Origin of the sequence: Paenibacillus sp. FSL H8-0260, assembly GCF_045040625.1 — a bacterium.
In the GTDB taxonomy this organism is placed as follows: domain Bacteria; phylum Bacillota; class Bacilli; order Paenibacillales; family Paenibacillaceae; genus Paenibacillus_AQ; species Paenibacillus_AQ odorifer.
Genome location: NZ_CP150298.1, coordinates 634,385 through 692,055, shown reverse-complemented (window position 1 = coordinate 692,055; position 57,671 = coordinate 634,385). Strand labels below are relative to the sequence as shown.

The following is a 57,671-nucleotide window of genomic DNA, read 5'->3' as shown; positions in this document are numbered from 1 at the left end:
TCTTCGCAGACCCTACGATCTATGAGCCGAAAATCACCCGTATCCACAGGGATAGAAATATCGGTTGAATAACGCAGAATTCTATAAAAGAGGCTGGCCGTCCACTTTTTGAATAAGGATTCACCATTACGCTTCACCCGTTTAGCATATACAACTTCATACCCCTTCTTCCATTCCGCAATCATGTCCAAGATCAGCTCAGGCGGGTCTTGCAAATCAGCATCAATAATGACAACTGCATCCCCAAGGGCATAGTCCATTCCGGCAGTAATAGCGATCTGATGTCCAAAGTTACGTGACAAATCGATCAGCTTCACACTCTCATCCCAGTAGCTATATTCCTCGATCATCTGGGCACAGTTGTCGGTGCTGCCGTCATTCACGAAGATCAGCTCATACACTTCCTCCGTCATTGCCATCACTTTTTTAATACGGCGATACGTTTCCTGAATGACTGCCTCTTCATTAAACATCGGTATAATAATGGAATAGCGCACGTTGATGCTCATGAGCAGCTCCTCCTTTAATTTGAATGCTGAAGCGTGCCTGCAAATGTATTAGCACGCTTCGTACTCTAAAACACTGAACTAGTTAACTGTAACTTTGTATAACGTTCCGCTGTTACCAGCATCGTTTCCTGCCCAATCCGCGGCTGGAACCTCTGTACCATTGTCGGTAATCCAGGTAGATAGCGTAGAGTTCCCTCCACGTCCCCCCCCCATACCGCCGCTGCTCAGCAGGAAGTATTTCACCTTTCCACTCTTTACTAACGCCTCTAGGGTATCTGTGGTATATACTGTGTCCGAATTGGAAAACCCGTTCAGAATAACAACCGATGCCCCCTTATCGACGATATAAGGAGCTGCTGTGCCATAATCCAATACGGCAAACAGATAAGGCTCCCCAGTATTATTTTCCTCCAGATAGGACAACAGACTCTCATTTGCACTTGTAGCGCTATTACGTCCAAAGTTGCTAGAATTGCCGCCCATTCCTCCTCTGCCCTCACTGCTGCCTGGTCCTGCTTCAGGGGTTTGACTGTTCAGGCCATAAGTAATTGGGGTAGCTGCCCAGTAGAGCGGGCCAATTAACAATACTAGTACAGCAACAATACTTGCCGAGAAAACAAATGGCTTCTGTTTGCCTTTAAGAACGACCAGCACCAGAGAAACAACTATACCGGCAGCCAGAATGCCAATCGACCAGCCCCTGCCAATCGTATCGTCATAAGGATGAATAATGTACCACTGAAAAGCTGCTGTAACCAGCGTTGCAACTGGCAATAGCCATGACAGCCAACCAGAGTGCTCGCAATACAGACTCCAGAGCTTTGACCAGCCTGCACCGACCAGCGCGGCTATCGGCGGAGCCATCATCACCAGATAATATTGATGGAAGAATCCCGCAATACTGAAGAATCCCATCACCGGCACCAGCCATGCTAACCAGAATAGAGCTTCTTTATGCCCTTGCGTAAAGTTCCTTCTCCGCAGATTAGCGAATAATCCAATGCAGCCAAACAATACAAAAGGCAGCAGCCAGCTTGCCTGACCTGACAGCTCTGATTGGAACAGGCGCAGTGGACCTGCGGTTCCAGTATTGAACATTCCACCTCCGCCGCCATTCATGCCGCCGCGTTGTCCTTGACCTCCACCTTCACCACCAAATTGCCGGTTTTGATTATCCGTTCCACCGCCGGGTGGTTGCCCTGGAGAACCTCCATCATCGGCGCCATTTTGACTGTCTGAGGTTGAATTTATACCTTGCCGACCCGAAAATGCTCCACGTCCGCTATCCGTACCATTTTCAGCATCTGCCCCGTTCATAGCGGGTCTTTCACCGTTCATAGCTGGCATCTCGCCATTCATGTTCGGCATCTCACCACCATTCATTGAAGGCATTCCACCTCCGCCACCACCTGTCCCCCGATCACCCGTCAATCGGGCGACACCATTATAACCAAAGGCCAGATTGAGCACGGAGTTAGTACCGCTGCTGCCGATATAAGGTCGTTTACTAGCGGGAATTGAATCCACTATCACTGCCCAGGATAACGAGACCACGAGTAATATAGCTGTCGAGGCCGCTAATACTCCGGTTTTCCGCTTCCAGTTCACTTTCGCAGCCAAGACATAAAAGAGATAAAAAGCCGGCAAAACCATATACGCCTGCAGCATCTTCTCATTAAACCCAACACCGATTAAAGCAAATGCGGCAAGGAGACTGCCCAGCTTATTACTCTTCGTTCCTTTAAATAAAAACCAAACCGCCAACAGTAACGTGAATACTAACAGAGCATCAATGTTATTCGTCCGGCTAACAGCCGCCGCTACTGGAGTTGTTGCCATGGCCAGCGCTGCTAAACGTGCTGCTGCTTTACCAAAGGTAGGTTTTACCAGAAGGTATACGAGCAACACGGAGCCTACGCCCCCAAGCGCCTGAGGTAAAATCACACTCCAGCCATGCAGCCCGAAAATGAGTGCGCTAAGAGTCTGAATCCAAAAGGTGACTGGTGGTTTATCCACCGTGACTGAACCTGCAGAGTCGAGTGAAGCGAAGAAGAAATTATGAAAGTTTTGCAGCATACTTCCCACGGCAGTGGTGTAGTATGTATTCACATAGTGGTCATTCCAAACTCCATAACCGTACAAAAAAGCAGCGAGTATTAAAATGAGCCACAGTATAAGATCCGAGCTTATTTTTCTAGCAAAACTCATCTCCATTTCACTCCTATCCCTTGATCATTCTATATGCCGGCAGTTCTGTAACTCCGGCCCAAGCTTTCCGTAGGTGTATTATTTCATCCATACCTTAACTCTCAATGAGTGCAAGCTGAATGTTTGCTGAATAAATGAGGCTGCCGGCACGCAAAAAAGACCCCACAATGTGGAGCCTTTCGGTACCCTGTTCAATCCAAACTATGTTATTCCATCTTGCCTATGGCAACAAGCTTATTCACCGTGTTCCAGTTGCGTGCGGTAACGGGCATCCCGAGTATTTTGTCAAAAGGGACTTTAAAAAGCGACGATTGGCTCACACTGACCTCATATAATATATACATCTCTCTGCCGACAAAACGCACTTTATCCGGTCCATTCTCATAAGTGCGCAGTTTATCCAATGCTTCCGCTGAAGGCTCGGCTGGTAAAAAAGTAACATACCATCTTTTGAATTCCTCTGGCTCGGACAGCTGAAAGGGATCGTTAGCGATCACATTCTCCATTTCTGCTAAAGTACGGATAATAACAGAGACCTCGAATTCAAAAACCTCATGAATCTGACGTTCAATGACTCCGCTAAGCAGGCTCACCGAACCTTCATCACTCTCAAACACGACATTTCCGCTCTGAATATACGTTCGTACATTTGCAAATCCAAGCGCTTGAAACATCGCCTTCAGGTCCAACATTTTAATAATTTTGTTCCCGCCCACGTTAATTCCACGCAGCAGCGCTATATAGGTAGTCATAGAATACGCCTCCGTTTTTGTGCCATGATCAGCTTACCTCTGCGGCTAAGGTGTGTAGACGTTTACGAACTTCTTTTACCAGCAGCTCCTTCTCTGGAGGCGAAAGCCCCTCCACCAGACGTGCGGCAGCGATCGGCAAAATCCAGCGGTCTACGTCCTCATAAGTGTGTCCTGATAATCTGAGATACTCTTGAATGTATCCCTTAGTTAATCTTTTTCTTATAAAACCTAACATTAATTTGGAGAAGGCCGAAGCTCCCGGAGGCATAGCTCCCAAACTGAACATCACTACGGAACGCGCAGCATCTCCAGCAGGTTCTCCCACTACACCCGTCATCCAGTCGATCACCCAGAGCTGTTCATCCATAAGCACATTGTCGGGATGAAAATCCCCATGACATAAACGAGTACCTTCCGGCAGCTTCTCCAGATACTTTAAAATGACGGATTTTTCCTCTTCGCTCAGCATAGGGGCAACCATGATCTGACTTTTCAGCATATCCTTTTGCTGGCCGATTTCCTCTGTAGTTTCAAGCTTATGCAAATCACAATGAAGCCCCGCCATCAGCCTGGCATATTGGGTAACTTTCCAAGGCTTCTCACCCATCACCTTTAGTAAAGAGGGACCCTGAATTTGTTGAAAAACGATACCTTGTCGATTCTGTTCAGAAATAAGCTCAAAAGGCTGGGGGGTCCGAACACCCCGCGCATGTACAAACTGGCTGATTTTATATTCCCGGCTGACATGTTGCTCTGCTATATCCTCCCGGTACAATTTAAGAATCCTCTGATCGTCATGCTGCCAGATCTCCGCTGTTCTGCCTTCCCCAACAAGCTTTGCCTTCATTCGGCATCCTCCATTTAGTCCAGATTAATGCGGGTAAAATGCTCAACTACCGGAAATGGGTCGTAGTAATGGTGAAGGAGTGCTTTCCATTCCTGATATTGGCTGGATTCTCTAAATCCAACAGTGTGGTCTTCAAGCGTTCTCCACTTCACCAGCAACAGATACTTATGATCATCCTCCAAGCAATGTTGTAATTCATGGCCCATATAACCTTCTATCGAGGAGATTAAGCTTGATGCCTCCTTGAAGCTTTGCTCAAATTCAGTAGTCAAACCAGGCTTCACTTGCAGCATCGCAGCTTCCAAAATCACACTCATCATCTCCTAAAGTTATGGATTTAAAGCATCCCGGAAAAATTCATGATAGAAATTAATGATGACCAGCAGTATTGCTAGTGACTCGTTGACACTGCCTACCTCCAGCGAATGATTGGCATCATCGATTCTATACACCTTCAAATGATTCAGCCCACTAATTTCACCCGAATGCTCTTCACCAAATAAGGGGTCACTGCCACCATAAATTACAGTCCCCCGACTCCGCTGAATCAGCGGCACCGCCTCAGGCAACGGGGTGATATATAGATGAGACGTCTTCTTCTGTATTTCTAGCTCTTCAGCTATTCTACCTGCAATAACAGCTCCCATGCTTTTACTTATAAAAAGAAACCTCTTATAATCCGGCAGAGAAGCAATCACGGCTTTACATTCCTCAATGATAATACTCATTTCTTCACGCTTGAAATCCACCCTAGCACTCTGGTAACCATATTCTAAAAGCAGAACATCACAATTATGCTCCCGGGCAGCTTTAGCCGCATAATCCAGCAGAGAGCGATCAGCTGAATAATTTTTACCCGGAAAAATAACAGCCAGCGCTTTGGAACCTTGGGTGATATATTTATGTTTAACCTCTCTACCCCAATAAGAGGACATAATGATATTGCTAACGTTCATACATGTTTCCCCTCTTCTGCTCCTTAAACGGATTTAAAATATTTAAAGAAATCTATCGTTTCTTGCAAATCTGCCTCATCTTTATAGATACTCATTACTCGCCCAATTTCAAGCGCAAAATCTACATATCCATTCGGCTTAGCGGTGATGATTGTTCCATCGACAACGACGTTAGATACGCCGGATTCATTGTCCACATAAACCTTACCATCCAGTACTCCGGCAGCCTTAAGAATGGATACCCCACCGCAAATGCCCGCGATGACTTTGCCTGCTCGATTCAGGATTCTGATTAAATCTAATAGAGCCTCCTGCCCTATTAAATTATCTGTTTCCCCACCAGGGATAATCAATAAATCTATGGTGCTAACGTCCACATTTTCAACCAATACGGATGGATTCACAGAAAAACCCTCGCAGGAGATTAACGCCTTATCTTCCAAACCTAAGGTATAAACCTCACCCTTTGTTTTCATAAAATAAGCTGCCAATGTAACCTCAAACTGCACAAAGCTATCATATATAAGAATATATGTATTCAATGATGGATCAGCTCCCCTGTTCTCAAAAAAAGTAACCTCTATTCTATGTATCTATCATTATAGCATCATCGCCCTCTCCTGAAACTTACGGACTCAGAGGACGCTAATCAATAACAACTATGCGCTCCGCTAAGATTCCGAATGTGGGATTTCACCTAATTACTCATAACAAAAAGGACACAAGCATCCCAACAGCCACTTTTTATGGCTCACGAGACACCTGTATCCTCCTATTTAGAGCTATTGCTACGACTGCGGCGCTATCTGTTTATTTTTACCTCGGCTCACAACAATTTCAGCGCAAATCCATAATATCAACGGAATAATCACCTGGAAAGGAAAGGCGTATATTTTATAAATATGGTAAGAGAAATAGTACATTTCCATAATATCCTTGTACACAAAATCCGCAAAATAGATCATGAGTAGTCCCATCTGAAGCACAACGGAGCGGTAACTCTTGAGCTTGAATACTTTAGCTACTCCAATGCAAGATACGTAAAGGCATAAACTTCCTTTTATAAATGTTGTGATTACAAAAGCCACTGCCGATGACGCTTCAATTCGGGTCAAAAAATCTCCTACATTAATACGCCCTGCAGACACATAAGCCGGAAAATATAAACTAGACAAGACCTCAGGACCCAGCATCAATAGGTTCCGTAGTGTAGCCATAATAATAATTGCCCCAGCAATCGCTACGCCACCAAATAATACCTTATTCGCTGAGCTCTTCTTCGATAAATTACCGAATACCCCCAGAAAGACTACAACCTCTGCAAATGGAAAAGAAAATGTGCCCAGCGTATCGTTAAATAATGGCTTCCAGCCTTTATCCAACAGCGGAAGTAGGTGATGATATTCCATTTTGGAAAAAGCTAAGGTGACAATGACTAGATTAACAAATATTGCGAACAGTAATAGAAGCTTAGAACTTCTCCCCAGCACTTCAATCCCAGCCTTAACTATCCATATACACAACAGTCCAAGACATGCCATAGGTGCTATCATTGGTGTTTCGGTTAAAGTAACGGATCTACTGAATTCTCCAAAAACCCTAAGAATTAGTGTCCCTAGATGAAAGGTATACCAAATATAGAGACAAGAAATGATTCGACCCAAGACGCCTCCAAACACGGTAATCAACATATCAAATAGATCCTTGCCTGGTAATAAGATGTGTAGTCTGGCATATATCAGCAGCAGTGGGACCACCAGTACCATGGCTAATAATACGGCGATCCAGTTACTGTTACCGGATTCTCCCGGCACACCCATAAATATTGAAGTCCCCATAATAAACAAGACAGCAATACTAATAGCATGCCCTGTTGATACGATCTCTTTGTTCATACTCTATTCTCCCTTTAGGCTTGTCCCCTAAAATAGCATCTTAATCCAGTGTTCTAGGTATGGTGAAGGACTAGGGAGTGACCATCTCATTGCCAATGCAAAAGCAATACAGAATGATACCAGACATAGTGCGGAAGAAACATAAAAATCCCGCTTCATCCCCTGTTTCCATAGACCATAAAGATCACTCAAAACAATTACCGCATAGATAAATATGACCACAACAACCAATTTTATCACCTATTTTTGATGAATCTTGATAGACCTTGACGTTTGTGCACTGCTCTCGATAATCACCTTGGAATTCACTACTATCTCTACGTTGGAAAATTCCTTCCCCCAGTTTTTCTCGATTTTCTCCCAGGTCCGTGGCATTTTCTCATGAAGAAGCTCTCCAAATCCAAAAATATCTGCTTGGTAATCCTTCTGAACCTTATGAATAACGGAGAGAATCTGCTCCTCCAGTTCTTTTTCAGCCCACCTTTCTATAGTCTTCTTGCTGTCCAGATTATTGAATTCCCCCGAAGATTTGACCTCGTCCAGTCCTGCGTGTGTCAGTGTATTAAGCTTTATTTGGAGCTTACCGTTTATCCATACAGGTTTTATTTTTGTACGATTGGATAAAATTTCGAGGGAAAAGGCAGGTTCTCCACTTTCATCCTTTACGATTAACACACCTCCCTGGATTTGATTGTTGGCAAACAACATGTATTTCGTTTCTTCGCCACTGATCATACCGATCATTTTATCCATCCTGAAAATAGCTGTTCCGCTAACTCGTGCATTCTTCGTCTTATTTTGTTCATGAACATAAATTAATGGAGCGATGGCATATTCACCAGAAGCCTCGAGCTTATCTATGAAGTCCCAAATTTCCACAACCGGCGCTGTACTTACATTTTTCTCAGTCCTCATCTGCTGTGCAAGTGCATAGGACATAATACTCTCAGTCGAACTGCTGAGACTTATGATTTCTTGAGCCGACTTCTCTTTAGCGACAAAAATATACACATCCGATCGGGTTTCCGTATCCCTGTTGTACCAATCTATTACTTTGGTGACTCCCTCCCTTGCAATCTCCTCACTAAGGATAATCGCCTTAGAATGGCTCCAAAATAACTTTTTTCCAGTGATCGAGATCATTCCCCTCACAATATCAAACATGGTCTCGCCCGCGAGCGTGATCATTTTGAAGCCAGCCTGACTTGATTTCATTCCTTCCTTCGTATCTACAATCTCTGTTGTCACCAATAACTGACCGTCTTTTTTCCCCTTATCAATCGCGACCCCGGCAACAATCGACATATCGTCAATTTCAAAGTAGTTCCAGCAGCCTGTATTGCAGATCAGAAGCATCATGGATGTAACAATCAGAAGTATCCTTTTCAGCTTGCTCATGGTCTTCTCCTTATTTTATTGGAACCTTTTCTCCTCATATTTCGTGCCCCAATTAACGCCGGACGCAGATACATATGCCACCACGGCGCCCTGATCGCTGTATCTTTAATGTCCTGAGGACGGATTGAGCCTACTCCAAGCATGTATGGAACCCCAAAACTACGCAGACTCATCAAATGAACTACTAAACCAAGCATTCCAAGAAAATAACCGTATATCCCTAGAAAAAAACTCGCACCCAGCAGCAATGTTCTTACGATAATTAAAGGACCGGTCAACCTAGGGTTAAGTAGCGTCATGATTCCTGTTAAACCGACTACAATAATCATTGGAGCACTAACTATTCTAGCCTCTACTGCTGCTTGTCCTAACACGAGAGCGCCTACGATACTGATAGCCTGTCCTATATAGGTAGGTATCCGCTCACCCGCCTCTCTTAATATTTCAAATATAGTTAACATGAATAACGCTTCTACTATTGTAGGAAAAGGGACTGCTACTCTTGCTGTAGAAATACTGAGCAACAACATGGTTGGGATCATTTCCTGGCTATAGGTAACTAAAGCTACGTAAAGAGCAGGTATACTGATCGACAAAAAAGCTCCAAAAACTCTCAACATTCGATTGAAGGAACCAAAATAAAAGTTAATGTAATAATCCGAGCTGGCTTGAAAATTCTCTACAAATACATAGGGGACAGTCATTGCAAACGGGCTGCCTTCAATGAGCACGGCAACTCTGCCCTCCATCATGTTACTGACTACAGCATCCGGGCGCTCTGTACTTCCTGTCATTTCAAAGGGCGAATAGGGCTCGTCTCTAATTAATTCCGCCAGAGATGCCGTATCTAGAATAAGATCTATGTCAATCTGTTCCATTCGATTCTGTAATTCTTTGAGAATAGCCGGTGATGCTAACCCCTCCATGTAACAGATACATATCGGTGTTTTAGACCGTGTTCCCAGTGAACTAAAAACAAATTTCAACTCGGAATCTTGTACCCTGCGCCGAATAAGAGTGAGATTTACTAACAGTGATTCCGTAAATCCCTCCCTTGGACCTTTGACACTTTTTTCGGTCACCGGTTCCGCAAGAGCTTTTGTCTCCCAACCCTGTGCACCAATGTTCAGAACACCGGCATAACCGTCCATCAACAGTAAGGTCTTGCCAGCTATAATCGCATAGATCATTTCATCAAAATTCTCAGAGGCAACCACATCGCTAATACTAATGACCTGCGTCCGGATGTTCTCCATCAGCTCGGCTTTATTGCCACAATCCTTTTCGGTAAAATCAAATGCCATGACGGGCTTGATAATCCCCTCTTGGATCATATGTTTGTCAACCATTCCGTCAACATAGACTAATCCAAAGCGAAGACTATCACTAAACATGTTGCTAAACACTCTGATTCTAAGCGTTCCATCGTTCTTGAATATGTCTCTAAACAAAGTCATCATTTTATCCAGTGACGTACTCAGAGTCTGCTCAGATTTTGTGTTTTTTTGAGACGTATTGCTGTTCCCACCTGCTGGCCGTTCCTCCACAGTAGTCACTCCTGTCAGAATTAGGTTTCCTAGAAATTATCCCCCGTCTCTCCAAATCCTATCCGCCAAAATTATACTGAAAAGGGATCAACAAGAAAGAAAATGAGACTGCTCCATAGGCTGGGTTCCGCAGGTAAGTCACTAAATCAGCCCTTGGGGTCATGCCAATAGCGACTCACTGCATACATCCTCAGACACTTTCGGCTCAGGCACGCAACACCGCATACATCCTCAGACGCTTACGGACTCAGGAGGCGTTATTTGCTCAATTATCGCCTTTTGGGCACATTTTCGGACTCCAGTGCAGCTATCTCATCAAAAGTGGCTCTAATCGGGCTTTTTTTATACCAATAGCGACTATGGGGTCCGACAGCACGCCAAAAGTCGATAAATGCAACGTTTAGGGACTACTGGGTCCGTTACCGCCGAATCACACTCATCCCTTGGGGCTTACGCACCTAGCACGATAACACGAATACACTCTCAAGTACTTACGGATCTAGGTACGATAACACCGAGTACATCCTCAGGCGCTTACGGACTCAGACACGATAACCCCCAACGCATCCTCAGACGCTTACGGACTCGGCCACGATAACACCGCATACATCCTCAGACGCTTACGGACTCAGGAGGCGTTATTTGCTCAATTATCGCCTTTTGGGCACATTTTCGGACTCCAGTGCAGCTATCTCATCAAAAGTGGCTCTAATCGGGCTTTTTTTATACCAATAGCGACTATGGGGTCCGACAGCACACCAAAAATCGATAAATGCAACGTTTAGGGACTACTGGGTCCGTTACCGCCGCATCCCAGTCATCCCTTGGAACTTACCGACCTAGCACGATAACACCCAGTACATCTTCAAGTGCTTAAGGACTCAGGAGGCGTTATTGGCTCAATTACCGCCTTTGGGGCACATTTCCGGACTCCAGTGCAGCTATTTCATCAAAATTGGCTCTAATCGGGCGATTTTCATGCCAATAGCGACTATGGGGTCCGATAGCATGCCAAAAGTCGATAAATGCAACGTTTAGGGGCTATTGGGTCCGTTAGCGATCTCTTGCGTGCAAATTACATACCATGAAGCGAAGTTTGTTTTAAGAGCGTGGTGGATACGAGCATGAGATTAGGCGTTTGGGGTTGGCAGCAAAAAAACACAGGTGCCCAGCAGTCATGATCATGACTACGGGACACCTGCGTCTTTTTTATATCTTGTATTGCTGCATGATTATTGAAGCTGCTCAAACAGGCGGAAGATCACGGCCGCTGCTTGCGCTCTTGTAGCCTTGCCGTTTGGTCCAAATTGGTTGGATGTCATACCGTTAATAATTCCACTAATACGCATCGCTTCTACAGCTTTGGCTGCATCCGCAGACAACTGGTTCACATCAGAGAATGCTTCACCAGAAGCCTTTGTTCCGTCGGTCAATGGGATATTAATCGTCTGAGCCAAACGATAAATCATGACCGCCATTTCCTGACGAGTAATCTCCTCGCTTGCACCAAAGTTGCCATCCGCTTTGCCTTTAACAATACCGAGCTTTTGAGCGCTCGCAATCAGACTGGCATACCATGCCCCATCCTTAACGTCTGTAAATGTGCTTACAGCCGTCTCATCTAGTAAATCAAAAGCGTTCATCAATATTTTGATGAATTCTGCACGGGTCACATTTCCACTTGGATTAAAGTGTTCAGCATCCATCCCTTGGATTGCGCCTCGTGCTGCGAGTGCTTCAATGCTGTTTACCGCCCAATTAGCTGTAGCGGTATCTTTGAATGAAACATTCGAGTGAACCACTACATAACTGCCAAGCTGTTGCAAATTTAACTCAAGCATCTGTGTTCCTGTATTAAATCTTCCGTTCTTAACGATCTCTAGTTGCTGATTACTGTTCAAGTAATAAACCACTACTTTATGTGCTTTCTCACCAGACTTCAGCGTATAAGGAAGTGCCAGCTTGATCCCCGATGTCTTCAGTACATCGCCTGGAATAATCACACCATCTACGCTAAGACTGATGTCTTTAATTGTACCTGCATTCAACTGACTGCTTACCGAAAGTGGCAATCCGGATATATCTCCAGTGCCCACAATAAGCTTAAGTTTGCCGTTCTTAGCATCTTTGTAAGTCTTCAGGAAATTTTCCGGCAGCATTATGCTTGCTGTTCCTGTATCAATCTTGAGGGATTTAACATTCCCCGCTGCTGCCAGTGACTGCAGTGGCAGCTCAACTACAATTTGTTTCGCGTTTCCGGTAGGATTCACGACAATGGACAGAATACCATCCTTTGCATCCTTTGCTGCCTTTTCAACATCTGTGGCAGCCAGTTCAGCCAATGCTTTTCCATCTGCTCCGATAACCATCTGGACAATGATTTTACCATTGCTTACAGCAGGGGCAGCTGTCGCAGACGCGCTAGGCGAAGGTTTTGCCGTGGCTACCGGCACATAAGTACCCGGTGCCTCTGTTGGTTTCGGCGTTGCCGTTGGCGTTGGTGTCGTTGTCGGTGCAGGTGTTGATGTTGGTGTTGATGTTGGCGTAGCTTCTGAAAGCAACTTCAGGCCCGCAACCGCCGCAGTAAGCTGACTTAATGCCTCATCAATGTCTGCCTGAGTAGCAGTTCCACTCTCCAGCAACATCACTGCACGTGCTACCTCTTTCTCAAGAGTATTCCAGCTCTCCTCTACATAAAGGCTCTTATCCAGAGCCTCTATTGCTCTAAGCTTCTCCTCCAAGGCTGCCGTTATGAGAGGTGGATTTACAGAAACTAATGTTAAGGTATACGTTCTGGTCGTTGTTTTATCCAGTGCCGTCACAATGACCTTGTAACCCGTTTGAATTTCTCCCGCAATAGTAATGCTATCGGGTTCATACACAGCGAAGGTAACCCCTACCGGAACAGTAAGTCCTTCCTTCAGCTCATCAAGTGTAGTCGTATCCGGTAAAATAATTTCTTTGGCTACCTGATCAATAGATCCGCCCGGAATTGTGATTCCGCTGATCGTTGCATCATGAGCTTCGACAGGCTGTAAGGCTTCAAAGGCATTTTTCAAATTGGAATATGCCACATTAATATCACCATCGGTAGCACCGTCATTTGCATAAGTGGCTTTAGCAGCCTCTAGTGCAATGCGTAGTGCCTCCCATTGCTCAGGCGTTCCGGTATAATTCTCTTCATTTATCGAAGGATCTTCCGCTGTATCAATGGCTGCTTTAAGTTTAGATTTATCGTACCTCACACTGATGCGGCAGCTGGCAGCAATATCGGTGCCCGCCACTTTACCAAATATAGTGAAGTCTGTAGCAATGGTGAGTTTGTTAAGGGGAATTTCCTCCCATACCACACTTGCCAAGCCTGTCGTTTTATCGGCGTAAGTTACCGTAACCTTAGCTGGAAGATTAGGCACGACGTTAACTGTCGTACTCACCGCAATCTGTTCAATGCTTACAATCGCACCATGGTCGCCGGGAGCAGGAACTTCTCCTTCTGGCTTAGACGAAATTGCCCGCCATTCCTTAACGCCTGTCCAAATACTAGTGGACTGCTTATTAAGAATCAAACGGAGTTTATCCGTCTTCACCTCGTCAAAGGTTACCTCGTTAAATGCATTTCTTGCTTTGCCTTTCTCGCTCAAGCCCGTTACCGGTACGTATTTTCCGGCATCCTTATCCCAATATTCGAAGCTGTAATCTCCCGGTACCTGTACACCGCCTTCATCATCATAGAAGTACACGGAGCTGCCTGACAAAGTCACGGGCTCTTTCCAGGTCAGTTGTAGCCAGTGGCTTTCACCGGGGCCGCCCCAGTTCCCATACTGAGTTTCTGCTTCGCTATTGTAAATACTTGCTGAAGTATAAGGGATATAACCATCATTAATGCCATACACAGACTCCCATGCCGAAGTGTAAGAGGCACTAGGGGTAGCCAAAAGGGCAGCATTTCTGTATCTAAGGTTATCCACCGCCATCCGCATTTGATCCGTTGCCACTTTGATCTCTTCCAGTGTATATTCTCCCTGAGCCAGCAATGCCTTGGCAGCAGTCAGTGCAGCTTGCAGCTCTTGCCATGTTGCCGCAGTAAAATCATCCTTGTTCCGGACAAGTCTGCCGGAATCCCGATCCGCAAACTTCGCGATCATCTCTGTCAGTTCTGCAGTAGCTACAAATACGGTGACTGGAACCTTCACGACAGTTTCAAGTTCCCCGTCGCTGACAGTCAGGCGGTATTCGTATTCACCAGTCGCCTTAAAGGTTGCTTGCAGCATGGCCTTATCAAGCCCTGTCTCCTCTACTTCTCCTTCACCTGAAATCTTCTCCCAGGTATAAGTCAGCTTGCCACTTGGCAATCCATCATCAACGATTTGCGGCATAATCGTCAGAGGCACATTTTGCTCAACCTTCAATGGTGTTTCTAGATAAACCTTTGGTGCCTGATTGGCAGCCGCCTTAACCTCCAGATTATTGTTGTAGATCTGAATCTCCTTGATGGCGGTCGCAAGTTCCAGCGAATGCGTCACATGAATGCGAATCGCTGCAGTGTTGACCTTTTGGAACTCTACATTGTTATAGTTGGAAGCAATATACTCCGGATAGCGGAATTGCCCCTCCACTGGTTTCCAGCTTCCATCAGCATCCTGATATTCGACACCGAATGTCTGTGGTGTACCATAACCGTTCAGAAGCCGGTCATTATAGAAATAGACTTTTACATTGTCCACAGCCTGGACTCCATCAAATTTGAACGTAACCGTATCGACGGAATTCGGCGAACCTCCGAATAAAGCTGTGTTTGAGGTATGATTAATCGATGCGATTGTCGAATTGTCCGCCAGGTTGCGGATGTTCGAACCGCTCTTGATATAAGTCGATTCAACAGTAGTGCCTGAAGCAACAGCCAGATTCGTACCGTCATTAACAATATCTACGCCTGCTTTATTAAACATATCGACAGTCTTCTCATTGCTAGCTAGGGATGTTTGATCTGCCGCAGCAAGTGTCGTAGCACTGCTTTTTTCATATAACACCTGTGTCTTCGAGTTGTCGCCAACAGCCCCAGTTACATCACCTGAAGGTTTTTCCACCTTACCAGTAGCTGTATCATAAATCAGATGGGACATTTCGTTAGTTGTCATTACGAGTTCATCATTAATGAAGAGTGAATAACCTGCTGGAATACCTTGATAATGAGGATTGTCACTGTATTTAGCAGGATCCTGCCATACGATAGTTAAGTTAGCATCATGATAACGCACGTTATCTACAGCAAAATAGTCATAATCAACATTAATTGGCCATAGCTCGATCTTGTCATCTGTCCGTGGCTGAATACCCGCCATATCTTCAACCACAGTGTAATTCATCATGCCAAGCGTATCGTGGTGAATCCATGCCCGTACCATATCTCCACTAGGGTTAGGAGGATTGTCTTTTGTCCATGGCGTGCCGAAGAAGTAATCCTCCAGCCAGAAAAATTCATTAGAGTCCAGGTGGTCCGTATTGCCCGGCTCCACTGTATGCAACCAAGCGCCCCAATCAAACAGTGTTTTGTAAACGTCACTATTGATGTTATCTATAGGATAATAGCGCAGAGAGGCACGAACGGTATTAATATAGTTGCCGAAGTTACACCATGCGAACTGGTCTGTACCGAAGGCATCCGTCTTGCCATTCTTGAAATCTTCCACCCGCTTCATAATGCTGTTCTGATCCGCTGTAAAGAAAGGAAAGATCGGATAATAATTCGGATCTGCGTAATCAGACAACTGGGATAAATATTTCGCCTCATATCCTTCTTCACCTTCAGTTGGTACTACACCAAAATTAAAGACAAACATGTTATTATCCCGCCAAGGGTTGAATACATCGGTACCGCCTACAACTTTTTTGTGCAAAAAGCTGCCTGTACCATTCGTATCTGCCACACCGTCACCATCAAAGTCAGCCTTGTCGTACCACATCTCATTCAGAATTGAATTCTTAATATTCTGCGCCACAGTGTTCATTTTAGCTGCACCCGCAGTATCTCCAAGCTGCTCGTACATCTTCGCTGTTGCCACTGCATTGGCGTAGGTAGTAGAAGAGCCATCCAGCCGGGCATAGTTACCACTGCCATTCCAGTGCATGGATACGGTATCTCCGTCATTACCTGTAATCGGACCATGGTTATAATAAACAAGATTTGGATTAGTGCCTTTAAAATGTTCAAGTGTGCCGGTAACATCAGTGGCGGAAAAATCAGCGAACTTCTTCAATATTTCCTGACCACCACCGTAAATCTTGTAAGCATCCCAGCCTACTTGCGACGTGTTCTGCATCATATCCCAAGTCCAGATGTTAGGACGTCCGGGATTATTTTTATAGTTCTTATTCTCGGAATATTCCCCTTGAGCCAGCCAGGTTCCATACAAGTAGGAAGGATCACGCAGCCATTTCAGATCCTGCATCGCCCAAGGTACACTGACCGTAATCCCGTTGTTGTAGCCGAGAACGCCCTCCATGTTCATCGGGAACTGCCAGTCATTGCCCGGAATGTTGGCATCCAGCAAATTAAAGCGGTTACACCACCAACGATAATAAAGTACCTTCTTCACATTCTCATCGGGAACATCGATATATGGAATATTCTCTGCCCACCACTCGTTGTACTCCCGCACCTGTGCGGAGAAGGCTGTATCATTGCTGTCAGCAGCCTTAAAGCTCTCATAATGCAGCTTTGAGCCTGGTATTTCATCCGCGAGCCAACCCATGACTACCTTTTGGTCAACGGAGCCACCGGCGGGCACTGTAATCTCTTTAACCAGTTCATTTCCGGAAGGACTCATGCCGTTTCCGCTCAGGTGAACATCCACGTAGGACATTGCTTCAACTACCTTTTGCCCGGCTTTGCCTATCATTAGCGGAGCAGCCACTCTGTAACCCACCAGCTCATCACCCTCAGCCGCTGAGACGAAAGGTGATTTAACCTTCATCGTCAACGTTATATCGCTGGCTGTAGGATTCTTCAATTGAAGCAGCGTTACAGCACTGTTATAGCTGGAAATAAATTTCCGCTGGTTAATCTCCAGGCCTCCGCTTGTGTAGGTCTGATTCTCATGACTCGGGTAGTTCTTCCGCACATTTTTCTGTTCCGCCAAGTCTCCTGTAGAAAGGGTGATGTTATACATCGTGTCCTTGTTCAAAGTATCCGCGTAATGCACCGTTCCCACAAAACCCAGCTTGGTATTATCCTGAGTCTTCATGTACAAAGCGCTTCCCCGGCTGAACAGAGTATTGGCGCTAACTTCGTCGTTGACATCATCCGGAATGACACCTTCGTTAACTAGCAAGGCGTCAAGCCAAGGCAAATCGGAATTATCTTTTGCAAAAGCCTCAAAATCAAAAGCTTCAATCGCTTGCATCATTTCTCCGACGGTGACATCGCTGAAATTAACGCCTTCCTTAACAATAGAATTATCCTTCCACTTCGCCTGCCCGTAATTGGTGCCTACACCTTCATGATAGAAATCAGTCGTGTAGTTAGCCGATACGGGAACAATCCCTGCATTTAATACCACAGCCGCGCATAATGCCGCTACAGAAGCTCTTCTGGGCCATTTATGACTTGTCATTTGGATGAATTCCTCCTTTTTATCCCTTGATTCCTGTTAATGTAATGCCCTCAACAAAATATTTGTTGCCGATCAAGAAAAATACTAGACAAGGAGCTGTAACGACGAGCGCCAGTGCCATGACCTGTTCATAGTTCGGAATGCGCATCCCGTTCACAATATACAAGCCCATAGGCAGCGTATAATCTGCTTCAGTCTTCAAATAAATCATGGTGTAGAAAAATTCATTCCAACAGTTGATAAAGCTGAACAACGCCACAACAATCATTGCGGGACGTATAAGCGGCAGCATGATGCGGGAGTAGATACGGAAGTAACCCGCACCGTCAATCTTGGCAGCTTCACTGAGTTCTAGTGGAATCGTCATGAAAAATTGCCGGAGCAAAAAGACAAAATACGCGTTGCCGCCTGCACAGAAAAAGGCCGGAATAATAAGAGCAGGTTTGCCAGCCAGTCCCAAAGAAGTGTAAAGAGAATATTGTGGCAGCAGGGTTACGGCACTAGGCAGCATCATCGTACTGATGACCAGCACGAACCACATCCCGCGCAGCGGAAAGTTCAGCTTAGCAAAGGCATACCCCGCAAAGCTTGTCGTCAGCACCGTCCCGATCACATAAGGAACTACAATCGAAACTGAATTCCAGAGCTGCCGCAGGAACTGAATACGTTCCAACCCAAGCCGAAAATTATCGACATTTAGTGACTCGGGGAAAAACACAGGCGGCCGCGCCAGTATTTCTGTATGGCTCACGAAGGCACCTCGCAGCAGCCAATAAAGCGGAAAAGCAAACACCACTGCGAGCAGACAGGAGAGCAGAATCAGCCCGGTATTGATGGCTTTAGCTCTTTTCTTTTTTTTCTGGATACTTGTATAATTCATAATTGCGGTAGCCGCCATTATCTCGCCTTCTTTCTTTTGCCCATCGAATCGTCCCTTTTAAATGCGCCCTGGAAGTAGAACAGCACACCAGTAATAGCCATAGTGATTAGGAAGACGACCCATGCCTCAGCAGACGCCAAACCGCGCATCCCTACCTGAACAAATGAATGGTCATAGATCATAACGTTGATAAAATAAGTCATCCGATCGGGTGCACCATTTCTGGACAACACCACACTTTGCGTATAAATCTGGATAGAGGTCATCATGCACATAATCAATTGGAAAAAGAGGACAGGCTTGATCGTCGGATAGGTTACTTTGAGGAACTTGTGCCAAGCATTTCCCCCGTCCATCTCGATAGCTTCCAGCAATTCTCCCGGAACATCCTGCAGCGTAGCGATGAACACAACAATCGTCCCACCACAGGTCCACAAGCTCATGATAAACAATGTCTCAAAAATACGGATGGGATCTGTCAGGAAATCAACAGGGGCTACTCCTATCTGCAATAAAATCCAGTTAAGCAATCCACCCTTGGCTTGGTTCTGTAGAAGCATCTGCCACACAATCGTTGTCGCCAGCATCGGAACTACAGACGGCAGAAAGAATATAGCCCGCATCAAGTTTCTGCCGATAAATTTACGGTTCAATAAGAGTGCAACAATCAGACAAAAGGTGATTACAAGCGCCACGTTAATGAAGGCATAAATCAAGGTTACCGTTATGGATTTCTTGAATTCGGAGCTGGTATTGGTGAATATGTACCGGAAATTATCCAGTCCAATCCACTCCATAACTTGGCTTCCGCTCATAATCGTTATTTTATGAAAGCTGTAAAACAAACTGGCCAACATCGGATAAAGCGTCAATACCAAAAATCCAATAATGGCCGGTGCTGCAAACAAATATCCAGCCACCGCCTCTTTGGTGACACCTCTGGCATGCTTTTTAACATAGACCGCAGCCGTTTCGGTTTTGCTCTCTGGGTTCATAAGCAATAGCCCTCTTTTCAAATATAAGCTCTAATTAGGAAACCTTGCCGCTCTCGAACAACTGCTTGATCGCTGGCATGATCGCGTCATAGACTTCTTTAACACTTTTCTTACCTGCCAACGCCTGATCAATAGATTTCTCATATTCAGTATTCATCTTGAGGTAGGCAGGAACGTAATATGCAGGCCATTGTGCGATAGAGTCTTTCGTTGTGGAATAACTAAGGATAGTTTCTTTTGCGCTTTCAGGAAGATCGGAGGTCCACTTTTCAACCAAGGTAGGATCGGTATACCAATCTGCCTGGTTCGGCAACCACGCACCACTCTTCAGCAGCTCCAGACTGTTCTCAGGGTTGACCATGTAAGCATAGAATTTCTTAGCTTCCTCAATGTGCTTCGATGTATTGTACACAACAAGCGGAGCACCACAGTTCATCGTTACTGCCTTTTCCATCTTAGGCAGAACGCCAACGCCGATATCTTCATTACCTTTGATATTAGCTAGATCCCAAGAGCCGCTGATTGCCATGGCATAACCACCACTCAAAGCGTCTACCGCAGAACCAATTCCAGAATTCCAAGTGTAATTGAAAGCGGATGCAACCTTGTCTTTGTTAACGAGATCAGCTAGCTTCTGGATGGCATCAACCGTTTTGGGAGAATCCCATTGAAACTCCTTTCCATCCGGGGAAACAATCCCGCCACCGTTGGCATAAGCTGCCCAGAAGTGGTGGAACTCCCGTCCCGCTGTCATACCAAGCCCGTAGTTCTCGGTCAGAGCAGCATCAAAGCCTTCATCTGCCGCTGTTTTTCCTTTAGTATCTGTCGTTAGCTTTTTCGCGTTTGTCACGAATGTATCCCAATCCCACGCATTTTCAACTTTGGAGGGTGGATATTCAAGACCTGCTGCATCAAATTTGGACTTGCTATAGTAAAGCAGCTCCAACTGGTTGGATAGGCCGACTCCAATCACTTTTTGCTCAGGTGAATGGATTGTAATCGCTGATAGTTTTTCAGGAATGCTTCCGTCCGCTAATAAATCGCTGATATCTTCGATAATTCCCATTTCATTGTACTTTTGGATATCGCCTTCACCCATATAACTGATATCTGGAAGTTCACCGGATTCGAGCCGGGTCTGAATAAATGTATCAAAGGAGCCATCTGCTGGAAGTACTTGTGCATTGATTTTCACTCCGGTGTCGGCTGTATATTTTTCTGCTGCCGCTTCTACCAGCTTTTTCTGTACATCATCACCCCAATACAATAATTCCAAGGTTACATCTTTATCAGGCGTAGTTTCTTTGTTGGCTGCTCCAGACCCTTCAGATGCCTTTGGAGCCGCGTTGTTGGAATCGCCCGAACAGCCTGCCAGTGCGGAAAAAACCATCATTGATGCTAAAGATAGAACTAGAGTACGTTTTCCAAACTTCATGTTTGTTGCCTCCCTTTTTTTCATATCTATTTATTTCAAGCCAAGCATTTAAAGCTTTAGCCTAAAATCATCATGGTTTGTCATTCTTAGCGATTACAGACAAGGGCTGAATATTCCTCCGCCTGCCAGTCTTACGCGAGACTCTAGTATCCCCTCAGTTGTGCGATATTCGAGCTTATCCTCAAGCAGCACATATCTTGACGGATATGCAGCGTAACTTGTTACGATCCAGCCCTCCGAGTCTTCTTCAATATAACCGTTAATACAGCGCATCTTTCCGCGTGGATCCCTGTACAAATATGTGGTTGTCCCGAAGCCCATTAGATAGGCCACTAGCTCCTCCCCCATATCCCAATCATCTCCTGTCACACCCGAGAACAGCGAAGCAAACAAGGAATCACTTGCCCCCACAAATACGGATTGCCCAAAACGGTTTCGCGACAATTCTGGCATGTTCAGGTTAGGAGCTGCCACACTATATGTAGAGGCTGCCTCTCCAGGCAACAAACGGCGTGGAGTAGAGCGTACATTCCAATCGTAACAATTGAATACTGCCATCGTAGAACGGTAAGCGGCTTCCAAATATTCAGGGTCTCCAAGGAATTCATAGGCAACCCGGGATGCTCCTGCTACCAATCCACCCCAAAGGGAATGAATCATATACGACAAAGCTTCCCACCAGCGATCCGGATTCTGCACTCTGTAATCATTGCTGAATCCGATATTTGCCAGAATTAGTTGCCCATAACGCTGAGCCTCCTCTTTATTTCCAAGGTGACACAATGTTTCACAGGTAGGACCAAATCCTGCATTATCGTAAAAATGCTCCGTTATAGCTCCCTCATACTGCTGTATCCCTGTCTCCAGATTTCTGCCAAATTGCTCCCATAAGGTAAGTAGACGTTTATACTCTTCCGAAAGACCGCTCTGCTTCAGTGCCTCTAATAAATCAAGAATATAGAGCACAAATATACCATTTAGACGGCTCTCATCCTGCTCACGCTGCCCACTATGCCGATCAGGGTCTAGGCGAAGGCACATGATTTCGGCAGCCCATTGTAGATATTCTCTAGGAGAATGAATTTTAAGTAATGAACCATCCATTCGTGACAATAGATAAAAGACATGCCCAATATAATCCAGATCATAAATGCGGTAGAATTCTCCATACAAGGGACGCGGATGATTGAAATCTCCGCCTTCAAACCAATGCTCCTTCACATCCAATACTGCGGCAATCTCGGCCTTAGCTACTTGTTCGGGGACAGCCTTGGCCATGCTATTCTTCATCAGAAGAAAAGCAACCTTACCCAGCGATTCTCCCTGATTCGATAGCGGACGGAAGGCATATGGCCTCTCGGCCTCACCTGTCCCTCCAAAGTTGTTATTTACCAACCACTCGGCTCTCTTTTCCAGAATCAGGTCAATCGACTCCAGTACATTCCAGACCAGGATATCGGTCCGTCCATCTTCTAGCCCCAGCTCCAGCTTATGTTCTCCCGGCTCCAAACGCTGTAAAGATATAGTGTAGCTGCTGCCTGACTCCAACCGTACAGCTTCGTTCGTAATATTCTCCTGGCGGATCAGCTCCGTTACCGGTGAAGTGCTATACAAACGCAGCTCACGTAGAGCCTGGCCCTGCGGCAGATCAACAACAGCTTCGAACCTTCCTCCCCGGGTTAATACAGGCGTATAGCTCCAGCGTGGATGTCCATAGGCCATACCCTGCCTATAGAAATCATCTCGATTCTGACAGGGATGGAATATGTATTCCCAGCTGGAGGTCTCTCCAGCGTCAAGATCCAGCGGACTGTAAGCGCCACCATATATCCAGTCGGCAGCTGCAGATTCGGTCATAGATGATCCGTCCTCCACCAACGATAGCCGATGATACAGCAGACCATCCAAAGAAGGGGAAACCTGCTCAAGAAAACGATTCTTATAACTACAATAAGTACCTACGGTTACTGTTCTGCCCTGAACACCATAAACACCCAGATGTGGTGCTTCGTTGTTCCGTCGAATGGCAGCAATTTTAGCGAAATCTCCACCAAGATGGGGGAATACTGCACAGGACTGACTCATATTGCGCTGCACATTTTCATCTCGGTACATGACATAAGCGAGCGAAAACCACACATGAAGTCCATTAATTCTTACAGACTGTGTTGAGCGGTTCGTAGCTTCAATAGTCCATCTTAGTCGCTCATCTTCCAAAGAATATGTAAGTCTGATTGCAATCGGCGCGCCTTCAAAATCCACAATTACACGGTGTTTTCCTTCTAGCGTGATATTGGGCAACAGATCAGTGCTTTTTATGATATTCCCGTCTAGCTCTATTGTCCATTCTCCGAATAGCTTATCTGTATCCGCATAACCTGCCTCTTCCAAATAAGACGGATCAACTACCCAGTTCATTTCACTAGGGTCGCCCTGTAATATCAGAGACTGAAGCGCTCCGCGGTCGCTTAACTCCATCCTGAAATTTTCGTTGCCTAGAATCGTCATTGCCTAGCACCTCTTCAATATTTTAAGTTAAACGTTTAGATTTATGAGGAAAAAGGAGCTGTGAAACTTATTTTTGTCTCACAGCATTTTTTAACGTAGCCACGGAATCACGTTCGATCAACCGGCACTCCGGCATGGTCAGTGAATCCATCTTCGTCCCCTTGATTAAATTGAACAACACCTCAATAGCTTGATAGCCCATCTCATGTAGCGGAAGTCCCATTGTTGTTATACGCGGGCGTAAGTAATCACTGAATTCACGATTATCAAAACCGACAACCGACAGATCATCCGGTATTTTAAACCCTTTTTCCTCTGCCGCCTGCAAAATACCTACAACCATTACATCATTCATGGAAAGAATCGCGGTTGGAGGCTCCGGCAAAGCGAGCAACTCGGAGGTAAGACGATACCCTGATTCCCTCTCCCAGTCTCCCATCTTAATTAACAGTGGATCGAATGGTAATTGATATTCAGTAACGGCCTTGTAATAACCGTTCAGTCTTAATCTGGAAGGGATTGAATCCATCAAACCACTGATTACAGCAATTCTGCTATGTCCTTGGTTAACCAAGTAGGACATGGCTTGGTAAGCAGCTTGCTCATCATTATACTGGATAGAGATATCGTCCTGTGTGTAAGAGTAGGTATACACAATAGGCTTACCTTCCGTATCGATTAAACCCGTTAAATCACGGGGATGAACACCGATATAAATAATCCCATCCACTTGATTACTGAGCAGTTCGGCAACCGCATTAGCGGCATACTTTCGATAGTCTTCCGTATTCGAGAAGTTACGGCCGATACGCTTGTCCAAACGAAGATTCACCAGTAAAATATGCAAATCATTACGATCTCCAAAATCATTAATTCCATCGATAATATCGGGGGTGTTAAATACCGTCACATCTTCTGCAATAACACCTATTGTATTCGTACGGTTGAGTTTGAGACTCTTCGCAATAGCATTCGGCTTATAATTCAACTCCTCAATGGCTGCAACAACTCGTTCCCTTGTATCGGAACGTACATTGCGGGTACCATTAAGCACATAGGAGACTGTAGCAATCGAAACATTAGCCTTTGCGGCTATGTCTTTAATGCTGGTTTTCCTCATTACACCTTCTCCTATCTTATTATGGAACTCTTTCAATCACGTTGTTAAACGTTTAGATTATTTTTACAGTTAAAATATACCACGCGTATTTATTGCTTTGCAACCCCTTTTTTGCTATTCTCAAAAAATCCTCCTGTTCGTCCCCCGTTTCGTTTAGAATTGATTTATCTGTTGTTCATTGGATAAAAATAAGATATAGGAGCTTGAGCTTGCTATGACACCATTTACTGAGAGAGTCATTCATATCATACAGTCTATACCAGAAGGTAAAGTGATGACTTACGGAGGAGTTGCCCGCGCGGCAGGCAGCCCAAGAGGAGCGAGGCAGGTCGTTCGCATCCTTCACTCCATGAGCAAAAAATATAAGCTGCCCTGGCATCGGGTCATTAATGCTAAGGGAATGATCGCACTAACTGAGGATGAGTCTAACTCCCTCCAGAGGCTCTATCTACAGGGAGAGGGAGTTAGTTTTAGTGAAAAAGGTGTGGTAGATCTGAAGCAATTCCAGTTTGAGCCGGAGTGTGCCGATTAGTACCCTCTGGTAACTCTTCGTCTTTCTCCGGTGCCAAGAGCATTGAGTAGACAATACATCGTCGCGTAAATGACCAGCAGGACAAAGGCAATGAACAAGCTGAAAAATACGGACTGGAGATTCAGGCTATCCAGAACAAGTTGATACAACTGATGCCTGTCCGTCAGGACGTCCCAGCTATTGAGTCTGTAGACTCGGCCAAGCAGTACACCATATCCCCCGAGCATACATGCCGCAAGCACGAATACCCATGACCACAGCAGGTTGCTTTTGCGATAAATGACCGTCTGGAACTGATACAATGAGAAAAAACCGGTCAACCATCCACTCCAGGTGAACAATAAAAGAGTGACCAAGTCATACCAGTAGCGATTCTGAATGGCCCCCTCCACGATATATCTACTTTTTCTTACCGTTAAATGCACCAGGTCAGTCATGAGATAAGGCGCGTTGGGAAAGAACAGCAGCCACGCGACACCCAAAAGAAGAAGTAATAAACCGCCTATCTTCCTTTTGTCTAGCTCATAAGCAGCCATGGAAAATAAAAACGGAATCCAAGCTAAGAACAAATTCCAAATTAAAAAACCGTAAAACGAATCCGTCTGAAGTGACACTACACGATATACCGCCAATGTAGCGACAGACAATCCCGCCAAGAGCATAAACACCTTCGGATAATTCAATTCCTTCATGAGCTTATATTCTCCTTATCGATATTGATTACATTAAACTTATACCCAATTGTACAAATTCAGAATTCCGAAGTCCAATTTTAATACAAAAGCCCAGACGCAAGAATAGCGCCCAGGCCGACTTTATTTATTAAGCTCAAGTACCGCTGATTAGTTCAGAGGCAATGCTGGCTTCTTGCGTCCTGTCAGACCTCGTAGTCCACCTGCATCCTCCTGACAGGATAATGCCGTACACTCCCTAAACGCCGCATGACTGCATCCGATACATTTATTGTGATTAATACTGCTAAGAGCTTCATTGATCGCTTCACCGGTATGGTGATAAAACTGTGCCTCTCCTATTTTGTCATATAGCCCGGTTCTCTTAAGTAGCTCAAGCGGCTGCGGCTGAACACCGGAGATCATCAGTTTCCCTCCAACAGCATGGAGATGCCGCACCAGCTCCGCCAGATTGGATTCACCCGTAGTATCCATGAATGGCACTTTTCCCATCCGCATTAATATAATTTTCGGCTGATCTGAGCCATAACCCGGCATGGTGTCATCAAATCTATACGCAGCGCCAAAAAACAGCGGTCCTTCCACGGTATAAATCCCAATCTGCGGACAATCATGACTCTCCGTTACCATATGTGCTCCTACCTTGACGGAATTAGGATCAGGCAATACTTTGGATACCAGATGAACCTCTCCCATCCGTTTCACAAACAAAATCACCGCAAGAATCAATCCCACCTCTACGGCCAGCGTTAAATCTGCAAATATCGTCAACAAGAAAGTGATGAATAATACCAAAGAATCACCTGTTTTGATTTTAAGCAAATGAAGAAATTGTTTACGCTCACTCATATTCCAAGCCACTACCATCAAGATAGGAGCCATCGCTGCCAACGGAATACTAGAAGCATAGGGTGCAAACAACAGAAGAATTAGGAATACCACTACCCCATGAACGATCCCTGAGATCGGAGAAACTGCGCCGCTTTTGATATTTGTGGCGGTTCTGGCAATGGCACCCGTGGCTGGAATTCCTCCAAACAATGGAGCTGCAATATTGGCGATTCCCTGACCAATCAGTTCACGGTTGCTGTTATGGCGGCTGCCCGTCATCCCATCAGCTACGACAGCTGACAATAAGGATTCAATAGCACCCAACATCGCGATGATAAAGGCCGGACGAATCAGCAGTGTAATCCGCTCCCAGGTAATGGTCGGAAAACGGAAGCTTGGCAATGTATTAGGGATATTCCCATAGGCCAAACCAATCGTAGTCACCTTACCGCTAAAAAATAACGCTGCTATGACAGTTGCACAAAGAAGACCGACCAATGGACCCGGCACCTTCGGAGCGAAGCGAATCGCTAGGATAACAACAGCCAGACAAATCGCGGCGGTCAGGATACTATATCCATTGATCGTCGATAGATGAAGTCCAATTTCTTTCATGTTATCTACAAAGCTCTCGTGCCGTTCAATATCCCTTAACCCAAGGAAGTTAGCAATCTGTCCGGTGAAGATAATAACCGCTATGCCTGCTGTGAAACCAATCGTGACCGGCTTCGGAATAAATTTAATCAGTACACCCAGCCTTAACAATCCCATGAGGACTAAAATAACCCCCGCCATCATCCCCGCTAACAGCAGGTTCTCATAACCATACTGCATCCCAATAGCGAACAAGATAGGAATAAATGCACCTGTCGGTCCACCAATCTGAAATTTCGATCCCCCGAACAATGAAATACATATGCCCGCAACGATTGTCGTATAAATGCCATATTCCGGCTTTACACCAGAAGCAATAGCAAATGCCATCCCTAAAGGAATGGCAATAACCCCGACGATTGTCCCTGATATCAAATCCTTGCGAAAAGCGTTCATGTTGTAGCCTTTATAACGACCCCGCCCTGTCATGTTCAAACCTTCTTTTCTTTAAATATCTGATTATTTGAATATAAGAAGAACATTACTCTAGGACGCGACTGTTGTCAACGCCAAAATAACGTTAATCTATTCCATTTTCACTCGCCGCGCATGCCTTCCAGTAATGAAATGGTATTCACGAGATGGTTATCAAATATTTGTTTGGCCACGACCAGAAGGTCCTTGATCAGAGGATCACGTAAGGCATAAATGACTGTGGTGCCTTCTTTCACACTGGTTACTACATTTTTGGCGCGTAAAACAGCTAGCTGCTGGGATACAGCAGAACCTTCCGAGCCGAGAATAGCCTGCAGTTCATTCACATTCTTCTCACCTTCGCTAAGCAGCTCCAGAATACGAATACGCATCGGATGAGCCAGCGCCTTGAAGAATTCGGTCTTAAATTGCTGAATTTCGGTGTTCATAGCTTTCTACTCCTCATGCTTAACTTTCTGAATCTAATGTTATCTTTGTATGTTATCTTAGTCCCTAAGAAGCGTCAAATACTGAAGGGATAGATTCGCACATCACGGACCTGCAATTCTACGAACACACCCAGTGCCATAGGTTCACCGAGACACTCGAACATCACTAACCCTTCACCTATTCGTAAAAATCCTGTGCCATCTTCTTCAATATTCTCCAATACGCCCGTAAAAATAACCCTATCCTGTTCGAGCCTGATGTTGAACTCACCTGCAGGCACAGGATGGATATCCACCCACCTCATAAGCAGCTCCGAAAGCTCCAATTCCACATCCATTTCTGCCCCTGGATTCACAGGAGCACCACACCAGACTCCCCGGCCCTCCCCAAATTCTGTGAGAAAAAATACCTCGTCCTTTTTCAAACCACTTTTTGTAATTTTGATTTGCATAGCCCATACTCCACCCTAATGATTTATAACGATCATTATATCATGAGAATTAGCCCAATTTATCAAGTATAATTCTGGGTTGCCTTATTCAAATAAGTACTAGGGTGTAACCAAGGATGCTTAAAGAACTCACTTTTACTGGTAATCTTCCGCGAGACACTCAGGTCATAATCGATCATAGACTTTATCTGCTCTGCAAAGGCCTCCCCTTTTACCAGCATTCCCAGCTCAAAATCGTGGCAGGCACTTCTTTCGTTGATATTATATGAACCATGAAAAACGGCTTGTGATCTATGATCATAGGTAATTTTCCAATGGGAAAATCGACCGGTGGCACTGTAGTCATAGAAGGAAACACCGTTAATAAACGGCATATACATATTGCCTCTTACCGCCGCGCGATTTGTAGGATGATCATTAACCTCCAGCGGGTTACAAATGTTCAAATTACACGAGCATTCCGGACCAAGCAGCCCGAGCCGATCCCAAAAATCCTGATCAATCAAATAAGGATTCACGATGATAGTCTCTTCAGCCGCGTAAGTAATTAGATCCAGATAATATTGTTGAATCAGGTTAACCGGGTTACCTGGAAAGCTTGCTAACAGCGTACATTCTTCCTCACCAAAATGATAATCCACATCCGGATAATAAAAGACATCATTCACATCAAAATGATCTCCGCCTAGAAGCAGCCAGCGAGAATAGAACATCGCATTCAAAGGCTGCGCTGCTGCGCCGCGAATCCGGAAGCAGCCATCATGCCACTCAGCCTCTTTACTAGGAATCCCCTGTGGATGTCCATCTATACTCATTGCAGAGGATGCCTGCACTGGGGTCTCATACGTATATTGGTCACCAATATTTACACTGCCTATAATCGAGGTTACCCCATCTATGACCATAAACTTCCGATGATCGATGACATTCAGTCCTGTGACCTCAACATCCTCTTGCACTTTATCCTGCAGAAACAGGATACTTTCCGGCACTCCCTCTTGCTCCAGCGCCTTTCGTTTCACCCGCCATTCCATAGCTGAATAATACGAATTGAAGGTATTCAACAGCTTGGCGCCTGCATTCTCGAGCTGATCAGCAATCTTGGAGAACTGGCCGTACTCCAGATTATTTCCGTGCCCCAATGCCGTCAATGTGTAATTGACCATAACCCTTACCTTAACGCCACGCTTAAGAGCATAAAACAGTTCATCTGCAACCAGATTGCCCGAGCGATCATTAAAAAAAAGCATGACAGACAGGTGGATATAATGCTGCGCTTTTCTGATCTCCTCTAATATCATTCCTAGACACTCCGGACCATTCACGTAAGGTGTTACTTGATTATTCCACGTAGTCTGCGGAGCCAGAACCTTTAGCTTGCCTGAGTCTAGTCTGCCCAATACTTCAGTAAGTTGTTCCAGTAAGCTTGGACTAAATCCAGGAAGCTGGAATAGCTGCTGACTTGTCGTAATGACTCCGCCAAGCGTCTGACGATAGGCTCTGGCAGCCTCTAGGTCTATCCCCTCAAGCTTACGCTCCACCTCTTCTCCTGCTACACCCATAATACGGGCAAGCGATCCGCCGGATAGATAATAATTCAAGAAATCAATCATATTTCTCTGTGTCTTCATATGTAAAGTCCCCCATCGTTTATATTGCATGCCTTTGAATCAAGGTAAGGATAGATACCCTAGATCTCCTTTTCATAAACGGGGTGAAATGCAAAATAGGGATGCCCCACAGCCTTTATGGCTATGGATCATCCCTGTTTAGGTTTAAATAGAATTCGCTAAGAATGGAGACAGCTTATTTTACCTGTTCTGCGCTAAATACTTTAACATCTAGAGGAGCAGCCAAGAATTCGCCAGCTTTAGCTGAGAAAGCAGTGAAATGAGCGCTCGTATTGTGGCTGGATACTGCTTCAGCATCACGCCATTGCTCAATCATAATAAATGAGTTGGCTTCTCCAGCATTCTCATATAGCTCATAAGAAAGGTTACCCTCTTCAGCATGAGTAGCAGCCAGTAATGCTTTAGACTCCGTCAAAAACTGTTCGCGACGCTCTGGATTAACTTTAAGTACAGCATGAATAATGATCATTGTATATTCCTCCTAAGATTAGTGTTTATGGTAGCGTGTTGGCTTACTAACTTTAATAATTATTTCCACTCAGCAACTTTATCGATAGGCAGACGAACAGAGGGGTAACCTGCATCAACAGCTTTACCAATGGAGAGCAGCATTACAGGAACATAACGATCTTTTTCCATACCAAACGCTTCAGCGATTTGGTCTTTTTCAAATCCACCAATTGGGTTTGTATCGTAACCATGTGCACGAGCAACCAGCATCAGCTGCATAGCAACAAGTGCGCCATCGATAAGCACGGTGTCTCTGTTAATTTCCCGTGGCAGGTTAGCGAAATGAGCGGATAATCTGGTTAATTGATTTTCTTTTACTTCAGCAGGCATAAGTCCACGTTCAACAGCCGTACCGTAAATTTCTTCAGCGTAATCGAAGTTGTTCAGATCACCAAAGATGGCAATCATAGCCGCAGAAGTCTCTACTTGTACGTTATTAAAACGAGCGAGAGGCGCTAAAGTAGCTTTAGCTTCGTCACTTTCAATGACCAGAAAACGCCAAGGCTGCATGTTCACTGAAGATGGAGCAAGTGTAGCTTCGGCAAGGATCTGTGTCATTTCTTCTTTGCTGATTTTAACGGATGGATCATATTTGCGGATAGAGCGGCGTCCTGTAATAATTTCTTGAAAATCATTTGTTTGTGTAGCGTTCATATGTTTAATTCTCCTTTTAGTGTGTTTTGTAAGTTACAACAGAATGATATTAGATTGCAGACGATTGAGCATATCAATGAGCACTGCTCGCTCCTGATCGTTAAAACCTGTTAGCAGAGTAGCGATAAACCGCCTTTTCTCTTCGCTATATTTAACCATTCTTTCCCGACCTTGATCGGTTAATGAGACCAATGTGACCCTGTTATCGGCTGGGTTATTGCGGCGAGCGATCATGCCACTCTCTTCCAATCCCTTCAGATGACGTGTGACGGCTGCCGCATCAATATCCATTTCCTTTTGCAGACTGATTTGGCTGACTTCATCTACCCGAAACAGTTCATGCAGGAGGCGAAGCCGTGTGGGACTGATCCCTGCACAACGTTCGAATTTTGGAGAGATTCCTTTGTTTAAGGCCTGCAGCAGTTCAAATATATGTTCTTCCTCAGGACAGTACTCCGTCAAAATATACCTCCTTTCTATATTTAATTGCATGCAATTGTTTTGTATAAAATTATACTAACGCATAATCATTGACCCGTCAACTAATATATCAAATCATTTTTAAAAAATCAACATTGCTTATCCTCATCCGGTGCTATACGCTTGAACAAAAGAGGAGGATACCTATGAGAATATCCCTGATTCAGCTGGATATAGCATTTGGCAATCCCACTATGAATTATGCTGCTGTTGTCCAGAAAATAAAAGAAGCCGCTGTCGCTGCCCCCGATTGTCTGATTCTCCCTGAGCTATGGACCACTGGTTATGATCTAACTCGCTTAGAAGATATTGGCGATCCGGAAGGAGAAATTACCAAGACATTTATCTCCAGCTTGGCTAAACAATACAGCATCAATATCATCGCTGGTTCTGTCGCTAGCCGAAATGATACTGGTGTAACTAATCGTATGTATGTATTTAATCGATCAGGTGAGCTCGTCGGACAATACAGCAAGCTGCATTTGTTCCAGCTGATGGATGAACATTTGTATCTGCAGCCGGGAGAAGCCAAAGGACTATTCACATTAGACAATACGTTATGTGCAGGGCTAATCTGTTATGATATCCGGTTTCCGGAATGGGTTCGCGCCCATACCGCACAAGGGGCGGAAATCCTGTTCGTCTGCGCTGAATGGCCACTGCCCAGATTATCCCACTGGCGGGCGCTGTTGATCAGCCGGGCCATCGAGAACCAATGTTTTGTTGTAGCCTGCAACCGTGCAGGCAGCGATCCTGCCAATATCTTTGCTGGGCATTCAATGATTATTGATCCTTGGGGAGATATTGTGTGTGAGGCTTCTGAAGAGGAAGAAATTCTAACCGGAGAGATCGATTTACATCAGGTGCGTGAGATTAGGAAACAAATTCCGATTTTTTCGGACAGACGTCCTGAGTTGTATAATTAAAAGAGCGTCATTGTTGAATATTAAAAAAGACGTTACGTAGGCTGGCATTATCCAGCTTTCCGTTACGTCCTTTTTTAACAGACTCTAACCCATGCTCAGCCCTTAGGAATACCGCTCGCGCAGCACCCGCGTTGCATCGAGCACACGTGGATCATCATAGTCCAGGCTGTATCCTGTCTCTTGCTGCAAAATGCGGGATGCTCTAAGAGAGACTCCACGACGAATCAAAGCCTGAATAATCCCCTCCCCAAACACTTTCGCCACTTCAGGTCCACCGAGTTCACCCAGTCCAGCAATCGTCTCTGGACGAACCTGTGGATATGATAGTGAGGAGTCTCCTCCGGAGGCTTGCGCATAGAAATTACGAATTTGTTCACCGCGTTCTTGTCCCGAGCCAGAAACTACAACAAATGCATGTACAAAATAGGCATTGTTCTGCCTACGCTGAGCAATACCACAAAACTTCCGGCCACCAATGGCCAGATCGAAATCACCAGGGCAGTAAGAACCAACAATCTCACCAGCCTCAATTTGCGCCGCAGCCTGTGGATGACTAATAGCAACCGCTTCCGTGATCAAAGCAGCCAAGAGCTTAAAGTCATCATGAAAGTCCAGCTTTCCACGTCCTTTGGGCAGAACTAGAGAAACATTAATGATCCCTGCATCCAGAGGCACCGCAGCCCCGCCGGAATGCCTAACCGCTGTTCTAATCCCTTGCGCCTCAAGCGTAAGCATCGCCTGAGCTGCACACGGTAGCTTACTGTCCCGAAGTCCAAGTGCCACACCACCAGAATGACTCCACAGATGTAAGCTAGGAGGTATAAGTCCCGCTCCAACATCCCGGCATAAGGTTTCCTCAAAAGCGAATGGGACCAGCATATCCTCTAAGCTCCCTGCTTCTGTACCTTTGCTCTCATCCCTTGCACTCAGATGTTGAAAGAGCCCCATTTCTGAAGGAAGTTTACTAAATATTGAATCATACTCACGAGTATCCACCAAAGCCCCTCTTTCCCGAATATGAGCCACGAGACCTGCTATTCTCTACCAGCTAAAGATCCAAGCCTATCCGTATAAATAATGATAGTAATATTGTAACCGATCTGTCTCCATGCTGTGAGCAGAGAATTGAAATGAGGTTATGATAACGCTATTCTTATAGTAAATGGACTTACCCCAGAGCATAATAGGGGAAGCCCTAAATTCATGCTATCCCAAACGTTAAGGAGTGATGCTGCATGACAGGAGACAAGCTGACCAAAGAACGACAGCTAACCAAAACAAAGCAATGGGAACAAGCCCTTAACCACCTTTATATCAACTTTTGGGATTACAGCCATGACGCATTAAATAAATTCGCTGATGAAGATATCCACCAGGCAAGAGTGAACAGCCGTAAGCTGCTAAGTCTATTATCCATTCTTGATCCGCGGCACACTTCAGGCCTGTACCCTATTTTCAAGAAAGCGCAAAAGAGATTAGGTAAAGTGCGAGATGCAGATGTTCTAATAGAATCTTTCAAGAACAAGCGCAAGCAGGCGAAGGAGAACGGAGATTCCAAAACTGCAGACCTGTTAAAGGCAGTGATTGCGTACCAAAAGGACAAGCGCAAAACTTACCGCAAGAAGCTCGCTAAGGAGCTGCCTGAACTAATTAATGAAGACCTCGAGGAAAAGTGGAAGACCTTCCTAAGCGAGCAGCTTGAAGCCCTAGCCGCCAAAAAGAATGTTAACGTTGTTATGCGTGAGCTTGAGATCGCTTATGAGCAGAAGAAAAAAACCTGTAAAGCTATTTTCCATGAAGACAATGCCGAATCTAAAGAAGCCTTCGACGCTTTGCACCAGCTAAGAATCGCTGCTAAGGAACTGCGTTATACCGCGAGTGCAGCCGATTTTGCAATAAATCAGAAATTCCATGCGCATGAGGAGATCTATAAGGAGATTCAAGATCAACTTGGGCTGATTAACGACAAACGTCTATGGCTGGAAACACTGAATGCTATTGGACGTGAAGAGCTGGACATCGGTAAAAAAGCATGGAATGCCTTCACGTCGCAATTAAAGGATGAAGTGCTCGATGCACTGCATCATAATGATGTCATTCCTATCCAGACACAAACGAAGTAGCTCCATACAACATTGCAAATGGTCCTTTCTATTCAGCCGTTGTATCTGATGCACCATACTCTTCAATATTCAGTTTCACTTCATAGGTAATCGGAATCTCACTAAAGGTTTCATCCCAGTTATCCTCTACGCTCCGCCATACGGCTGGATGTTGAATACGCAAAGCGTTGCCGAAACCTGCAACCTCTGTATGCAGCTCCTTCTGCATTTTTTTCACAGTGACCTGAAGCATGTCTAAGACATGCTTCTCCAGCACTGCTTTATCCTCCTTTACAATGCCGTCATGTAACTTCTTTGCACTCTTGGCAAAAGCCTCACCATATCTCCCCGTAGATTCTATTTTCACATGAAAAGAGATCTTCCCATCCTTCACATTAGCTTTATACTTACTACCCAGAGATTTGATTTCATAGGTAATGAGCTTATTGTTAGACGGGTCGTATGCTTTGAGAGCACCCCCCTCTCCCTTTCCAGTCAGCCAGACCATACCTTCCAGCTCCGATGCATCTAAAAAACCAACGAGCTTTCCCGTTTTCCCTTTAATTACGCCTGCTCCATCCAGCTTTGTCTCCTTCTCTTTTTCTAAAGAAATCACATTCTGCAACATGAAACTTCTTTTACCATGCAAAGGACCCGCCACTTTAGCTATTGAAACCGGCTCCCATATCCTCGTGCTCCGACTTCTATTCACAAAAATCCCCTCTAATACAAATGAAGGGGTTTGGCCGGGCAGCGCATTTTCCAATACATCTCTGGCTTTTCCCTTGCTGACATATAGTAGAACACTGGGACGGATATCGTTATCCCTGCTAAAGAAATCAATTAATTCAGAAAACTTGGTGGAGCGTGCAAGCTTCTCACCGATCACAATGACCTTAAGGTGATGTCCGATTGGAGTACGTCTAGTACGCAGTGAGAGTGCCCGTAATGCTTCAAACATAGAATCACTTACTTCACTCATGTTATAGTAATTTCTGGTTGAGGATGAGGCCGCACCAGACTTCATACCTGACCCTCCCGAGCCTTGAGGAATCGCAAACTGATAAGTACTCATGATTTGTTTAGGCATGGGCTTCCCCCCACCTCCTTGCTGAGTAGCCTCTTCATTCTCGTTCTGCTCCGCACTGTCCAGGGCAACACCAATCTCCATACTTAACTCCTCAACAGGTGTACTGCTCCAGCAACCGGTCAACAGAATACATACTATAAGAAATGTAATCGACACTCTCCATTTTTTCATGAAGCCGCCCTCCGGAAATGTGCGATGATCAATAGCGGCAATGGAATTAATCCAAATAAAACGATCATCCAATTACCTACGACTGTCCCTAATGCAAATAGAGCATTCACATTTGGTGGCATTCTGGAAACTAGATAGGCTACTGGAAGTATAGCCAATAAGCAGCTATTAAATCGTTTATTAAATATTTGAGAAACTCCCAAAGCAGCAGCATAAATAGTGATGCAGAAGGTGCAGAAAATTTGCATAATCCAGATTACCAGCAGCAGCGATTCAAACCTCTCAAAAATAAGATAATTCACCTCAAAGCTTCTCACTAGATCAAGAAATGGCCAAGTTCTTGTGACCACTCCATCTATAGAAAACGCACCAATAGTCATTACAACAGCTAAAAGATAAAAGAACGTTGATATACATGATCCAGCAATAATTACCTTTACTGCTTTTTGTGGCTTATCCATAAAAGCAACAACGAACAGCATCGCTTCACCAGCAGTAAAAGTCAGAATGGTTGGCCTGATGCCCTTCCATACCGGTCCTAAACCATCTCCAAGGAAAGGCCGCAAATTATCGATATCGAAAACTTCAATACTAAGCAAGCATACTCCAACAAAAACTGTCCAAGTAATCGGAACAATCAACCTACACATGCTAGTGATAGCATTAAGTCCTCCTCTGCATAAATAGAAGGCTATCCAAATAAACACAGCAACAATAGCCCAAGGAGGGGTTCCCTCCAGCAGAAAAAAAGAGGTCACTTCCTGTACGGAACGTGCTTCAAAACTGGCTATACACAGAAAATAAACAATCACTAATATAGAGAGCATCACTCCAAGTGGCTTGCCAATGATTTTCCCGCTAAATTGAAAAATAGTTTGACCTGGAAACCGTTGGCTAAGTTTCACTATAATTAAACCCGTTAAAAAGGTAATTACTCCCCCTAAAAAAACGGAGATCCACACGTCTGGAGTTTCACTCGCCTCTACAATCGTCCGAGGAAGTGTAAGTATCCCTGCCGCAATAGTATAATTGGCTAATATGATCGTCGCTTGAACAGCAGTAATTCGGTCCTTCACCTCGGTACTCATATTCGCTTCCTCCTTTACTTCGATCTCTCACCCTTTGCGTCGGGGGTCCTTCGGCTTCAACAGCGTAGGGCGGCCTGTTAGAAATTGCAGCGGCATACGGAATATAAAATCTTTCCAATCCTTAATCTTATACGGGATAAACATGCCAAGATAAGGCATGCCAAAGCTTTTTAGCTTGATTAAATGGGCACTGATGAAAAGAAAGAATAACACCACTCCATATAATCCAAAGACTGCTGCAAAAAACATGGCTACAAAACGGAGCATACGCAGCGTCATTCCTGCACTATACATAGGGATGGTGAAAGAGGAAATCGCTGTAACTGAAACAACGATAACTAGAATAGGACTCACGATTCCTGCTTCTACCGCGGCTTGGCCGATGATCAGACCGCCTACAATCCCCATTGCAGGACCGATAGGTTTAGGTAGCCGGAGTCCAGCCTCCCGTAATATTTCAATCGAGGTCTCCATGATTAAGGCTTCGATTAATACTGTAAAAGGTACACCTTGGCGGGAGCTGATAATTGATATGGCCAGCTTAGTCGGAATTAATCCTGGCTGGAACGAGAGGAAGGAAATATATAGTGCCGGTGCAAACATTGATATCAATGCGGCGAGAAAACGCAGTAAGCGCACCAACGACCCCACCATCCACCGATCGTAATAATCCTCTGGGGATTGCAACAGCATCCCGAAGGACACGGGCATGATCAAGGCAAAGGGTGTGCCATCCAGCAGGATAGCTACTCTCCCTTCCAATAACGCTGCCATTACGCGGTCAGGTCTTTCCGTATTCTGAATCTGCTGGAATGGCGTGAAGCTATTATCTTCGATTAATTGCTCCACATAACCAGATTCTTGCACATCATCTATATCAATCGTCCTGATTCTTCTTTTGACTTCTTCGACCAGTTCATCATTCGCGATGTCCTTGATATAAGTTAGAACCAGATCCTTCTTCATCCTCTTGCCTACAGTAAAAGAAATCATGGCTAGCTCTGTGCTCTGCCCGTGTCGGCGCAGTAATGCCGTGTTATCACTTAACGTCTCATTAAATCCGCTTCGAGATCCCCGCAAGACAGCTTCTGATTCAGGCTCTTCTATCCCTCTTGTGTTCCCCTTCGGGGTGCTGAGCACAATAGCCTCCGGTATCCCTTCTACTAACAGCACTACAGAGCCGAACAACACCTTTTGAAGGGAGAGCTTCACATCATCTGTAAACTCAACTTCCGAAATAAGCACGATCTCATGAATGAGAATATCTTTTAGATCCTTTGCTTCCGGTATCGTATGGGGATCCTTAAAAACCTTATAGGCATTCATTAAAGGCTTCAGAATATTCCGATCCATTTTATCTTTATCTGTCAGTCCATCTACAAATATAAGGGCCGCTTGCAGCTTTATACCTCCGATACGTAACTCCCGAAAACTCACATCATGCATATCTGTGCTCATCTCTTTAAATCTTTGCAAATCCTCCCGAAATTGACCGCTATAGCTTGCTCCTGTAGAAGATTCTTCACTGATTCCAACAGAATCGTCCGCCTTAGCAACCTTTTTCGTATTGCTAGAACCTAGAGAGGCTTCTCCGTAAGGAACACCCCCGCCTATGCTGCCGGCAGCTTTTTTTGCTCTAGTACTTATCGTATCTTCCTTTACATTAGCCCAACTCATCATCCGGATTAGAATAAACGGAACGAAAAAGATCATAATAGCTTGGAAAATCACACTCCATTTAGGAATTATCTCTAGAATAATATTCCACACCCTCATCACCTCCTTTATAACTGTGTTCGTATTTTTTACCGAAGATGGGTAAATCATGCACGCAAAAAAGACCCCACAATATGGAGTCTCCCTAATTTCATCTTTAAAATTATCGCCTTATGCTTGAAGAACCTTGTTCAGTATGCCTTGGTAGGCTGCTTTCGGACGCAGACCGACCAGCTTTTCCACAGGCTGCCCCTCTTTATATACAATGACTGTAGGCATCCCCATAACACCCGCTTCTCCAGCCAAATCCGGCAGTTCATCACAATTCACCTTAACAATAGAAACATCGTCTCCGTATTCCTGGTGAAGATCTTCCAGAACAGGCAGCAGCACCTTACAAGGGGGGCACCATGGCGCACCATAATCCACCAGTACCGTTCCTCCACCACGTATTTCTGACCGCACCCAATCCGCACTATCGGCATTTATAATAGACATTTGCCATTCCTCCTCATATTTTTCAACACCAGCAGTACTATTCCAAGTTCTCCAGTGGACACGTTCCCAACTTGCTCTCATCCTGCTCCTGCAGAATAGATGCCATTCGTTCTTCCAAATTTCTCTTGATCTGATTCAGCTCTACAAGCTGACGTTCAATATCTTCCAATTTACTGCGGTATAGTGGCATCACTTCTGCGCAGAAAGCTTCTTTGTTCTTCAAGACACAATGTAGAAAGCCCGCGATCTGCTCTGTCGACAGACCCAGGTTCAAATATAGTTTAATCGTTTCTACCGTCTCTACAGCAAGTGAAGAATACTCCCGATATCCGTTGGCCTGACGGATCGGCGAGATTAATCCTTGACTCTCATAGTAACGAAGTGAACGGACGCTTACGCCCGTCAGTTTAGCAAGCTCACCTATTTTCATAGCATTCTCCCCGGGGTTCATGAGAATTGTTCTACACCAGTATAAACCCTGACACCAATGTTAGAGTCAACAAAAAAAATCCAACCGCGGCTAACCCGCAGTTGGACTCGTGTTTTATTTTACAACAGGTATATCCGCTTATATCCTATAATAATCCTGCCGCCCAAAGTCCACCTCTAAGAATCATCTGGCGAAAGGGCTCTACGGAAAATGACGGCAAATGATGACCAGGCATTAAATAAACAACCCGGCCTAGACCAAAATCATGGCACCAAGCCGCCTGTCTCATTGCCCCATCATGAGGATATTCCATAAGCACAGTTGTTTCGAAATAGGGATGCTGCTCAAAATAATAAGGCTCATCATCGATCACAAATTCTTCGATCCCCTGCATAATGGGATGCTCCCGTGCCGGTATGGACATCTGGAGCGAAGTGAATTCTGGATGATGAGTGAAATGCGCTCCCAGCATAGCGCCTAGCTCCTGATTACGCTGTAAGGAGATTCCGTTATGTACCACTAGTAATCCACCACCGTTAGCCACATAGGAGAGCAATGCGCTGCTTTGTTCCGCCGGTATTTTATCATCGGAGAATTCGGTATAAGAGATCACCAGCTTGTAGTCAGATAATGTTTCTTTATTAAGCAGCCCATAATCCTCCGAGGAGAATACCTGCAGGTCATTGGCAAGGATCTGCTCAATCTCCCGGTCTACTCCCGCAAATGGGTGATATTTAACCTCCGAATAACTTCCGAGTGCCAGTGCTTTTAGTGTAGACATCCTATCATCGCCTTTCTTCGTGTAGTTTTTTTGATTACGGGAAGCCCATCTACCAAGGCCATGTATTTCCATCCACGTCAAGATAGGCCGGCTCATCCCCTAGATACTTTTTATACTCCATAACCTGACTTATAATCTGGTCTGCAGACACATCGGGTGAAATATCGGCTTGCTCATTTTTTTCGCCATGCATATAAGTCTTCATCCAGCCGGGGTGAAACACCATCACTTGACCCCCAAGCGTCTTTAGATGATTGTGCATCAGGGAGGATTGCATATTGAGAGCCGCCTTAGACATGCAGTAGCCGTACATGTTAATACGTTTATTTCTGCCAATGCTGCCCGCTTCCGAAGAAATATTAACAATCAATTTATCCTTACTTTGCAATAAAAGTCCCATAAGTGCATTGCTGACTCTCAACGCGCCTAGTGTATTCACATTATAAATCTCCGCCATGCCCTCATCATCCATATCCACCAGCATCGTAGCATCATCTGCGGAATGAATAATTCCGGCATTATTAATAAGAATATCAACATGCACAGTTCTGCTGGCGATAGCCCTTGCTGCCTGCTTTACACTGTCCTTACTACCAATATCGAGTGGAATAAGTTCCAGCTGTTCCGGATACTCCTCTTTAAGCGCTTTCAATTCATCTGTATCTCTCATGTATTGTCCAGCAAATACTGAGAACTGTTTCTCTAAAAGAGAGTGCACAAGAGACAATCCGAGACCCCGATCAGCTCCAGTCACACATGCGACTCTGTTCATTCTTATCAACACTCCTACCTAGTAAGGATTATTGAAGCAAGTTGTCTTCCTTTCACCTTAGCATGCCGTCCTCTTTTTTTCAACGCGCTAAAATGAGGGTTTAGCCATCCTTGGATTAGCTGCTCCAGAATCCTTTTTGTTTTAAATTTAATATATGTTACAATCATGATTACAGGTTGTTAACAACACAATGGTTAGTAAAATAACGATCCCAGGAGGGTGATATCTATGTCTATTCAACAACTTCATACATTGGAAGATCTTGAGCAGTATGTGGCTAAACCTGGCAAGAAGCTGCTGTTCAAACACAGCACTACCTGCCCGATTAGCGCCAAAGCTAATGAAGAATTCCAGGCTTATCTAAAGGATGCGGATACTGCAGCAGCAGTAGTTCTAGTCATCGAGGATCGTCCAGTTTCCAATCAAATTGCCGAGGATTTCGGGATTAAGCATGAATCTCCACAGCTCTTCCTGCTTGAGGATAATGAGGTCCGCTGGAACACTTCCCACTGGAAGATCACAAGAGATGCTATCAAAGAGGCTGTGAACCAATGAGCCAGCAAGTGATTGTTTATTCAACAGCAGGCTGCAGCGACTGTAATCTGGTCAAACAATATCTTACGGAGCAAGGTATCCCTTTTGAAGTAAGAGATGTTATGACTAGCACCGTCTATCAAGAGGAAGTCGAAAAGCTTGGTTTCATGGGTGTTCCTGTTACTGTAGCAGGGGATCACGCCACCAAAGGATTCAATCTTCCCGAGCTGAAAGCACTTCTCGAAGCTGCTCAGTAATTCATTCGTTTAATTATTTAGCACTTGATATATGCTTACAAAAAAGGGGATTCCAGCAGCCACTCGGCAAGGAATCCCTTTTTTTCATTGTTCTAAAGCTTAGGGTTCCTCACGCATAAGATTTGCCACGACCAGTACATCTACATTTCTGGCCGAACGCAAAATCTGTTTAGTGACATCCCCGCGTAGCCATTTGCGCACCCATGAGCGTTGGGACTGGCCGATAATAATCTGTGTGCTCTGTAAGGCTTGAGACCTTTCAAGCAGCAAGGAAGACACTCGTGCCGGGAGCACGTTAGGAATCATCTTAAACGTTCCACCCAGTCGTTCCGTCAATTCTTTCAAATCATTAATTCGTTTATCGTAAGAAGGCCCGCTCTGCTTATATTCCTGTACGTACGTAACATACCAGCAAGCTTTTAGACGATAGGCAATCCGAAAACCGCGCCGAATCAGACGTTCCGCATGATCTCCTAAGGTGATGCACACATAGATCACTTCCTGCCGCCGCCAAGGTCCCCGCAGCGACCCGACACGTTCCCAGGCCTCCAGACGTTCATCCACATCATCAGCAATTTCCCGCAGCGCCAGTTCACGGAGGGCGATTAGATTGCCGATTTTGAAAAAAGCACCCAGCGCCTGATCCACTTTGGTCATCGCATATATTTTTCCATCCTTCATCCGCTCTTGCAGTGTTTTGGGGGATACATCGATAAGTTCAACTTCGTCGGCCCGTTGCAGAATGCTGTCCGGGAAAGTCTCTCTAACTCTAACTCCGGTAATTTGTTCTACTGCATCATTCAAGCTTTCTAAATGCTGAACATTCACTGTGGAGATTACAGAGATCCCCGCATCCAATAACTCCATAACATCCATATACCGCTTCTTATGCTTGCTGCCCGGCATATTGGTATGTGCCAGTTCATCTACCAGTACGACCTCCGGATTACGCTTAATAATAGCTGCCGTATCCATTTCCTCAAGGACAGTCCCCCGATAGTCAATGCTCAGTCGCGGAAGGATCTCCAGATCACCGATCTGTTCAAGGGTTTCTTTACGTCCATGCGTTTCTAGTAGTCCAATAACAACATCGATCCCTCTCTTTAAGAGATCATTTCCTTCTCGCAGCATCTTATAAGTCTTGCCCACCCCGGGAGCAGCACCAATGTACACTTTAAATGTGCCCCCACGAATCGCATCGATTTTATCCTTTACTTCCTGAGTGCTTAATCTGTGATAGGCATCAGCTTTCCGCTCATTTCGGCTCTGCCGGGTAGGAAGAACACGTTCTCCCTCACGCTCAGCACGATCAGCCACGAAAAACACATCTACTCCGCGGATTTGCTTTAACAATGAGTTAGCAATCGAACCCTTCCACAGCTCCTGCCACGCCGTTTGCTTAGAGTGACCCATAACGATACGGGTAATATTATGCTGGATGGCGTATTTCACTAGAAGTCCCGGAATCTCCCTCTTCGAGCGAAAAGAAATCTCCTCCATCGAGGCCCCAATCTTCTCAGTCAGCTTCCATAGGGATCGCTTGAAGGTTGCTGCTTCCTTAGAGGGCGTCAGGCCCTGCTTCCAGAAGGATACCACCGCCAGATCTCCGTTTAACCGTTTAGCGATTTGCTGCCCACGGCGGATATGAATCGAGCCATTCCAATAATACTGTGCGGACACCAACACTTTTTCGGCAATCCCCGAAGCCCCCAGCAATCCTTGCTCCTCCCGATGCTTCTCCAGCGAACCATTAACATCCTCCGCAACCATTCTCAGCGCCAGCTCCCGCAGCTTGCTTAGATTCCCTTTGTTAAAAAGCGAAGTCCGCTGCTTCTTGCCCAAATGTCCTTCGGACAAACGTTGAAGTATCTTTTCCGGAGTCACATCAATTAGAACGATATCATCTGCAAGGGTGAGCACTTCCGCAGGCAAGGAATATTCCACCTCAATCCCCGTCCACTTCCGCGCAAGATCTGCTGCGCCCTCCAGCTCGTATACGTTTACAGTTGTGATGACACTAATTCCACAGCCCAATAAATATTTGATATCCTCCAGCCTAGTTGATCTCTCCGCACCCTCGCGATTATGATGAGCCAATCCATCGGTCAGTACAACCTCTGGATTACGCGCCACAATGGCCTCCACGTCCAGATCCTTCTTCTCGATCTCCTTCTGAAACCAATGAATACTTGGAATCCGTTCCAAGTCACCCAGCTGATCCCTTGTTTCTGGACTTTGGTTGGTTGAAACCGCACAGATTACAACATCGATGCCCTGTGCTTTCAGCGCCTGACCCTCACGCAGCATCTGATAGGTCTTGCCTGATCCACTGACCGGACCTATATAGATCTTCAGACGTCCACGATGCAGCTCATAAATAGAGAGCAGCAGTTCCTCCGGCGTCTTCCTCCGATATGTTCCCATCAAGACCACTCCTTAATAACCCGTTCATCCATTCACTCTTCTATGCCAGAAAGCAAGATATCCCTGACCCAGTTTGAACAATCGGGCAGGGATATTAGCTATATTTATTTGTTCGTTAATTTCTGCAGCTCCATGTTCAGCTTAAGAACATTTACCCGCTTTTCACCAAACAGCCCTAGATCGCGACCTTCGGTCTGCTTATTCACTAACTCTTCCAGCTGCGCGGCTGGAATCCCAGTCAAATTACTGATCCGGGGAATCTGCACAATTGCCGACGCAGGAGTGATATGCGGATCAAGACCTGAACCCGAGTTGGTTACTAAATCAACCGGCAGCTTGTTTACAGGCACATCCGGATTATCAGGCTGCCACTGTGTGATGGAATCCTTCGTCCGCTGCAGCATATCCGGGTTGGATGGGCCGTAGTTATTGGAGCCTGAGGCTTCCGCTTTATAATCAATGCTGGATACACGGCCATGGAATAATGCCGGGTCCGTAAAGCTTTGCCCGATGAGTTCTGAGCCCACAACTACTCCAGCGTCATTCTTCAGCTGACTGCCGTTCGCTTGCGATGGCATCAGAACTTGAGCAATCGCTGTAGTAGTCAGAGGATAAATCACTCCGCAAAGAACAATAAACACTAGACATAGCCGTAATATAATAAAGAAATTAGCACCCTTCGATGATGACAACTGTTCTTCAGCGTCCGCAATCGATTTTCTGTTATTCACGATGCTCTCACCCTTTCAATGATTAGTCAATCCGTTGTTAAATCCATACACTTACGAGCAAATCAATAAGCTTGATGCCCGCAAAAGGAACGACTACTCCACCTAAACCATAGATAAAAATATTACGTCCCAGCAGCTTCGTAGAACTCATCGCTTTATACGAGACACCTTTCATAGCCAATGGGATCAGCAGCGGAATAATAATCGCATTAAATATTAATGCAGATATAATTGCCGAGCTAGGTGAACCCAATCCCATGACATTCAGGGCTTCCATTTCAGGAATGGCGAGCATGAACATTGCCGGAATAATTGCGAAGTATTTAGCGATATCATTCGCAATACTGAACGTTGTCAACGCGCCCCGCGTCATCAGTAGCTGTTTACCAATAGCTACAACCTCAATGATCTTCGAGGGATCGGAGTCCAGATCAACCATGTTTGCTGCTTCCTTAGCGGCTGTAGTCCCACTGTTCATCGCTAAGCCCACATCAGCTTGGGCAAGGGCAGGTGCGTCATTCGTACCATCACCAGTCATTGCCACCAGCTTGCCTTCGTTCTGCTCACGGCGGATAACCGCTATTTTATCCTCAGGTGTACTCTCTGCAATAAAATCATCTACCCCTGCTTCACGGGCAATAGTAGCTGCGGTCAGCGGATTGTCCCCTGTACACATGATAGTCTTGATTCCCATTTTTCGCAGCTCATCAAACCGCTCTTTCATGCCTGGCTTAACTGTATCCTTTAAGTAAATAAGTCCATAAATCCGGTTGTCTACCGCAACAGCAAGCGGGGTCCCCCCCATCCGAGCGATAGCATCGGAATTACTGTCGAGGTTCGCGGGAATGACTCCGCCCTTCGACTGTACCCATTTCTTCACGGAATCGACTGCCCCTTTACGAACAGATCGTCCATCACGCAGATCTATACCACTCATCCGGGTCTCAGCCTTAAACTCTACGAACTCTCCGCCTTCAGCAAGTTTGCTGTCATAGCTGCGTTCCAGCTTCTTAGCCAGCTCAATAACAGAACGTCCTTCCGGAGTCTCATCCTTTAGCGAACTAATAGCTGCCCAAGCCGTAAGCTCAGCTTCCGTTTCATCTCCAACTGGCACAAAATCACTCGCCATCCGGTTTCCGAAAGTAATCGTACCGGTCTTATCTAGAATCATTGTATTAATGTCGCCGGCAGCTTCAACGGCCTTCCCTGACATAGCAAGGACATTAAACTGTGTGACGCGGTCCATCCCTGCTATCCCGATAGCGGAGAGCAGACCCCCGATTGTGGTCGGGATCAGACAGACCAGCAAGGCGATCATAACAGGAATATCTAGATCAACGCCCAGATAAGTCGCAATTGGCCGCAAGGTCACTACTACAATCAGGAAAATCAACGTCAGACTGATCAAGAGTGTATTTAGTGCAATTTCATTGGGTGTCTTTTGACGTTTCGCCCCTTCAACGAGGGAGATCATCCGATCCAGGAATGACTCACCGGGGTCACTGGTAATTTTGACTTTAATCTCATCACTGACTACCCGGGTGCCGCCTGTGACTGAGCCAAAATCTCCGCCGGCTTCCTTAATAACAGGTGCAGATTCACCTGTTATTGCAGATTCATCTACGGAGGCCAGCCCTTCAATTACTTCACCATCGCCAGGGATAAGTTCTCCCTGACTGACGATGACAATATCTCCTTTACGAAGCTCGGAAGAAGAAACGGTCTTCACAGACCCTCCAACGAGTTTGTTAGCTGTGATATCCTGTTTCGTTTTCTTGAGTGAATCCGCCTGGGCTTTCCCGCGGCCTTCAGCCAGCGCTTCAGCGAAGTTGGCAAACAGCACTGTGAATAGCAGAATGAACAACACTGTGATATTGAAGCCTACCGATTTCTCTGCATTAAAATATCCGGGGGCCAGTACCATAAGCAATACAATAATCGTACCGATTTCGACTACGAACATGACCGGATTTTTGATTAACGTCACCGGGTTAAGCTTAATAAAGCTATCCTTTATAGCGCTTAGGAGTATGGGTCCCGTCAGCAGCTTTTTTCTTTTTACAGTACTCATCTTGTTCTCCCTCTTCCTACCGTAAGGTCAAATATTCTGCAATCGGGCCGAGCACAATGACCGGCAGAAACGTCAGCGCACCGATAATTACTACGGTACCAATCAGAATTCCGGTGAACAGACCATTGTCTGTGCGGAATGTGCCAATCGTCTCAGGAACTGGCTTCTTCTGGATCAGTGAGCCTGCAACTGCCAGCATCGCGATTATAGAGACATAACGGCCAAGCAGCATTACGATCCCGGTTGTAACATTCCAAAAGGTGGTGTTGTCCGCAAGCCCTTCAAATCCTGAACCATTGTTCGCGGCAGAAGAGACATATTCATATAACACTTGGCTAAGTCCATGGAATCCGGGATTCGTGATGGAACCGTTGCCCAAGTCCGTTAAGAACGCACCTGCTGTTGGTACAAGGATAATGAACGGATGCACAAGGATAGCAATCGCAATTAGCTTCATCTCCTTGGCTTCTATCTTTCGCCCGAGAAACTCTGGTGTTCTGCCAACCATTAGTCCACATAAGAAGACACCCATGATGGCATACATCAGCATATTGATTAGTCCGACACCTTTTCCCCCGAAGACATTGTTGAGCATCATTAGGGCCAGAGGGGTAATGCCACCCAGCGGTGTCAGCGTATCATGCATATTGTTAACACTACCTGTCGTAGCTGCCGTTGTTACCGAAGTGAACAACGAAGATTGCGGGATACCAAAACGTACCTCTTTACCTTCCATGCTGCCTTGCGAAGACTCGATCCCCAGCGCATTGATAGCTGGATTGCCTTTGGTTTCCGCATAATAATTCAATCCCAGCAGTAGTACGAACAAGGTCATCATTGCTGTGAAAATCACCCAGCCCTGACGTTTGTTCTTAGCGAACAATCCGTACATATATGGCAGAGAGGCTGGCAGCATCCACATAGAGAGAATCTCCAGCACGTTCGTAAGTGGATTAGGGTTCTCGAAAGGATGCGCTGAATTGGCTCCGAAGAAGCCGCCACCATTCGTACCTAAGTGTTTAATTGATTCCAAAGAAGCGACTGGACCGATAGCGATTTGTTGTGTCTGCCCTTCGAGTGTAGTGACCTCAAGCGATGGCTTGAGCGTTTGTGGCACATGCAATCCTACCAGCACCAATGAAACTAGCAGAGCTAATGGAATGAATACACGAATATGTGCTTTTACGAAGTCCTCGAAAAAGTTCCCGACTGATTTCTGTCCTGTAATCCCTCTGACAAAAGCAACCGCAACAGAAAATCCGCTCGCTGCAGACGTGAACATCATCATCGTGATGACTGCCATTTGTGAAAAATACGATAGTCCCGTCTCCCCGCTATAATGCTGCAGGTTCGTATTGGTCATAAAGCTGATCACCGTATTGAATGAAAGCGTCTGTTCCATATCGGCAATTCCATTCGGGTTCAGCGGCAATCCCCGCTGTAATCTCAGAAAAATATAACTGAAAGCAACCAGTACGATATTAGTTAAAACAAAGCTGAGTGCATACTTCTTCCAGGACATTCCGTCCCGTTTTTTCAGGCCGATCAGCTTATAAATACCTTTCTCTGTGCCTGCAAACCAGCGATCCGTACGATTCGGTTCGTTAGAAAATACATGATATAAATACGTTCCCATCGGCTTGACCAGCAAGATGAGAATTACAATTACGACGACTATTTGCAAAATGCCCATGAATGCCCCTCCTTAAAATTTCTCAGGATGAATCAACGCGTAAACCAGATATAAAAACAACAGTAGGGTAACAGCGATTACTAGAATCACAGCTTATCCCTCCCCGTATCCTCAACTACACCTGCGCACCAGCGCATAAAGCCATAAAATAACCCGTAAATTACAGCTAACGAAGCCACCATATACAGATCCATCATATCTTCCGCACTCCTTCCATTATCCTTGATGAGGTGATCTATCGATTAGAAAATCAGCATCACCACTATGGGAATAGATTACATAGCTCGCACCAAGTCTTTTATAGACCAATCTAGGATTTATTGAACTTGTAATCACAAAAATCGGCTGTGTCGTCCAGGTACGGCACATCTGAATATAGCGGCAGCAAAGCGGAAAGCTGCTCTCAAACAGATATACCCTGCCTACCGGGAACGATGGGCGAAACCAAGTGCTCTGATGGCGGGTATCCACTAGAATAACCTGCTCAATCCCGAGCTCCTCAAGTAAAGCTTTCTCAGCCACATTGTTGGTTAATCCCGCCATCTTAATACCCCTGAACTTCAGAAGTTTAATGAAATGTTCTCCCGCCTTTGTAGGCGCACATACAAGCACATATTCATTCTGATCCGTCATCTTTTTTTCTCCTCCTGCTCATTTACAACAAGGAGGCAACGAAAATCTCCGAAAGGATGTTGACCTATCGTCATTTTCGGGCACAACCTAAAGCTCGGTTGTGTCACGTCATTAGACGCTGCCTTACAAATACCGCTAATGATGAATTTAGCGACCTCTTAGGGGAGGCCTCCATAAATGCTTTGCTTCTAAGAGCACAGCAAAAAGCCACAAAGGATCTCCTCTGTGGCTCGCTAGCGGTCACATTGCACTCATCCTCTCTCCATACGCTTACGAGGTTAGCTGTCGGATTCGGGCGGTGAGAGTCGCCCTACCTGTATAGATGCGAGCTCACTCACACCCTCTACAGGATTCACCCCATAATCTGCTTCCGACTCTCACATCGGCTGCCGATTGTTGGTTCCCCCGCTTTCCTTACCGGAAATTAAGCGGATCAAATATTCGATTGTCGTTGAAACAGGAGTAATCATACTCTTATGCACGAAGACTTGTAAAACCTGAATGATGCCAAAATAATGCAAATTAAAAACTATTTTCCCATTAGATAGCGCTTACTTGATATCTAATCTCTCTATATCTCTTGTTTACTCGAGTTTGGAGCGTTTAATCGCTATCTATAACCCATGTGATTTTATTCACCTTTTTAGAGCGAAAATACTGCAAATTCCCATTATAGGTAGAAACGCAAGAAGCTGAGGCTGAGCGAGAAAGAGGCGCGATAACACGCCATAAATACCTATTTACCTCGTTTTTCAGTCGTAGTCGGCAGGATATGGTTAAAATTGCTCTAAAAGAACATTTTCCGTTTTTTACAGAAAATCTTGAAAAGAGTATGATTCGGGTTGAATCTAATTCATGAAAAACAATCAACGCTGAGTTCCTGCATTCGCAGGGAACGGGGGAACCATCAGGCCACCTGGCCTACTTGGGGTGAATCCAAAGGAGACTGCATAAGTCTCAATAGGTAGGGCGACTCTCACCGTCCGAATCCGACAGCTAACCTCGTAAGCGTAAAGAGAGAGACCCTTGATCCGCCACGCTTTGGCCCAGGTATATCTGCCTGTAATCCAAAACCGCAGCAGAGGTCCTCCTCTTGCTGCGGTTTTTGCGTTACCTGAGCTTATTAGGTGATAGCACGCTGGATGGAGTGAATGTTTTGAAGCACTATTATTTAGGGATACATCAAGGGCTGCTTGAGCCGATAAGTCTAAATTACGTTTGTTTCGGGGCCTTGTGGTTCGAAGAACATAATCACAGGTACATTGTAGGCTATGCATTTGGCCAGAACCAGATCCAAGCCCTTCGCCAGTTCAGCACACCTTCTTCTTGTAAAGACTGTTTAGACTCTAAGATTGTATATGAGATATATAAAAAAATTCGAGAACAACAGCAGCAGCAGGATTGGTCATCGCACCAAAAGCTCCCGTGGTTTACAGCCTTCAAGGAGCCTTGGAAAGATGTAAGCGCCGGTTGGTATGTCTTGAGATCCCGCAGCACCTTTCCCTTACATCTATCTGTTATACGAAAAGAGAAGTTCCGACTATGGCTAGAGCATACCGCAGTCTGTGAGAATAAAATGGAAATGCTCGCTTGTGTAGAAAGGGCTAGTGTCACTCATCATGTAGACTTAAAGCTTTTGGAAATCTAAGGAGGAACCCTACTATGGACCAGCGCAGACTATCCCGCATTGAAGTATTTGTATTGGATGAACCCGAGCCTATTCACTATGGAATGGAAGGGGCTGAAGGCTGCCGTTATGGTATTCTGAAGCTCACCTGTAAGGGAGGCTGCAGTTGGGGGGCTTGTCTGATCTCTGCCAACACCAAAAATTTCGATCTCATTAAATGGAGTTCTTTTTTACGGGCCATCTGTCATTGCCGTCTTGAAGAAGCGCTGGATAAGGTCCGCCGCGAAGGTTCAGATTGGGAACAGGTTAAGCTTGAGCTAGTTCAGGGTGCTTTGCAGGATTTAAAGGCCAAGCTCCAGGGTAAATCCTTGGCAGGGCATATTCAGCAAGGGCGTCTGTACAGTGTTGCAGCAGGGGGGAGCAATTCCAGAAGTGAACGGCTCTACTACAAGCCTTCAAAAGCTTTATCCACTGCCTCCCAGCAGAAACACAGTTGCCCGGAACCAGACACCGCCGATCTTATCAATAAATCCATCTCTTACTTTTCTATATTATAGATTCAAGCAAATCTCTCAATCTGAAAGGATCGTGTTCACCATGCCTGACCCCTTACCTCCCGAGTCCACCTACAGTACTAAATTTGCAGAGTGTGTTCAAAAGTATACTAATGAAGTCTACGTACTTAGTTCCATGTTGTTAGAACAATCTAATGAGGCAGACAAGATTACTATCCGCACCTTCACAGAGCTTCATAAAATATATCGTCAGGATGATTTTGATCCTCAGTTATTCTCTATCCACGCTTACCGCACTTGTATTCACCAGTGTGCTGATTCTTTTGCCCGGCGCTCCCTTCTATCGGCTAAGGCATTACCTTGGGAGGAACAGCTTGTGAAGGTCATGTGGTACGGCCTAAAGCTGCCTCTTTCTCAAATAAGCATTATTCTGCAAAAAAGTGTTCCCGCACTGAAAACACAGCTTAGAGCTCTACGGGAGCAGATGACCACCCAAACGGATATACTAACGAGCGCAAATCTTTCTATAATTTAGTCACTGACAAGAATTCAGACAATCTTTAAGCGCATGAAGCATCTAACGGACTCAGGAGCCTTTAATTGAAGCTTTTCCACAAATATAGCCGGCGTTCGGACTCCAGTAGAAATCCCGAGCAGTGAACGTCTCGGATCGTCTTAAAGCAAGCCCTAATCATCTTCCACCAAGGCTTACGGACCCAGATGACGTTATTTGCACGTTTATCGCCTTTTGAGCATAGTATCGGACTCCAGTGCAACTATTTGGTTAAAAGAGCTACTGATTCACCCTTTTTCATGCCAATAGCGACTATAGTGTCCGATATCTTGCCAAATCTCGATGATTGCTGCATTTAAGTGCTGCTGGGTCCGTTAGCTATATCAGCTCGTATACAAAGAGATTGCCAACTCAAAAACGGGGATATCCCAGCAACCATAAACGGCTGTTAGGATACCCCCGAAAACTCAGTGCTTACTATTACGCTTTACTCTTACGCGCCTTACCGTACATCCACAATCCCGCCAACATCCCCACTATAGCAACACCAGTCAATAGACCTTGAACAAAATCCATAAAAGTGGAGCCATCCGGAAGCATTCTACTAACCGTAGCCAGCGATACCGAACTCATTAAAAGCATAATGGTATATTGTTCGCTTGTAGACATCATTAGCACTCCTTAAAAGTTATATGAGGTCATCTTAGATCTTGTAAGCTTTCATTGCTTTTCTAATTTCTTTAATACTTGGGCGTTTGCCGTACATCAGTACGCCGGTACGATAGATCTTGGCTGCCAGCCATCCGAAGATGAAGGTAGTCACAAGCAGGATCAGCAGCGATACAATGACTTGCCAGATCGCCACCTCGCCGACACCAATTCGGAGCAGCATCGTCAATGGTGAGGTGAAGGGCACATAACTCGCTATCTTAACCACTAGAGTATCTGCATTGGAGATACTGAACAGTGGAACATAGAACGCTACGAAGCCTAACATCATGATTGGCATTACCGCCTGACCGAGATCCTCCGTACGGCTGACAATCGAACCTACAGCCGCATACATCAAGGCATAGAGGAAGTAACCTAATACGTACAAGACAAATCCATAGAGCAGCAAGTTAATATTGAGCTGGCCTAAATCGAGATCAAAATCAGCCAATACAGTCGCATTATGCGGGAGCGTCAAATTGACGACGATCGCTGCGACAAAGATCCCAATTTGCAATATTCCTACTAGGAAAACACCGATAACTTTACCGAACATTTGCGCTAAAGGTGAGGCACTTGTAATCAGAATCTCCATAATCCGCGAGCTTTTCTCAGAAGTTATCTCTGCGGCAATCATGTTGCCTGTCATCATAATGGACATAAAGAACAACATAAGCATGGCATATACGATAATGTAGTTAATGGCTGGAGTGTCCTCCTGAGAGCTTTCACTGCCACCGCCTGCGTTAAGCTGTTGTGTAGTAATCTGCACAGGCGTTGACATTGCAGCAATCTGTTCAGAGGTCAGCTTGTCGCCAACGATGAATTGTGTGTTTGCTTGCTGAAGTGCATTTTGGAGATAAACTTGCACATCTCCGTTTAGTTCCCCATCATTACTATGATAAGTAACGGGTGGAAGCCCTTCACCAGTAGGTTCCGCAAAAGTAACATAACCTTCTACGGTCTCTTCATCTAATGCTTTCTTTAACTCGGCATCCTCCGCAGAAGCATATTGTACTATCTTAGCCTGTGGCATGCCCTCTGGCGCAGTATAAGCCTTCAACAATTCTGCAACCTGATTTCCCTCTTCAGCAATCACAGCAATTTGAGTAACTTCACTTTTGGCCGAATCACCCTTAAACTGATCGATGATATAGGGAAGATTCATCCCTATGCTGAGCAATAATACTAGAATCAAAGTAGTAATCATAAATGATTTCGTTCTAACTTTATTTTTAAAGGTAAAGCCGATAATTGTCCCCATCTTATTCATTAGATTCACCCACCGCTCTGATAAAGATTTGGTTTAACGTAGGTTCCTTGATTTCAAAATGCTCCACTTCACCCTGTGCTATCGCCTGCTGTAAAATACGCTGTGCTGCACCGATCTCACTGATCGATAACAGATACCCACGCTCCAGCTGTTTAACTGCTGTAACACCTGCGATGGACTCCAAACCTTTTACCTCATTAGCTGTACGCAGCAATACTTCTTCCCGCGGGTAGCCATTCTTGATCGTGCGGATATCCCCTTGAACGACCGTATTGGATCGATCGAGAATCGTAATGTTACGGCATAGCTCTTCCACATGCTCCATCCGGTGCGTAGAGAAGAGGATACTTGTTCCCGAATCACGTAATTCTTTGACCGTATCTTTCAGCAGCTCCACGTTTACTGGGTCCAGCCCGCTGAAAGCTTCATCTAGAATCAGAATCTGCGGCTTATGAACGACAGCGGCGATAAAGCCCATTTTTTGCTGATTTCCTTTGGAAAGCTCTTCTATTTTTTTATTGTAATAATCCGGAACCTCGAATCGATCCAGCCAATAGCGCAAGCTCTTATCTGCATCACTAGCTGACATCCCACGCAGGCGGGCCAAGTAAACGATTTGATCGCTGATCTTCACCTTAGGATATAGTCCACGTTCTTCGGGCAGATAACCCATAAGTTGCTGCAGTTCACTGTTGAAAGGTTTTCCGTTATACAAAATCTTGCCCTCATCAGGGTAGATTAGGCCGAGCACCATACGCATCGTGGTTGTTTTCCCCGCGCCGTTCGCCCCCAGTAATCCGTAAATTTCCCCTTTACCTACGGTTAGGTTAATTCCGTTTACTGCGGTTTTTTCTCCATATTGCTTAACTACACTTTCCAGCTTTAAGGCTTCCATTTCTCTAGTCCCCTCTCTTGTGGTCAATTAGAATAGGACGATGACCCTGTGTCCATAAACTTAATATTTCGTCCAGTTCCAAACTGCGGCTCTTGATAACCTTTACGCCCAAGTCATGAATGCGTTTCTCGTTTTCAGAAAATTGTTCTATGATAAAAGAAGCTACACCCGGTGTATCCATGGTAAAGTGCAAGCCTCCTGGCAACTCAGCCGATAACTCCGCAAGCTCCTCTTCATCCGCAGCATTCACCCAAACCTCGGTCCAAGCACCGAACAGACTGTCTTTTTCAGCCATACCCAGCAGTTCTCCCCGATGCATAAGGACGATATAATCCGCCAGCCGTCGCACCTCATCCACAATGTGTGTGGAGATGATAATCGTTGCGTTGTGCTCATCCATATATTTACGAAGTGTCTCGATCATAATCTTCCAGGCAAAAGGATCAAGACCCGATGAAGGTTCATCCAATAGCAGCAGACTTGGCCGTGCCGCAAGTGCTGCAGCAATTTCGAATTTCCGGCGCTCCCCTTTAGACATCTTCGAAAGTCTCATATGATACGGAACCTCAAAGCGATCCATCAGCTCGTGAAAATACTGATCGTCCCAATTTGGATACCAATACTTCCGAAATCGTGCTGCCTCCTCTGCATTCCAGTGGTTCTCCTCAGTAATTGACGTTTCAGGAACATAGGCAATGGTCTGGCGAAGCTCCAGAGACAACCCGCTATCATACCTGTTCTCGAACCAATATATCTCGCCTTCCTCTGGATTAGTCAGCTGCATCAGCAGATTCAGCAGCGTGCTTTTGCCGGATCCATTCTGACCTACCAAAGCTGTAATATATCCTTTAGGCAGATTCAGGGTCAGTGGCCCTATCGTCTTGTTTCTCCGCCGTTTAAGTACATTCCGCAATTCTATAGCCATCTGTACCATATGAGTAAGCGCCCCCTCTCAATCCTTTTCTCTATACTTGCGTTCTACAATCTCCATAAAAATCTGTTCAAGTTCATCCTTGCTGCAATGTACCGATCGGGCGATATCCACTGCACTTTCAAGTGCTTTGCCAACCGTTTCACGTTTATATTCTTCCATGGCTCCGTCACCTACATGGGATACAAAGGTACCTGTTCCTTGTCGCGTTCGCAGCAAACCTTCGTTCTCCAGATCCTGATATACGCGCCGCACTGTAATTACACTGCATTTCAGATCTCCTGCGAACTCACGAATCGAGGGCAGCAGCGTACCTTCTGTAATGACTCCGCTAATGATTAATGATCTAAGCTGAGTCTCTATTTGATGATAGAGGGGCTCTGCACTATTTTCGTTGATTTGTACCGGTATCCACATTATTTACACCTCGCCTTCCACTCTAGCGTGCTAGAGCGCAGTCCTTGCCATTTCCGATTTTTTATATGAGATTGCGACTTTTCAGCCGATGTATAGTCCATTTAGAGAATAACTGCACAGATATTGTTCCCAGCAGTAGTGACCCCCACATGATCGGAGATAACAGCCCCCACTCCTTCGAATAGGAGATACTGTATAAGAACAAACTGCCTCCGCCCAGTGTAACTAAGAACGATGTTGCCCACGATAAAACTACGATAAGCAATGTTAGCCATAGATAAGCTTTGCCGCTAAAAAGATATTCAATAAAAATATATAGACCTGAGACCATGAATCCGAAGCCAAGCCAAGTAATCGCAAAAGCTATGTACGAAGGAACCGCCAGCTCTGCCCGGAAATTCTCTCCTAACAAGTAAATAATAACGAAGAATAACGTACCATTTAGAGTAAAGGAGCCCACACCCTGAAGTTTCCTCCGCGATAATATTACTGCAGCTGGAATCGGTAAAGTTCGTAAGTAAACCAACATTTTTGTGTAAGAATCTTCACTCCAATATTTCATGGAGCGGCGAGAGAATGTTAATCCCAATAAGGGGATAAAGGAGAGAAATAAGAAATCCGCTAGCATCGTCCGATCCTGCTCACCTAGTACATCATTTGCTATCAGGCTAGTCAGTCCACCAAGATAACTCATAAAAACAACTGTTATTACGAGGGTCCCTAATATTTTTAATTTGTCTCCGCGAAAATCAGAGCGCAACATAAACCATGAATCTTTTAATGTTCTCATTAATGCTAACCTCGCTTTACAATGTCTTCAGCGTCTAGCAGAAGCAGGTGTTCATATCCCTGTGCTTACTGTATATATCTATATACACAGTATATGACCTTAATTTTACATTGTCAATC

The 57,671-nt window shown here is 45.3% G+C and carries 52 protein-coding genes and 2 riboswitches (1 of these 54 cut by a window edge); of the genes, 8 read left to right on the top strand and 44 right to left on the bottom strand.

The genetic code is table 11. The features are described 5' to 3' along the window. The 16 genes from MHI51_RS03050 to MHI51_RS02975 all read right to left on the bottom strand — a co-directional run. A protein-coding gene (locus tag MHI51_RS03050; RefSeq protein WP_076138397.1) for a glycosyltransferase family 2 protein crosses the window boundary here: on the bottom strand, positions 1 to 509 show its 5' portion. 478 nt of this gene lie to the left of the window's left edge; only the first 509 of its 987 coding nucleotides appear in the window; the start codon lies at positions 507 to 509; its stop codon lies off the left edge, out of view. A 78-nt stretch (positions 510 to 587) separates the two neighbouring features. Next, positions 588 to 2,717 (bottom strand): glycosyltransferase family 39 protein, encoded by a 2,130-nt coding sequence (locus tag MHI51_RS03045; protein ID WP_405173570.1) that lies wholly within the window; start codon positions 2,715 to 2,717, stop codon positions 588 to 590. A 206-nt stretch (positions 2,718 to 2,923) separates the two neighbouring features. Then, positions 2,924 to 3,469, bottom strand: coding sequence for a DUF1697 domain-containing protein (locus MHI51_RS03040; protein WP_405173569.1), 546 nt, complete (start codon positions 3,467 to 3,469; stop codon positions 2,924 to 2,926). Between the two features lie 28 nt (positions 3,470 to 3,497). Then, positions 3,498 to 4,316: a phosphotransferase family protein gene (locus MHI51_RS03035; protein WP_076186267.1), complete on the bottom strand. Its 819-nt coding sequence runs from the start codon at positions 4,314 to 4,316 to the stop codon at positions 3,498 to 3,500. A 14-nt stretch (positions 4,317 to 4,330) separates the two neighbouring features. After that, positions 4,331 to 4,627, bottom strand: a complete 297-nt coding sequence (locus MHI51_RS03030; protein WP_036676767.1) for an antibiotic biosynthesis monooxygenase — start codon at positions 4,625 to 4,627, stop codon at positions 4,331 to 4,333. Positions 4,628 to 4,645: 18 nt separating this feature from the next. Then, positions 4,646 to 5,272, bottom strand: a complete 627-nt coding sequence (locus tag MHI51_RS03025; protein ID WP_342410387.1) for a hypothetical protein — start codon at positions 5,270 to 5,272, stop codon at positions 4,646 to 4,648. Between the two features lie 23 nt (positions 5,273 to 5,295). Beyond that, positions 5,296 to 5,814, bottom strand: coding sequence for a DJ-1/PfpI family protein (locus MHI51_RS03020; protein WP_342410386.1), 519 nt, complete (start codon positions 5,812 to 5,814; stop codon positions 5,296 to 5,298). A gap of 246 nt (positions 5,815 to 6,060) precedes the next feature. Beyond that, positions 6,061 to 7,167, bottom strand: coding sequence for an endospore germination permease (locus tag MHI51_RS03015; protein ID WP_076278131.1), 1,107 nt, complete (start codon positions 7,165 to 7,167; stop codon positions 6,061 to 6,063). Between the two features lie 240 nt (positions 7,168 to 7,407). Then, on the bottom strand, positions 7,408 to 8,565 hold the full coding sequence (locus MHI51_RS03010) for a Ger(x)C family spore germination protein (RefSeq protein WP_076278130.1): 1,158 nt from the start codon (positions 8,563 to 8,565) through the stop codon (positions 7,408 to 7,410). Further along, on the bottom strand, positions 8,562 to 10,112 hold the full coding sequence (locus MHI51_RS03005; protein WP_405173568.1) for a spore germination protein: 1,551 nt from the start codon (positions 10,110 to 10,112) through the stop codon (positions 8,562 to 8,564). The genes MHI51_RS03010 and MHI51_RS03005 overlap by 4 nt, the downstream gene beginning before the upstream one ends. 1,232 nt (positions 10,113 to 11,344) lie before the next feature. Then, positions 11,345 to 17,725 (bottom strand): S-layer homology domain-containing protein, encoded by a 6,381-nt coding sequence (locus MHI51_RS03000; RefSeq protein WP_405173567.1) that lies wholly within the window; start codon positions 17,723 to 17,725, stop codon positions 11,345 to 11,347. A gap of 19 nt (positions 17,726 to 17,744) precedes the next feature. Beyond that, on the bottom strand, positions 17,745 to 18,623 hold the full coding sequence (locus MHI51_RS02995) for a carbohydrate ABC transporter permease (RefSeq protein WP_081383335.1): 879 nt from the start codon (positions 18,621 to 18,623) through the stop codon (positions 17,745 to 17,747). Then, complete coding sequence (locus tag MHI51_RS02990; RefSeq protein WP_081387395.1) at positions 18,623 to 19,600, bottom strand: carbohydrate ABC transporter permease; 978 nt, start codon at positions 19,598 to 19,600, stop codon at positions 18,623 to 18,625. The genes MHI51_RS02995 and MHI51_RS02990 overlap by 1 nt, the downstream gene beginning before the upstream one ends. A 34-nt stretch (positions 19,601 to 19,634) precedes the next feature. Then, positions 19,635 to 21,035 carry an extracellular solute-binding protein gene (locus tag MHI51_RS02985; RefSeq protein ID WP_076124434.1) on the bottom strand — a complete coding sequence of 467 codons (1,401 nt, stop codon included), beginning with the start codon at positions 21,033 to 21,035 and terminating at the stop codon, positions 19,635 to 19,637. A 93-nt stretch (positions 21,036 to 21,128) separates the two neighbouring features. Further along, positions 21,129 to 23,543, bottom strand: coding sequence for a hypothetical protein (locus tag MHI51_RS02980; protein WP_076276049.1), 2,415 nt, complete (start codon positions 23,541 to 23,543; stop codon positions 21,129 to 21,131). A gap of 67 nt (positions 23,544 to 23,610) precedes the next feature. Continuing rightward, positions 23,611 to 24,663 (bottom strand): LacI family DNA-binding transcriptional regulator, encoded by a 1,053-nt coding sequence (locus MHI51_RS02975; protein ID WP_076193723.1) that lies wholly within the window; start codon positions 24,661 to 24,663, stop codon positions 23,611 to 23,613. Between the two features lie 214 nt (positions 24,664 to 24,877). Between MHI51_RS02975 and MHI51_RS02970 the strand changes: the two genes are divergently transcribed. Then, positions 24,878 to 25,195 carry an MGMT family protein gene (locus MHI51_RS02970; RefSeq protein ID WP_405173566.1) on the top strand — a complete coding sequence of 106 codons (318 nt, stop codon included), beginning with the start codon at positions 24,878 to 24,880 and terminating at the stop codon, positions 25,193 to 25,195. On the opposite strand, the gene MHI51_RS02965 is transcribed toward MHI51_RS02970, so the two are convergent. The 8 genes from MHI51_RS02965 to MHI51_RS02930 all read right to left on the bottom strand — a co-directional run bounded on the left by MHI51_RS02965 (position 25,192) and on the right by MHI51_RS02930 (position 31,944). Continuing rightward, positions 25,192 to 25,887 carry a DUF1361 domain-containing protein gene (locus MHI51_RS02965; RefSeq protein ID WP_405173565.1) on the bottom strand — a complete coding sequence of 232 codons (696 nt, stop codon included), beginning with the start codon at positions 25,885 to 25,887 and terminating at the stop codon, positions 25,192 to 25,194. The genes MHI51_RS02970 and MHI51_RS02965 overlap by 4 nt on opposite strands. Before the next feature lie 150 nt (positions 25,888 to 26,037). Next, complete coding sequence (locus MHI51_RS02960; protein ID WP_405173564.1) at positions 26,038 to 27,801, bottom strand: SulP family inorganic anion transporter; 1,764 nt, start codon at positions 27,799 to 27,801, stop codon at positions 26,038 to 26,040. A gap of 107 nt (positions 27,802 to 27,908) precedes the next feature. Beyond that, positions 27,909 to 28,235 (bottom strand): metalloregulator ArsR/SmtB family transcription factor, encoded by a 327-nt coding sequence (locus tag MHI51_RS02955; RefSeq protein WP_036676741.1) that lies wholly within the window; start codon positions 28,233 to 28,235, stop codon positions 27,909 to 27,911. Between the two features lie 74 nt (positions 28,236 to 28,309). After that, positions 28,310 to 28,687 (bottom strand): hypothetical protein, encoded by a 378-nt coding sequence (locus tag MHI51_RS02950; protein ID WP_341001052.1) that lies wholly within the window; start codon positions 28,685 to 28,687, stop codon positions 28,310 to 28,312. A gap of 62 nt (positions 28,688 to 28,749) precedes the next feature. Next, a complete protein-coding gene (locus MHI51_RS02945) occupies positions 28,750 to 30,318 on the bottom strand; it encodes a phospholipase D-like domain-containing protein (RefSeq protein ID WP_405173563.1) in 1,569 nt (522 codons plus the stop codon). Between the two features lie 175 nt (positions 30,319 to 30,493). Continuing rightward, positions 30,494 to 30,787, bottom strand: coding sequence for a putative quinol monooxygenase (locus tag MHI51_RS02940; RefSeq protein WP_036676736.1), 294 nt, complete (start codon positions 30,785 to 30,787; stop codon positions 30,494 to 30,496). A 59-nt stretch (positions 30,788 to 30,846) separates the two neighbouring features. Next, positions 30,847 to 31,482 carry a nitroreductase family protein gene (locus MHI51_RS02935; protein WP_076223389.1) on the bottom strand — a complete coding sequence of 212 codons (636 nt, stop codon included), beginning with the start codon at positions 31,480 to 31,482 and terminating at the stop codon, positions 30,847 to 30,849. Positions 31,483 to 31,515: 33 nt separating this feature from the next. Beyond that, positions 31,516 to 31,944 carry a MarR family winged helix-turn-helix transcriptional regulator gene (locus MHI51_RS02930; RefSeq protein ID WP_076304354.1) on the bottom strand — a complete coding sequence of 143 codons (429 nt, stop codon included), beginning with the start codon at positions 31,942 to 31,944 and terminating at the stop codon, positions 31,516 to 31,518. A 158-nt stretch (positions 31,945 to 32,102) separates the two neighbouring features. Here MHI51_RS02930 and MHI51_RS02925 point away from each other — a divergent pair, with 158 nt between their 5' ends. Continuing rightward, complete coding sequence (locus MHI51_RS02925) at positions 32,103 to 32,888, top strand: carbon-nitrogen family hydrolase (RefSeq protein WP_341004231.1); 786 nt, start codon at positions 32,103 to 32,105, stop codon at positions 32,886 to 32,888. Between the two features lie 102 nt (positions 32,889 to 32,990). Here MHI51_RS02925 and MHI51_RS02920 read toward each other — a convergent pair whose 3' ends face one another. After that, complete coding sequence (locus tag MHI51_RS02920) at positions 32,991 to 33,884, bottom strand: lipoyl protein ligase domain-containing protein (protein ID WP_081391852.1); 894 nt, start codon at positions 33,882 to 33,884, stop codon at positions 32,991 to 32,993. A gap of 239 nt (positions 33,885 to 34,123) precedes the next feature. On the opposite strand from MHI51_RS02920, the gene MHI51_RS02915 reads away from it, so the two are divergent. Continuing rightward, on the top strand, positions 34,124 to 35,011 hold the full coding sequence (locus MHI51_RS02915) for a CHAD domain-containing protein (protein ID WP_405173562.1): 888 nt from the start codon (positions 34,124 to 34,126) through the stop codon (positions 35,009 to 35,011). Between the two features lie 28 nt (positions 35,012 to 35,039). Here the strand turns inward: MHI51_RS02915 and MHI51_RS02910 are convergent, their stop codons facing one another. The 7 genes from MHI51_RS02910 to MHI51_RS02880 all read right to left on the bottom strand — a co-directional run bounded on the left by MHI51_RS02910 (position 35,040) and on the right by MHI51_RS02880 (position 41,536). Then, positions 35,040 to 36,251, bottom strand: a complete 1,212-nt coding sequence (locus tag MHI51_RS02910) for a Ger(x)C family spore germination protein (protein WP_076310501.1) — start codon at positions 36,249 to 36,251, stop codon at positions 35,040 to 35,042. Then, the gene (locus tag MHI51_RS02905) at positions 36,248 to 37,339 is read right to left on the bottom strand and encodes a GerAB/ArcD/ProY family transporter (protein ID WP_341001047.1); all 1,092 of its coding nucleotides are present in this window, start codon (positions 37,337 to 37,339) and stop codon (positions 36,248 to 36,250) included. The genes MHI51_RS02910 and MHI51_RS02905 overlap by 4 nt, the downstream gene beginning before the upstream one ends. A gap of 27 nt (positions 37,340 to 37,366) precedes the next feature. After that, positions 37,367 to 39,115: a spore germination protein gene (locus tag MHI51_RS02900; protein WP_341001044.1), complete on the bottom strand. Its 1,749-nt coding sequence runs from the start codon at positions 39,113 to 39,115 to the stop codon at positions 37,367 to 37,369. A 111-nt stretch (positions 39,116 to 39,226) separates the two neighbouring features. Then, on the bottom strand, positions 39,227 to 39,553 hold the full coding sequence (locus MHI51_RS02895; RefSeq protein WP_076124458.1) for a co-chaperone YbbN: 327 nt from the start codon (positions 39,551 to 39,553) through the stop codon (positions 39,227 to 39,229). A gap of 37 nt (positions 39,554 to 39,590) precedes the next feature. Further along, positions 39,591 to 39,983, bottom strand: coding sequence for a MerR family transcriptional regulator (locus MHI51_RS02890; protein ID WP_076185170.1), 393 nt, complete (start codon positions 39,981 to 39,983; stop codon positions 39,591 to 39,593). Positions 39,984 to 40,128: 145 nt separating this feature from the next. Next, on the bottom strand, positions 40,129 to 40,764 hold the full coding sequence (locus MHI51_RS02885; RefSeq protein WP_405173561.1) for a ThuA domain-containing protein: 636 nt from the start codon (positions 40,762 to 40,764) through the stop codon (positions 40,129 to 40,131). 49 nt (positions 40,765 to 40,813) lie between these two features. Then, positions 40,814 to 41,536, bottom strand: coding sequence for an SDR family NAD(P)-dependent oxidoreductase (locus tag MHI51_RS02880; protein ID WP_341001040.1), 723 nt, complete (start codon positions 41,534 to 41,536; stop codon positions 40,814 to 40,816). 228 nt (positions 41,537 to 41,764) lie between these two features. Here MHI51_RS02880 and ytxJ point away from each other — a divergent pair, with 228 nt between their 5' ends. Both ytxJ and MHI51_RS02870 read left to right on the top strand, forming a co-directional pair. Next, a complete protein-coding gene (gene ytxJ, locus MHI51_RS02875) occupies positions 41,765 to 42,091 on the top strand; it encodes a bacillithiol system redox-active protein YtxJ (RefSeq protein WP_042123836.1) in 327 nt (108 codons plus the stop codon). Further along, positions 42,088 to 42,327, top strand: coding sequence for a glutaredoxin family protein (locus tag MHI51_RS02870; protein WP_076124465.1), 240 nt, complete (start codon positions 42,088 to 42,090; stop codon positions 42,325 to 42,327). Before ytxJ ends, MHI51_RS02870 begins: the two co-directional genes overlap by 4 nt. 99 nt (positions 42,328 to 42,426) lie before the next feature. Here the strand turns inward: MHI51_RS02870 and MHI51_RS02865 are convergent, their stop codons facing one another. The 6 genes from MHI51_RS02865 to MHI51_RS02840 form a co-directional block, all read right to left on the bottom strand. Beyond that, a complete protein-coding gene (locus MHI51_RS02865) occupies positions 42,427 to 44,751 on the bottom strand; it encodes a histidine kinase (RefSeq protein WP_076185175.1) in 2,325 nt (774 codons plus the stop codon). Positions 44,752 to 44,855: 104 nt separating this feature from the next. Beyond that, the gene (gene kdpC, locus MHI51_RS02860) at positions 44,856 to 45,443 is read right to left on the bottom strand and encodes a potassium-transporting ATPase subunit KdpC (protein WP_405174034.1); all 588 of its coding nucleotides are present in this window, start codon (positions 45,441 to 45,443) and stop codon (positions 44,856 to 44,858) included. 76 nt (positions 45,444 to 45,519) lie between these two features. Further along, a complete protein-coding gene (kdpB, locus tag MHI51_RS02855; RefSeq protein WP_341001036.1) occupies positions 45,520 to 47,553 on the bottom strand; it encodes a potassium-transporting ATPase subunit KdpB in 2,034 nt (677 codons plus the stop codon). Positions 47,554 to 47,569: 16 nt separating this feature from the next. Further along, positions 47,570 to 49,246: a potassium-transporting ATPase subunit KdpA gene (kdpA, locus tag MHI51_RS02850; protein WP_076141854.1), complete on the bottom strand. Its 1,677-nt coding sequence runs from the start codon at positions 49,244 to 49,246 to the stop codon at positions 47,570 to 47,572. A 12-nt stretch (positions 49,247 to 49,258) separates the two neighbouring features. After that, complete coding sequence (kdpF, locus tag MHI51_RS02845; RefSeq protein WP_076116927.1) at positions 49,259 to 49,336, bottom strand: K(+)-transporting ATPase subunit F; 78 nt, start codon at positions 49,334 to 49,336, stop codon at positions 49,259 to 49,261. Between the two features lie 126 nt (positions 49,337 to 49,462). After that, positions 49,463 to 49,879 carry a hypothetical protein gene (locus MHI51_RS02840; protein ID WP_076124472.1) on the bottom strand — a complete coding sequence of 139 codons (417 nt, stop codon included), beginning with the start codon at positions 49,877 to 49,879 and terminating at the stop codon, positions 49,463 to 49,465. A gap of 251 nt (positions 49,880 to 50,130) precedes the next feature. Then, positions 50,131 to 50,320: riboswitch (cyclic di-AMP (ydaO/yuaA leader) on the bottom strand. A 419-nt stretch (positions 50,321 to 50,739) separates the two neighbouring features. Continuing rightward, positions 50,740 to 50,904: riboswitch (cyclic di-AMP (ydaO/yuaA leader) on the top strand. A 68-nt stretch (positions 50,905 to 50,972) separates the two neighbouring features. Here MHI51_RS02840 and MHI51_RS02835 point away from each other — a divergent pair. The 3 genes from MHI51_RS02835 to MHI51_RS02825 are packed head-to-tail and all read left to right on the top strand — an operon-like array spanning position 50,973 to position 52,556. Beyond that, positions 50,973 to 51,527, top strand: coding sequence for a hypothetical protein (locus tag MHI51_RS02835; protein WP_076218887.1), 555 nt, complete (start codon positions 50,973 to 50,975; stop codon positions 51,525 to 51,527). A gap of 14 nt (positions 51,528 to 51,541) precedes the next feature. Further along, positions 51,542 to 52,063 carry a hypothetical protein gene (locus MHI51_RS02830; RefSeq protein WP_051490930.1) on the top strand — a complete coding sequence of 174 codons (522 nt, stop codon included), beginning with the start codon at positions 51,542 to 51,544 and terminating at the stop codon, positions 52,061 to 52,063. Positions 52,064 to 52,103: 40 nt separating this feature from the next. Continuing rightward, complete coding sequence (locus tag MHI51_RS02825) at positions 52,104 to 52,556, top strand: hypothetical protein (RefSeq protein ID WP_076124475.1); 453 nt, start codon at positions 52,104 to 52,106, stop codon at positions 52,554 to 52,556. A 459-nt stretch (positions 52,557 to 53,015) separates the two neighbouring features. Here the strand turns inward: MHI51_RS02825 and MHI51_RS02820 are convergent, their stop codons facing one another. The 6 genes from MHI51_RS02820 to MHI51_RS02795 all read right to left on the bottom strand — a co-directional run bounded on the left by MHI51_RS02820 (position 53,016) and on the right by MHI51_RS02795 (position 57,552). Further along, positions 53,016 to 53,207, bottom strand: coding sequence for a hypothetical protein (locus MHI51_RS02820; protein WP_139332130.1), 192 nt, complete (start codon positions 53,205 to 53,207; stop codon positions 53,016 to 53,018). Between the two features lie 31 nt (positions 53,208 to 53,238). Continuing rightward, on the bottom strand, positions 53,239 to 54,519 hold the full coding sequence (locus MHI51_RS02815) for an ABC transporter permease (protein ID WP_076124479.1): 1,281 nt from the start codon (positions 54,517 to 54,519) through the stop codon (positions 53,239 to 53,241). After that, positions 54,512 to 55,414: an ABC transporter ATP-binding protein gene (locus MHI51_RS02810; RefSeq protein WP_076218889.1), complete on the bottom strand. Its 903-nt coding sequence runs from the start codon at positions 55,412 to 55,414 to the stop codon at positions 54,512 to 54,514. Before MHI51_RS02810 ends, MHI51_RS02815 begins: the two co-directional genes overlap by 8 nt. Positions 55,415 to 55,418: 4 nt before the next feature. Next, a complete protein-coding gene (locus tag MHI51_RS02805; protein WP_076124480.1) occupies positions 55,419 to 56,348 on the bottom strand; it encodes an ATP-binding cassette domain-containing protein in 930 nt (309 codons plus the stop codon). A gap of 18 nt (positions 56,349 to 56,366) precedes the next feature. Next, positions 56,367 to 56,762 (bottom strand): GntR family transcriptional regulator, encoded by a 396-nt coding sequence (locus MHI51_RS02800; protein ID WP_076124482.1) that lies wholly within the window; start codon positions 56,760 to 56,762, stop codon positions 56,367 to 56,369. A gap of 61 nt (positions 56,763 to 56,823) precedes the next feature. After that, positions 56,824 to 57,552 carry a hypothetical protein gene (locus tag MHI51_RS02795; protein WP_076124484.1) on the bottom strand — a complete coding sequence of 243 codons (729 nt, stop codon included), beginning with the start codon at positions 57,550 to 57,552 and terminating at the stop codon, positions 56,824 to 56,826. Between the last annotated feature and the right edge of the window lie 119 nt (positions 57,553 to 57,671).

Excerpts from the sequence above, each read along its gene's own strand:
- MHI51_RS03045 (WP_405173570.1), bottom strand. The coding sequence starts at position 2,717 with ATGAGTTTTGCTAGAAAAATAAGCTCGGATCTTATACTGTGGCTCATT.
- MHI51_RS03040 (WP_405173569.1), bottom strand. The coding sequence starts at position 3,469 with ATGACTACCTATATAGCGCTGCTGCGTGGAATTAACGTGGGCGGGAAC.
- MHI51_RS03035 (WP_076186267.1), bottom strand. The coding sequence starts at position 4,316 with ATGAAGGCAAAGCTTGTTGGGGAAGGCAGAACAGCGGAGATCTGGCAG.
- MHI51_RS03025 (WP_342410387.1), bottom strand. The coding sequence starts at position 5,272 with ATGAACGTTAGCAATATCATTATGTCCTCTTATTGGGGTAGAGAGGTT.
- MHI51_RS03015 (WP_076278131.1), bottom strand. The coding sequence starts at position 7,167 with ATGAACAAAGAGATCGTATCAACAGGGCATGCTATTAGTATTGCTGTC.
- MHI51_RS03010 (WP_076278130.1), bottom strand. The coding sequence starts at position 8,565 with ATGAGCAAGCTGAAAAGGATACTTCTGATTGTTACATCCATGATGCTT.
- MHI51_RS03000 (WP_405173567.1), bottom strand. The coding sequence starts at position 17,725 with ATGACAAGTCATAAATGGCCCAGAAGAGCTTCTGTAGCGGCATTATGC.
- MHI51_RS02995 (WP_081383335.1), bottom strand. The coding sequence starts at position 18,623 with ATGGCGGCTACCGCAATTATGAATTATACAAGTATCCAGAAAAAAAAG.
- MHI51_RS02990 (WP_081387395.1), bottom strand. The coding sequence starts at position 19,600 with ATGAACCCAGAGAGCAAAACCGAAACGGCTGCGGTCTATGTTAAAAAG.
- MHI51_RS02985 (WP_076124434.1), bottom strand. The coding sequence starts at position 21,035 with ATGAAGTTTGGAAAACGTACTCTAGTTCTATCTTTAGCATCAATGATG.
- MHI51_RS02980 (WP_076276049.1), bottom strand. The coding sequence starts at position 23,543 with ATGACGATTCTAGGCAACGAAAATTTCAGGATGGAGTTAAGCGACCGC.
- MHI51_RS02975 (WP_076193723.1), bottom strand. The coding sequence starts at position 24,663 with ATGAGGAAAACCAGCATTAAAGACATAGCCGCAAAGGCTAATGTTTCG.
- MHI51_RS02970 (WP_405173566.1), top strand. The coding sequence starts at position 24,878 with ATGACACCATTTACTGAGAGAGTCATTCATATCATACAGTCTATACCA.
- MHI51_RS02965 (WP_405173565.1), bottom strand. The coding sequence starts at position 25,887 with ATGAAGGAATTGAATTATCCGAAGGTGTTTATGCTCTTGGCGGGATTG.
- MHI51_RS02960 (WP_405173564.1), bottom strand. The coding sequence starts at position 27,801 with ATGACAGGGCGGGGTCGTTATAAAGGCTACAACATGAACGCTTTTCGC.
- MHI51_RS02955 (WP_036676741.1), bottom strand. The coding sequence starts at position 28,235 with ATGAACACCGAAATTCAGCAATTTAAGACCGAATTCTTCAAGGCGCTG.
- MHI51_RS02950 (WP_341001052.1), bottom strand. The coding sequence starts at position 28,687 with ATGCAAATCAAAATTACAAAAAGTGGTTTGAAAAAGGACGAGGTATTT.
- MHI51_RS02945 (WP_405173563.1), bottom strand. The coding sequence starts at position 30,318 with ATGAAGACACAGAGAAATATGATTGATTTCTTGAATTATTATCTATCC.
- MHI51_RS02940 (WP_036676736.1), bottom strand. The coding sequence starts at position 30,787 with ATGATCATTATTCATGCTGTACTTAAAGTTAATCCAGAGCGTCGCGAA.
- MHI51_RS02935 (WP_076223389.1), bottom strand. The coding sequence starts at position 31,482 with ATGAACGCTACACAAACAAATGATTTTCAAGAAATTATTACAGGACGC.
- MHI51_RS02915 (WP_405173562.1), top strand. The coding sequence starts at position 34,124 with ATGACAGGAGACAAGCTGACCAAAGAACGACAGCTAACCAAAACAAAG.
- MHI51_RS02910 (WP_076310501.1), bottom strand. The coding sequence starts at position 36,251 with ATGAAAAAATGGAGAGTGTCGATTACATTTCTTATAGTATGTATTCTG.
- MHI51_RS02905 (WP_341001047.1), bottom strand. The coding sequence starts at position 37,339 with ATGAGTACCGAGGTGAAGGACCGAATTACTGCTGTTCAAGCGACGATC.
- MHI51_RS02900 (WP_341001044.1), bottom strand. The coding sequence starts at position 39,115 with ATGAGGGTGTGGAATATTATTCTAGAGATAATTCCTAAATGGAGTGTG.
- MHI51_RS02895 (WP_076124458.1), bottom strand. The coding sequence starts at position 39,553 with ATGTCTATTATAAATGCCGATAGTGCGGATTGGGTGCGGTCAGAAATA.
- MHI51_RS02890 (WP_076185170.1), bottom strand. The coding sequence starts at position 39,983 with ATGAAAATAGGTGAGCTTGCTAAACTGACGGGCGTAAGCGTCCGTTCA.
- MHI51_RS02885 (WP_405173561.1), bottom strand. The coding sequence starts at position 40,764 with ATGTCTACACTAAAAGCACTGGCACTCGGAAGTTATTCGGAGGTTAAA.
- MHI51_RS02880 (WP_341001040.1), bottom strand. The coding sequence starts at position 41,536 with ATGAACAGAGTCGCATGTGTGACTGGAGCTGATCGGGGTCTCGGATTG.
- ytxJ (WP_042123836.1), top strand. The coding sequence starts at position 41,765 with ATGTCTATTCAACAACTTCATACATTGGAAGATCTTGAGCAGTATGTG.
- MHI51_RS02870 (WP_076124465.1), top strand. The coding sequence starts at position 42,088 with ATGAGCCAGCAAGTGATTGTTTATTCAACAGCAGGCTGCAGCGACTGT.
- MHI51_RS02865 (WP_076185175.1), bottom strand. The coding sequence starts at position 44,751 with ATGGGAACATATCGGAGGAAGACGCCGGAGGAACTGCTGCTCTCTATT.
- kdpB (WP_341001036.1), bottom strand. The coding sequence starts at position 47,553 with ATGAGTACTGTAAAAAGAAAAAAGCTGCTGACGGGACCCATACTCCTA.
- kdpA (WP_076141854.1), bottom strand. The coding sequence starts at position 49,246 with ATGGGCATTTTGCAAATAGTCGTCGTAATTGTAATTCTCATCTTGCTG.
- MHI51_RS02840 (WP_076124472.1), bottom strand. The coding sequence starts at position 49,879 with ATGACGGATCAGAATGAATATGTGCTTGTATGTGCGCCTACAAAGGCG.
- MHI51_RS02830 (WP_051490930.1), top strand. The coding sequence starts at position 51,542 with ATGGACCAGCGCAGACTATCCCGCATTGAAGTATTTGTATTGGATGAA.
- MHI51_RS02825 (WP_076124475.1), top strand. The coding sequence starts at position 52,104 with ATGCCTGACCCCTTACCTCCCGAGTCCACCTACAGTACTAAATTTGCA.
- MHI51_RS02820 (WP_139332130.1), bottom strand. The coding sequence starts at position 53,207 with ATGATGTCTACAAGCGAACAATATACCATTATGCTTTTAATGAGTTCG.
- MHI51_RS02815 (WP_076124479.1), bottom strand. The coding sequence starts at position 54,519 with ATGAATAAGATGGGGACAATTATCGGCTTTACCTTTAAAAATAAAGTT.
- MHI51_RS02810 (WP_076218889.1), bottom strand. The coding sequence starts at position 55,414 with ATGGAAGCCTTAAAGCTGGAAAGTGTAGTTAAGCAATATGGAGAAAAA.
- MHI51_RS02805 (WP_076124480.1), bottom strand. The coding sequence starts at position 56,348 with ATGGTACAGATGGCTATAGAATTGCGGAATGTACTTAAACGGCGGAGA.
- MHI51_RS02800 (WP_076124482.1), bottom strand. The coding sequence starts at position 56,762 with ATGTGGATACCGGTACAAATCAACGAAAATAGTGCAGAGCCCCTCTAT.
- MHI51_RS02795 (WP_076124484.1), bottom strand. The coding sequence starts at position 57,552 with ATGAGAACATTAAAAGATTCATGGTTTATGTTGCGCTCTGATTTTCGC.